The following is a 55,114-nucleotide window of genomic DNA, read 5'->3' as shown; positions in this document are numbered from 1 at the left end:
GCCGAGTGAGGCCCGGCGTGCTGGACAATGGAAGGCATGCCTTCCGCACTCCCCGACGGCGAGCCCGTCCCCGCCGACGGCGCGCTGCCCCCGCAGGCGCTGGCCGGGGCCGCCCACCGCCCCCTCGGCTTCTACCTGCACGTCCCGTACTGCGCGACCCGCTGCGGCTACTGCGACTTCAACACCTACACCGCGACCGAGCTGCGCGGCACCGGCGGCGTGCTGGCCTCCCGGGACAACTACGCCGAGACGCTCGTCGAGGAGGTCCGCCTGGCCCGCAAGGTGCTGGGCGACGACCCGCGCCCTGTCCGTACGGTGTTCGTCGGGGGCGGCACCCCGACCCTGCTGGCCGCCGACGACCTGGTACGGATGCTGCGCGCGATCCGGGACGAGTTCGGCCTGGCACCGGACGCCGAGGTCACGACGGAGGCCAACCCGGAGTCGGTCGACCCGGCGTATCTGGCGCGGCTGCGTGAGGGCGGCTTCAACCGGATCTCCTTCGGCATGCAGAGCGCCCGGCAGCACGTCCTGAAGGTGCTCGACCGCACGCACACGCCCGGGCGCCCGGAGGCCTGCGTGGCTCAGGCCCGGGCGGCGGGCTTCGACCACGTGAACCTGGACCTGATCTACGGCACCCCGGGGGAGTCCGACGACGACTGGCGGGCGTCGCTGGACGCGGCGCTGGGCGCCGGCCCCGACCACGTCTCCGCCTACGCCCTGATCGTCGAGGAGGGCACGCAGCTGGCCCGCCGGATCCGCCGGGGCGAGGTGCCGATGACCGACGACGACGTGCACGCCGACCGGTACCTCATCGCGGAGGAGACGCTGTCGGCGGCGGGCCTTGAGTGGTACGAGGTGTCCAACTGGGCCGCGTCCCCCGGCGCCCGGTGCCTGCACAACGAGCTGTACTGGCGGGGCGCCGACTGGTGGGGCGCCGGGCCGGGCGCCCACAGCCACGTCGGAGGGGTGCGCTGGTGGAACGTGAAGCACCCGGGCGCGTACGCGGCGGCGCTGGCGGCCGGGCGGTCGCCCGGGGCCGGGCGCGAGGTGCTGTCACAGGAGGACCGCCGGATGGAGCGGATCCTGCTGGAGCTGCGGCTGCGGGAGGGGGTGCCGCTGGAGCTGCTCAGGGAGCAGGGGCTGGCCGCTGCCCGGCGGGCGCTGTCGCAGGGGCTGCTGCAGACGGGGCCGTACGAGGAGGGGCGGGCCGTGCTGACACTGCGGGGGCGGCTGCTGGCGGACGCGGTGGTGCGGGACCTGGTGGACTGATCACTCGGGTGGGTGAATCGGTGTCAGGCCCCACCGCTGTCCGTGACAAAGTCGATCAGTTCCTCCACCCGCCCCAGCAGCTCCGGCTCCAGGTCCTTGTAGGACCGCACCCGCCCCAGGATCCGCTGCCACGCCGCCCCCGTGTTCTCCGGCCACCCCAGCGCCCGGCACACCCCCGTCTTCCAGTCCTGCCCGCGCGGCACCCGCGGCCACGCCTCGATCCCCAGGGACGACGGCTTGACCGCCTCCCAGATGTCGATGAACGGGTGGCCCACCACCAGCGCGTGCTCGCTCGTCACCGACTCGGCGATGCGCCACTCCTTGGAGCCCGGCACCAGATGGTCCACCAGCACGCCCAGCCGGGCGTCCGGGCCCGGCCCGAACTCCTCGACGATGGACGGCAGGTCGTCCACGCCCTCCAGGTACTCCACGACCACGCCCTCGATGCGCAGGTCGTCGCCCCACACCTTCTCCACCAGCTCGGCGTCGTGCCGGCCCTCCACGTAGATCCGCCCGGCGCGGGCCACGCGCGCGCGTGCGCCGGGGACGGCCACCGAACCGGAGGCCGTACGGGTGGGACGTACCGGGGCCGATGAGGAAGGGGGCCGGACGAGCGTCACCGCCTGACCCTCCAGCAGGAAACCGCGCGGCTGGAGCGGGAACACCCGGTGCTTGCCGAAGCGGTCCTCCAGGGTCACCGTGCCCGCCTCGCAGCGGATCACCGCGCCGCAGAAACCGCTGACCGGCTCCTCCACCACCAGGCCCGGCTCGGCCGGGACCTCGGGGACCGGCTTCGGCTTCTTCCACGGCGGGGTCAGGTCCGGAGAGTACTGGCGCATTCGGATGACGATAGGAGAAGCGGGCGGGTCGTCACGGAGACACGCCGAAACGGGCGGCGAGCGCGTCGCGTTGCGCGCGGACGAACGCCGCGTCCACCACCGCTCCGTGCCCGGGCACGTACAGCGCCTCCTCGCCGCCCAGGTCCAGCAGGCGGTCGAGGGCGGCCGGCCAGTGGGACGGCACGGCGTCCGGGCCCGCCTGGGGCTCGCCGGACTCCTCGACCAGGTCACCGCAGAAGACCACCTCCGGATCGCCGGGGACCAGGACGGCGAGGTCGTGGGCCGTGTGCCCCGGGCCCACGTTCGCCAGCAGCACCTGGCGGCCCGCGCCCAGGTCCAGGGTCCGCTCGCCCGACACCAGGTGGCGGGGCGCGGCCAGCGCGTCGACCGCCTCCTCGGCCGCGCGGGCGTCCAGGCCGTGCCGGACCGCGTCCGCGCGCAGTTCCTCGCGGTCACGCGCGCGCGTGACCACCCCGTCCACGCCCACCGCCCCGAACACCTCCGCGCCCGCGAACGCCCCCGAGCCCAGGACGTGGTCGAAGTGCGGGTGGGTCAGCGCGAGATGCGTCACACGGTGGCCGGCGAGCCGCTGCGCCCGCGCGCGCACCCGGGCGCCCTCGGCCAGGCTCGACCCCGCGTCGATCACCAATACCGCGTCCGCCCCGACGACGAGCCCCGCCGTGCAGTCCCACACCGGCAGCCGGCACCGCCCCACCCCGGCCGCGACCCGCTCCCATCCCAGCTCTTCCCAAGTCACCGTCATACGGCGACGCTAGCGGGGAAGGGGACGCGGGGGCGGCGCCGCCGGACCGACCTTGCCCGGGGAGTACCCCACCGCCGTACACTGGCCGGGGAAGTCTGGCACTCACACGCGCCGAGTGCCAGGCCGGGGGACGGGACCCGGGCCGACGACAGCTGGAGGTGTGCGCGGATGCTCAGTGAACGCAGGCTTCAGGTGCTGCGCGCCATCGTCCAGGACTACGTGGGCACCGAGGAGCCCGTCGGCTCCAAGGCGCTCACCGAGCGGCACAACCTCGGCGTCTCCCCGGCCACCGTGCGCAACGACATGGCGGCCCTGGAGGAGGAGGGGTACATCGCCCAGCCGCACACCAGCGCCGGGCGCATCCCCACCGACAAGGGCTACCGGCTCTTCGTGGACAAGCTCGCGGGCGTCAAGCCCATGTCAGCGCCGGAGCGCCGGGCCATCCAGAACTTCCTCGAGGGCGCCGTCGACCTGGACGACGTGGTGGCCCGCACCGTGCGGCTGCTGGCGCAGCTGACCCGGCAGGTCGCCGTGGTGCAGTACCCGTCGCTGACCCGGTCCACGGTGCGGCACGTGGAGCTGCTGTCGCTGGCGCCCGCGCGCGTGATGCTCGTGCTGATCACGGACACCGGGCGGGTCGAGCAGCGCGTGGTCGACTGCCCGGCGCCCTTCGGGGAGACGTCCCTGGCGGATCTGCGCGCGCGGCTCAACAGCCGGGTCGCGGGCCGGCGGTTCACGGACGTGCCGAGCCTGGTGGAGGACCTGCCGGAAGCCTTCGAGGTCGAGGACCGCGGTACGGTCTCGACGGTGCTCTCCACCCTGCTGGAGACGCTCGTCGAGGAGAACGAGGAGCGGCTGATGATCGGCGGCACCGCCAATCTGACCCGCTTCGCGCACGACTTCCCCCTCACGATCCGGCCGGTGCTGGAGGCGCTGGAGGAGCAGGTGGTGCTCCTGAGGCTGCTCGGCGAGGCCAAGGATCCGGGCGTGACCGTCCGTATCGGTCATGAGAACGCCCACGAAGGACTCAACTCCACGTCCGTCGTGTCGGTCGGCTACGGTTCGGGCGGCGAGGCAGTCGCCAAGCTCGGCGTGGTCGGACCGACCCGCATGGACTACCCGGGAACGATGGGAGCGGTACGCGCAGTGGCACGGTACGTCGGACAGATCCTGGCGGAGTCGTAGTGGCCACGGACTACTACGCCGTACTCGGCGTGCGCCGCGACGCGTCGCAGGAAGAGATCAAGAAGGCCTTCCGGCGGCTCGCGCGCGAGCTGCACCCGGACGTCAACCCCGATCCGAAGACCCAGGAGCGGTTCAAGGAGATCAACGCCGCCTACGAGGTGCTGTCGGACCCGCAGAAGAAGCAGGTCTACGACCTCGGCGGCGACCCGCTCTCGCAGTCCGGCGGCGCCGGCGCGGGCGGCTTCGGGGCCGGCGGCTTCGGGAACTTCTCCGACATCATGGACGCGTTCTTCGGTACGGCGTCGCAGCGCGGTCCGCGCTCGCGCACCCGCCGCGGCCAGGACGCGATGATCCGCATCGAGGTCGAGCTCGACGAGGCCGCCTTCGGCACGACGAAGGACCTCCAGGTCGACACGGCCGTGGTGTGCACCACGTGCAACGGCGAGGGCGCCGCGCCCGGCACCTCCGCCCAGACCTGCGACATGTGCCGCGGGCGCGGTGAGGTGTCCCAGGTCACGCGGTCCTTCCTCGGCCAGGTCATGACCTCCCGGCCCTGCCCGCAGTGCCAGGGCTTCGGCACCGTGGTGCCCACGCCGTGCCCGGAGTGCGCCGGTGACGGGCGGGTACGGTCCCGCCGTACGCTCACCGTGAAGATCCCGGCCGGTGTCGACAACGGCACCCGCATCCAGCTCGCCGGCGAGGGCGAGGTCGGGCCCGGCGGCGGTCCCGCCGGTGACCTGTACGTCGAGATCCACGAGCTGCCGCACCCGACCTTCCAGCGGCGCGGCGACGACCTGCACTGCACGGTGACGATTCCCATGACGGCGGCGGCCCTCGGCACAAAGGTGCCGCTGGAGACGCTGGACGGCATGGAGGAGGTCGACATCCGCCCGGGCACTCAGTCCGGCCAGTCGATCCCGCTGCACGGCCGGGGCGTCACCCACCTGCGCGGCGGCGGCCGCGGCGACCTCATCGTCCACGTCGAGGTCACCACCCCGACCAAGCTCGACCCCGAGCAGGAGAGGCTCCTGCGCGAACTGGCCAAGCTGCGCGGCGAGGAACGCCCGCAGGGGCAGTTCCAGCCCGGGCAGCAGGGGCTGTTCTCGCGGTTGAAGGACGCGTTCAACGGACGGACGTGAGCGTCGGGGCGGCCGGCCGGGGGTCCGGGGGTCGGCCCCCCCAGGACGCGTTCAACGGGCGCTGACGTCGGGGCTCCCGGGGCGTCGGGCCCGGGCGTGCTGCTGGTCTATGCCAGTGCCCGGGCCGGGTTCGGGCAGGCCCGGAGGACGTGACACCATGCGGTCATGTCCTCCGCGCTGACCGATCTCTTCCCCCACCCGATCGTGCAGGCCCCCATGGCGGGCGGCGTCTCCGTACCGCGGCTCGCCGCCGCCGTGTCGGAGGCGGGCGGCCTCGGCTTCCTCGCCGCCGGGTACAAGACCGCCGACGGCATGTACCAGGAGATCAAGCAGCTGCGCAGCCTCACCGGCAGGCCCTTCGGTGTGAACCTGTTCCTGCCGCAGCCGGAGTGCGCCGACCCCGCCGCCGTCGACGTCTACGCCCACCAGCTGGCCGGCGAGGCCTCCTGGTACGAGACCGAGCTCGGCGACCCCGAAAGCGGCCGCGACGACGGCTACGACACCAAGCTCGCCGTCCTCCTCGACAACCCGGTGCCGGTGGTCTCCTTCCATTTCGGCGTACCGGCCCGCGAGGTGGTCGACTCCCTGCACCGCGTCGGCACCTATGTCCTGGTCACCGCCACCACCGCGGAGGAGGCCCGGGCCGTGGAACGCGCGGGCGCGGACGCGGTGATCGCGCAGGGCGTCGAGGCGGGCGGCCACCAGGGCACCCACCGGGACATCCCCGAGACGGACGGCTCCGGGATCGGCCTGCTGTCGCTGGTCGCCCAGGTCCGTGAGGCGGTGGGCCTGCCGATCATCGCCGCCGGGGGCATCATGCGCGGCGGCCAGATCGCCGCCGTCCTCGCGGCGGGCGCGAGCGCGGCCCAGCTGGGCACCGCGTTCCTCGCCACCCACGAGTCCGGCGCCCACGCCCTGCACAAGCAGGCGCTGACCAACCCCCTGTTCGTCCGTACGGAACTGACCCGCGCGTTCTCCGGCCGCCCGGCCCGCGGCCTGGTCAACCGCTTCCTGCGCGAGCACGGCCGGTACGCGCCCGCCGCCTACCCGGAGATCCACCACCTGACCGTTCCGCTGCGCAAGGCCGCCGCCAAGGCCGGTGACGCGCAGGGCATGGCGCTGTGGGCCGGGCAGGGCCACCGGATGGCCCGGGAGATGCCCGCCGGACAGCTGGTGGAGGTACTGGCGGGTGAACTCGCCGTCGCCCGGACGGCGTTGACGGGCTTCCCGGCGGGAGGTGCGGGCCGATGACGGCACCGGTGTTCGTGGTGGAGCACTTCCGCGCGGGCGGCGGCGGGCGGTACGTCCTCGACGGCCCGGAGGGACGGCACGCCGTCTCCGTGAAACGGCTGCGGCCCGGCGAGGACGTGATCCTCACCGACGGCGCCGGACGCTGGGCGGACTGCGTGGTGCTCGGCACCGAGGGCAAGGACCGGCTGATCGTCCAGCTCGACTCGTGGAGCGAGGAGCCGCCGGAGCAGCCCCGTATCACCGTCGTCCAGGCGCTGCCCAAGGGCGACCGGGGGGAACTCGCCGTCGAGACGATGACCGAGGTCGGCGTCGACGCGATCGTGCCGTGGCAGGCGGCGCGCTGCGTGACGCAGTGGCGCGGCGACCGGGGGCTGAAGTCCCTCGCCAAGTGGCGCGCCACGGCCCGGGAGGCGGGCAAGCAGTCCCGCCGGGTGCGCTTCCCCGAGGTCGCGGACGCGGCGACCACCAAGCAGGTGGCCGCGCTGCTCGCGCGGGCCGACTTCGCCGCCGTCCTGCACGAGAGCGGCGACGCACCGCTGGCGACGGCCCAACTCCCCTCCGAGGGCGAGATCGTGCTGGTCGTGGGCCCCGAAGGGGGCGTGTCCCCGGAGGAGTTGGACGTGTTCCGGGAGGCGGGTGCGCGGGCGTACGTCCTCGGTCGTACCGTGTTGCGTACGTCGACCGCCGGTACGGCGGCCGCCGCCCTGCTGCTCGGCCGCACCGGCCGCTGGTCCTGACCCCCGGGGGAACCGTGGAACTCGCCCAAGTCCGGCTCCTCGTCACCGACTTCCCGGCCTGCTACCGCTTCTACGCCGACGTGCTCGGCCTCGAGCCGCAGTCGGGCGCGGCCGACGGCCCGTACGAGAAGTTCAGCCCCGCCGCCGGATCGGCGGGCATCGCCCTGCAGGACCGGGCGATGATGGCCCGGGTCCTGGACGAACTCGCCGGGCCGGCGACCGGCCACCGCTCCCTGATCGCCCTGCGCGTCGACGACCTGGACAGCTACTGCGAGCAGATCACCTCCCGGGGCGCCGCCCTCCTGCACGGCCCGGCCCCCCTGACCGACCGCATGCGGGTGGCCCACCTGGAGGACCCCGAGGGCAACCTGGTGGAACTGCAGCAGTGGCTGCTGCCGCGCGGCTGACGCACGGCGCGTTCGGCTGACCGTATGCGCCCTACCGCACCGCGCGCGTCAGTGGCAGGCTGCCGTCCATGGGGGCGTTGAGGCGCATCAGCAGTCGACGGGATCGACGGTGGGGACGGCGTGGGACGCGGGCGGCGGCCGTGGCGGGGCTCGCGGTCGTCGCCGTGGGCGGCGCCGTGGCGTGCGAGCCGGGCGCGCTGAGCTCGGCGTCCGTGGCGTACACCACCGACGAGACCGTGACCGAGGAACTCAACCGGCAGAAGGCGGGCGTGCGGTGGCTGAGCTGCACCGCCTCCTACGGGGACAAGGGCGGCACGTCGCCGTCGGCGAGCCGGGACACCGTCGCCACCGTCGACTGCCAGGGCGAGACCAACGACGGCAAGGACATCACCGTCGACGGCGAGGTCACCCACGCGGTGGACGGCGCGTGCATCAAGGGTGACATCACCGCCAAGGTCGACGGCAAGGTGTGGTTCCACGTCAGGGGGCTCGGCGACTGCGACGCCACCAGCCCGCCCCCGGTCGGCGGCGGCCCCACCTACGGGCGGCCCGGGCCCACCGTCACCGTGACCGTCACGACGACCGTCTGGTGCGACCAGTACCCCAAGTGCAGGCCGGTGGAGGGCAAGTAGCCTGCGCGGCGAACTGATCCAAACCCCTGTCGGGCGGGGCGCCCCGTGCATAGGGTGATCGGGTGACACAGTCCGCAACGCCTGCGTATCTCCGGTTCCCGCATGTGCACGGCGAGTTGGTCGCCTTCACCGCCGAGGACGACGTGTGGCTCGCGCCCCTCGACGGCGGGCGGGCCTGGCGGGTCAGCGCCGACAACGTCCCGGTGACCCAGCCGCGCATCTCACCCGACGGCACCACCGTCGCCTGGACCTCCACCCGCGACGGCGCCCCCGAGGTGTACATCGCCCCCGTCGACGGCGGCCCCGCCACACGCCTCACCCACTGGGGAAGCTGGAAGACCCAGGTGCGCGGCTGGACCCCGCAGGGGCAGGTGCTCGCCCTCACCACCCACGGCCAGGCGAGCCTGCGCCGCACCTGGGCGCACGCCGTCCCGCTGGACGGCGGACCGGCCACCACCCTGCCGTACGGGCCGGTCGGCGACGTCGCCCACGGCCCGGAGCACACCGTGCTGCTGTCCGCGCCGATGGGCCGCGAGGCCGCCTGGTGGAAGCGGTACCGGGGCGGCACGGCGGGCAAGCTGTGGATCGACCGCGAGGGCGCGGGCGACTTCGTACGGCTCCACGAGGACCTGGACGGCAACATCGAATATCCCTTCTGGGTCGGTGACCGGATCGCGTTCCTCTCCGACCACGAGGGCACCGGCGCCCTGTACTCCTCCCTCGCCGACGGCTCCGACCTGCGGCGGCACACGCCCCTCGACGGTTTCTACGCCCGGCACGCCGCCAGCGACGGCTCCCGGGTCGTGTACTCCTCGGCCGGCGAACTGTGGCTCCTGGACGACCTGGACGGATCCGAGCCGCGGCGCCTTGACGTCCGGCTCGGCGGGCAGCGCGCCGACCTCCGGCCGTTCCCGGTCAACGCCGCCCGCTGGTTCGGCTCGGCCTCCCCCGACCACACCGCCCGCGGCAGCGCCGTGTGCGTCCGCGGCGCGGTCCACTGGGTCACCCACCGCTTGGGCCCGGCCCGCGCGCTCGCCGCGCAGCCCGGCGTCCGGGCCCGGCTGCCGCGCACCTTCCGCGCCGACGGCGAGGAGTGGGTGGTGTGGGTGACCGACGCCGAGGGCGACGACGCCCTGGAGTTCGCGCCCGCCACCGGCCCGGCCCCCGGCGCCACCCCGCGCCGGATCGCCGCCGGGCGGCTCGGCCGCGTCCTGGAGCTCGCCATGGCACCCGACGGCAGCCGCGCCGCGGTCGCCTCGCACGACGGGCGCCTGCTGCTCGTCGAACGGGAGACCGGCGAGGTACGGGAGCTCGACCGCAGCGAGGACGGCGACGTGTCCGGGCTGACCTTCTCGCCCGACTCCGCCTGGCTCGCCTGGTCCCACCCCGGCCCGCGCCCGCTCAGCCAGCTCAAACTCGCCCACACCACCGACCTGTCGGTCACCGAGGCGACCCCGCTGCGCTTCCAGGACTACGCCCCCGCCTTCACCCTCGACGGCAAACACCTGGTGTTCCTGTCCACCCGCTCCTTCGACCCGGTCTACGACGAGCACGTCTTCGACCTGGCCTTCGTCGAGGGCGCCCGCCCGCACCTGATCACGCTCGCCGCGACGACCCCGTCGCCGTTCGGGCCGCAGCGGCACGGCCGCCCCTTCGAGACGCCCGACCGGGAGGAGACCCCCGACAGCGAGGGCACCCCCACCACCCGCATCGACCTCGAAGGGCTCGCCGACCGCATCGTGCCCTTCCCGGTGGAGGCCGCCCGCTACTCCAACCTGCGCGCCGCCAAGGACGGGGTGCTGTGGCTGCGCCACCCGGTCACCGGCGTCCTCGGCCACTCCCGGGCCACCCCGGACGACCCCGACCCCAAGACCGAGCTGGAGCGCTACGACCTCGCCCAGCAGCGCATCGAGCACCTCGCCGCCGACGCCGACCACTTCGAGGTCAGCGGCGACGGCAAACGGGTCCTGCTGTGGACCGACGGCCGCCTGAAGGTCGTCCCCAGCGACCGGCGCGCCTCCGGCGACGACGACAGCGACACCAACATCACCGTCGACCTGTCCCGCGTACGGCAGTTCTGCGACCCGGCGGCCGAGTGGCGGCAGATGTACGAGGAGACCGGCCGCGTCATGCGGGACCACTTCTGGCGGCCCGACATGAACGGCGTCGACTGGGACGGTGTCCTGGAGCGCTACCGGCCGGTGCTGGACCGGGTCGCCACCCACGACGACCTGGTCGACCTGCTGTGGGAGGTGCAGGGCGAGCTCGGCACCTCGCACGCCTACGTCATGCCGCGCGGCGGCCACGGAAGCGGCGCCCGGCAGGGTCTGCTCGGCGCCGACCTCTCCCGCCACGAGGACGGCACCTGGCGGGTCGACCGGATCCTGCCGTCGGAGACCTCCGACCCGCAGGCCCGCTCCCCGCTCGCCGCGCCCGGTGTCGCGGTGCGCCCCGGAGACGCGATCGTGGCCGTGGCCGGACAGCCCGTCGACCCGGTGACCGGCCCCGCCCCGCTCCTGGTCGGCACGGCCGGCAAACCCGTCGAGCTGACGATCTCCCCGTCCGGCGGCGGCGAGGTGCGGCACGCCGTCGTCGTCCCCGTCGCCGACGAGGAGCCGCTGCGCTACCACGCCTGGGTCGCCGACCGGCGGGCCTACGTCCACGAGAAGTCCGGCGGCCGGCTCGGCTACCTGCACGTCCCCGACATGCAGGCGCCCGGCTGGGCCCAGATCCACCGCGACCTGCGCGTCGAGGTCGCCCGGGAGGGCCTGGTCGTCGACGTCCGGGAGAACCGCGGCGGGCACACCTCCCAGCTGGTCGTCGAGAAGCTCGCGCGGCGCATCGTCGGCTGGGACCTGCCGCGCGGCATGCGCGCCGAGAGCTACCCGCGCGACGCGCCCCGCGGCCCCGTGGTCGCCGTCGCCAACGAGTTCTCCGGCTCCGACGGCGACATCGTCAACGCGGCGATCAAGGCGCTCGGGCTGGGACCGGTGGTCGGCACCCGCACCTGGGGCGGCGTGATCGGCATCGACAGCCGCTACCGCCTCGTCGACGGCACGCTCGTCACCCAGCCGAAGTACGCCTTCTGGCTGGAGGGCTACGAGTGGGGCGTGGAGAACCACGGCGTCGACCCGGACGTCGAGGTCGTCCAGCGGCCGCAGGACCACGCCGCCGGGCGGGACGTCCAGCTGGACGAGGCGATCCGCCTCGCCCTGGAGGCACTCGAGACCACCCCGGCGAAGACACCGCCGAGCCTGCCCTCCTAGGGGCGCGGGGAACCGCGCGACCAGCGACGGAACACCCGCAGCCGGCGACGATACGATGCCCGTGAAGCTCCGCCCGACCCCCGGAGGGAACCCGCATGGCAGGGGAACCGCAGGACGACTGCCTGTTCTGCAAGATCGTCGCGGGGACGATCCCGGCGACGATCGTCCGTGAGACGGACACCACCGTCGCGTTCCGGGACATCAACCCCCAGGCGCCCACCCACGTCCTGGTGATCCCCAAGGCGCACTACCGGGACGCCGCCGCCCTGGCCGCCGGCGCCCCGCAGCTCGCCGCCGACGTGCTGCGCGAGACGCAGGCCGTCGCCGACGAGGAAAAGCTGGAGAGCTACCGCATCGTGTTCAACACGGGCAGCGGCGCCGGCCAGACCGTCTGGCACGCGCACGCCCACGTCCTGGGCGGCCGCGGCCTCGAGTGGCCCCCGGGGTAAGCGGCCTTGTCCGTACGTGAACTGGTGGTCCTGGGCACCGCCAGCCAGGTCCCCACCCGGCACCGCAACCACAACGGCTACCTGCTGCGCTGGGACGGCGAGGGCATCCTGTTCGACCCCGGCGAGGGCACGCAGCGCCAGATGCTGCGCGCCGGGGTCGCCGCGCACGACCTGAACCGGATCTGCGTCACCCACTTCCACGGCGACCACTCCCTCGGCCTCGCCGGGGTGATCCAGCGCATCAACCTCGACCAGGTGCCGCACGAGATCACCGCCCACTACCCGCGCTCCGGCAAGCGCTTCTTCGACCGTCTGCGGTACGCCACGGCCTACCGCGAGACGGTCCGGCTGACCGAGGCCCCGGTCGCCGCGGACGGCGTCCTCGCGGTGACCCCCGGCTACACCCTCCAGGCGCGGAAGCTGTCGCACCCGGTGGAGTCGTACGGCTACCTCCTCGTCGAGCCCGACGGGCGCCGCATGCTGCCCGACCGGCTCGCCGCGCACGGCATCACGGGACCGGACGTGGGCCGCATCCAGCGCGAGGGCGCGCTGAACGGCGTCCCCCTGGAGGCCGTCAGCGAGATACGGCGCGGCCAGCGGTTCGCGTTCGTCATGGACACCCGGCTGTGCGACGGCGTGTACGCGCTGGCCGAGGGCTGCGACCTGCTGGTCATCGAGTCGACCTTCCTCGACGAGGACGAGCCGCTCGCCGTCGAGCACGGCCACCTGACGGCGGGCCAGGCGGCGCGCGTCGCCCGCGAGGCCGGCGTACGGCACCTGGTCCTGACCCACTTCAGCCAGCGCTACACCGACCCGGACGAGTTCGAGCGGCAGGCGCGGGCCGCCGGGTACGAGGGCGAGCTGACCGTGGCGCACGACCTGCTGAGGGTGCCGCTCCCGAAGCGTCGGTGAGACGGCCGTACGATGATCGAATGCCCCTCCCGAAAGCCGAACTGCACCTTCACATCGAAGGCACCCTGGAACCCGAGCTGGCCTTCGAACTCGCCGCCCGCAACGGTGTGACCCTGCCGTACGCCGACACGGACGAGCTCCGCGAGGCCTACCGGTTCCAGGACCTGCAGTCCTTCCTGAACCTGTACTACGAGCTCATGGCGGTCCTGCGCACCGAGCGGGACTTCGAGGACCTCGCGAACGCCTATCTGGCCCGCGCCGCCGCGCAGGGCGTGCGGCACGCGGAGATCTTCTTCGACCCGCAGGCCCACACCCAGCGGGGCCTGGAGTTCGGCACGGTCGTCGAGGGGCTGTGGCGGGCGCTCGGCCGCAGCGAGGCCGCGCACGGCGTCTCCACCCAGCTGATCATGTGCTTCCTGCGCGACGAGTCCGCCGAGTCCGCCATGGACACCCTCCGGGCCGCCCGGCCGTACCTCGACCGGATCGTGGGCGTCGGCCTGGACTCGGCCGAGCTCGGGCATCCGCCGGCGAAGTTCCGTCAGGTGTACGAGGCGGCAGCGGAACTCGGCCTGCGCCGGGTCGCCCACGCGGGCGAGGAGGGCCCGCCCGCGTACATCACCGAGGCCCTGGACGTCCTCGGCGTCGAGCGCGTCGACCACGGGCTGCGCTGCATGGAGGACCCGGCGCTGGTGGAACGCCTGGTGCGCGACCGCGTCCCGCTCACCCTGTGCCCGCTGTCCAACGTCCGGCTCCGCACGGTCGACACCCTCGCCGACCACCCCCTGCCCGCCATGCTGGACGCCGGCCTCATGTGCACGGTCAACTCCGACGACCCGGCCTACTTCGGCGGCTACGCCGGCGACAATTTCGACGCCGTGCACCGGACGCTGGGCCTCGGCCCCGACCGGCTGCGCGAACTCGCCCGCAACTCCTTCCTCGCGTCCTTCCTGGAGCACGACGAGGAGCGGCGGGCGCGGTACCTCGCCGAGGTGGAGGCGTACAGCTTCGACTGAGCTGTCGGGGTGGGGCTGTTCGAACGGGTGGCCGGCCGGCGTCAGTCCGTTCCGGGGACCGGGCCCGCCGCCGCCGTGTCGTAGGCGTGCCGGGTGGGGGCGGCCGGGGTGTCCAGCGGGATCTCCACCACCGGCTGTTCGGGGGCGCCGATCTCGGGGACCGTGCCGGCGGGGGTGCCCGGGGCGGCGGCGACCACGGCCGCCGCGGTGCCGCCCCGGCGGCGGATGGCGCCCGGCAGCAGCGGCCGTCCGCCGGTGTGCAGCGCGACGGCGGTCAGCGGCAGGGCGACCACCAGCAGACCGGCGGCGAGGACCGCTCCCATGACCGGGAAGCCGGCCTGCGCGGACAGCACACTGCCGGTCAGCGGCCCGGCCGCGGTGCCCAGCGAGGACGCCGACCCGACCAGCACCGCCCAGCGCCCGCGCGGATCGAGCGAGGCGGCGAGGCCGATGAGGTACGACAGCACCACCGGGTAGAGGGCGTTCCAGGCGATCTCACCGGCCGCGAAACCCGCCAGGCCGCTCGCGGACGCGCTGAGCGCGATGCAGCCGGCGATGAGCACCGTCCCGGCCCCGATGGGCGTGGCCCGGCCCAGCCGGGCGCCGAGCACGCCCGCGCCCAGGACGCCCAGCAGTCCCGCGCCCAGCGCCGCGGCGAACACGACCCCCACGGTCGCCTCGTCGAGATGCGCCTGGGTCAGCCCGATCCGGCCGCTGACGCCCCACAGCGCGTTCTGGGCGAGCGACCAGCACAGCAGGGCGGCGGCGAGCACCAGCCCCGAACGGCGGTGCGGCAGGGGCGTGTCGTCGGGCCGGGTCCGCCGGGACGCCGTACCGGCGGGCAGCCGGCCGGTCAGCGGCCACACCACGAGCGCGGTGAGGGCGATGGCGGCCAGCGGCAGTCCGTGTCCCGGACCGAGGTGAGGCACCGTCAGGTACACCGCGCCCGCGAGTGCGGAGACGCTGAGCAGGCCGAGCGTGGAGGCCCGGTGGGGGTCGGGCTGGGCCGCGATCCGGGTGGCCGCGACCGTGGTGGCCGTACCGGAGCCGAACCCGCCGACGACCGCGCCCGCGACGACCGCGGGGACGGAGTCGGTGAGCGCGGCGCCGCCGTAGCCGAGGGCGGCGATCAGGAGCCCGGTGCGGGCCAGCGTACGAGCCCCGATCCGGTCCACCCGGGAGGCCAGGGCGAAGCCGGCCGTCGCCGAACTCAGCAGCAGGGCGCTGCCGACGGCCCCCGCCTGGGTGGCCGACAGGGGAAGGCCCGAGTCGAGCCGTCCGACGGTCGTCGGCAGGAGATACGGAGCGAGGTACCCGGCCGTGAAAAGGGCGACGAGGGGCCAGGGTGCGGTGCGGGGGGCGAACACGGGCGTTCCCAGGGCAGGCGGAAGGAGCGGCTCAAAAAAGGGGGGAGAGGCGACGACCGTCGACGGACAGGAACGCGCGGCCAATTTGTATCAAGCACGGGGACGGACACGGGAATCAGAGGGGTGTGATCTGGGGCACGCCCGGGTTTGGGGCCGGTGTCAGCGGGTAGAGATGCGCGCTCATGTCGGCGTGTCCGGCGAGGAGCGCCTGCTGCGCCCGCGGTGCCGTTGACGGTCCCGTGTTCGCATCCATAGCCTTCATTCCCATACGTGGATGGAGGCTGCCCTGTGAGCCGTGACCTGACCGTCACCGACGTACGCCTGACGCCGATCCTGGTCGCCGACCCGCCGCTGCTGAACACCCAGGGCGTCCACCAGCCCTACACGCCCCGGCTGATCGTGGAGGTCGTCACGGCCGACGGCGTGACGGGCCTCGGCGAGACCTACGGCGACACCAAGTACCTGGAGCTGGCCCGGCCCTTCGCCGAGCGGCTGAAAGGACGCCAGGTCAGCGATGTGAACGGCCTGTTCACGGTCGCCGACGAGGTCGCCGTGGACGCCTCCCGCGTCTCCGGGCAGGTGGACGTCGGCGGGCTGCGGGGCGTGCAGACCGCCGACAAACTGCGGCTGTCGGTGCTGTCCGCTTTCGAGGTCGCCTGCCTCGACGCCCTCGGCAAGGCGCTGGGGCTGCCCGTGCACGCCCTGCTCGGCGGCAAGGTGCGCGACGCCGTGGAGTACAGCGCGTACCTGTTCTACAAGTGGGCCCGGCACCCCGAGGGGGTGGCCGCCGAGCAGGACGACTGGGGCGCCGCCCTCGACCCGGCCGGAGTGGTCGAGCAGGCCCGGCGCTTCACGGAGCGCTACGGCTTCACCTCCTTCAAGCTGAAGGGCGGGGTGTTCCCGCCGGAGGAGGAGATCGCCGCTGTACACGCCCTCGCCCAGGCGTTCCCGGGGCGTCCGCTGCGGCTGGACCCCAACGGCGCCTGGTCCGTGGAGACCTCCGTGAAGGTGGCCGAGGAACTCGGCGACGTCCTGGAGTACCTGGAGGATCCCGCGCTCGGCACCGCCGCCATGGCCGAGGTGGCCGCACGCACGCGCGTGCCGCTCGCCACCAACATGTGCGTGACGACCTTCGCCGAGATCCCCGAGGCCTTCACCCGGGGGGCCGTCCAGGTGGTGCTCTCCGACCACCACTACTGGGGCGGCCTGCGCAACACCCAGCACCTCGCCGCCCTCTGCCGCACCTTCGGCGTCGGGGTGTCCATGCACTCCAACACCCACCTCGGCATCTCCCTCGCCGCGATGACCCACGTGGCCGCCACCGTCCCGGACCTGCACCACGCGTGCGACTCCCACTACCCCTGGCAGTCGGAGGACGTCCTGACCGAACGCCTCGTCTTCGACGGCGGCCGGGTCGCCGTCTCCGACGCCCCCGGCCTCGGCGTCGAGCTCGACCGCGACCGGCTGGCGGCACTGCACCGGCGGTGGCTGGACGACGACGGCTCACTGCGCGACCGCGACGACGCCGCCGCGATGCGGATCGCCGAGCCCGGCTGGGCCACACCCCCGGTGCCCCGCTGGTAGCGCTGCGGGCCCCGCCGGCGCTGTCGTCGGTGTGCCGCGCGGCGCCGCTCCAACGGGTGGCTCACGTGCAACAGCCGTAGCCTTGTCGGTGGCGTGGTGCACACTGGCCAGATCAGCACCACGTCAGGGAGCGCACCGTGATCGCGTCCACCGCGTCCATCGTGTCGACCGGAGAGGCAACACCCCGCCAGGCCCAGGTCGACCCCCTCGCCGCCCTGCGCGCGCCCGGCGACCCGCCCTGGGACGTCTACCTCACCGGCACCGTCTTCCTCGACATCGTCTTCACCGGGCTGGAGTCCGCCCCGGTGCGCGGCACCGAGTCCTGGGCCCGCGGCATGGGGTCGAGCCCCGGCGGCATCGCCAACATGGCCACCGCCCTGGCCCGCCTCGGCCTGCGCACCTCCCTCGCGGCGGCCTTCGGCGACGACCACTACGGCGAGTACTGCTGGGACGCCCTCGAACAGGGCGAGGGCATCGACCTCTCCCCGTCGCGCACGGTGCCCGGCTGGCACTCGCCGGTCACCGTCTCCATGGCCTACGAGGGGGAGCGCACCATGGTCTCCCACGGCCACGAGCCGCCCCCCGAGGAGCCGGCGCCCGACTGCCCCCCACGCGCGCGTGCCGCCGTGGCCTCACTCCTGCCGGGCAGGAGCGCCCCGTGGATCGCCCAGGCCGCGAGCCGGGGCACCCGCGTCTTCGGCGACGTCGGCTGGGACGACACCGGCGCCTGGGACCTGGCGGCGCTGCCCGACCTGCGGCACTGCGAGGCGTTCCTGCCGAACGCCGAGGAGGCCATGCGCTACACCCGCACCGACTGCCCGCGCGCCGCCGCGCACGCCCTGACCGACCACGTGCCGGTCGCCGTCGTCACCCTCGGCGCGCAGGGCGCGTACGCCGTCGACCGCCGTACCGGGGAGACCGCCGAGGTGCCCGCCATCGACGTCGAGGCCCTCGATCCGACCGGCGCCGGGGACGTCTTCGTCGCCGGCTTCGTCACCGGCACCCTGGCCGGCTGGCCGCTGGCCGACCGGCTCGCCTTCGCCGGGCTGACCGCGGCCCTGTCGGTCCAGGAGTTCGGAGGGTCGCTGTCGGCCCCGGGCTGGTCCGAGATCGCGGCCTGGTGGCGCAAGGTGCAGTCGGTCGACGGGCAGGAGCCCGCGGCGCTGCGGAGGTACGCCTTCCTGGCGGACCTGGTGCCGGAGGAAGTGGTACGGCCGTGGCCGTTGCGCAGGGCGGTGCCGACGATCGGGTTCCGCCGCTCGGCGTGAACCCGCCCGGGTCCCCGCACCGGGCAGGCGGGCTCGCATCGAACTCGGCACCGAAAAGCCCTACGGCGTTGTCAGTCCACCGTCGTACCCTGGGTATCGCGAGGCCGCCCTCAGCTACGCGGCCGTGAAGAGGAGGAACCGCAGGCCTTCAGCGCCGGCCCATGACTCAGACACCCACAGCTCACACCCCCGCGCAGGGGCAGGCGAGAGTGCAGTTCACCGTCCCCGCCCAGCACCCCATGGTGACCGTGCTGGGTTCCGGCGACTCCCTCCTGCGCGTGATCGAGAAGGCCTTCCCGGCGGCCGACATCCACGTCCGGGGCAACGAGATCAGCGCGGTCGGCGACCCTGCGGACGTCGCCCTCATTTCGCGCGTGTTCGACGAGATGATGCTGGTGCTCCGCACCGGGCAGCCGATGACGGAGGACGCAGTGGAACGCTCGATCGCCATGCTGCGGGCGACGGAGAACGGGGAGAGCGACGGCCAGGAGACCCCGGCCCAGGTGCTCACGCAGAACATCCTGTCCTCGCGCGGCCGCACGATCCGCCCCAAGACGCTCAACCAGAAGCGGTACGTGGACGCGATCGACAAGCACACGATCGTCTTCGGCATCGGCCCCGCGGGCACCGGCAAGACCTACCTGGCCATGGCCAAGGCGGTCCAGGCCCTGCAGTCCAAGCAGGTCAACCGCATCATCCTGACCCGTCCCGCGGTCGAGGCGGGCGAGCGGCTGGGCTTCCTGCCGGGCACCCTGTACGAGAAGATCGACCCGTACCTGCGCCCGCTGTACGACGCGCTGCACGACATGCTCGACCCGGACTCGATCCCGCGCCTGATGGCCGCCGGGACGATCGAGGTCGCGCCCCTGGCGTACATGCGCGGCCGGACCCTGAACGACGCCTTCATCATCCTCGACGAGGCCCAGAACACCAGCCCCGAGCAGATGAAGATGTTCCTCACCCGGCTCGGCTTCGACTCCAAGATCGTGATCACGGGTGACGTGACGCAGGTCGACCTGCCCGACGGGCAGAAGTCGGGCCTCAGGCAGGTGCAGGAGATCCTGGAGGGCGTGGAGGACGTCCACTTCTCCCGGCTGTCGTCCCACGACGTCGTACGGCACAAGCTGGTGGGCCGTATCGTCGACGCGTACGAGCAGTACGACAGCAAGCACGGCACCCAGAACGGCGCCCACAAGGGCGGCCGGGGCAAGTCCGGGCACAAGGGGAAGTAGACCGAGCACCAGCATGTCGATCGACGTCAACAACGAGTCCGGCACCGAGGTCGACGAGCAGGCGATCCTCGACATCGCCCGCTACGCGCTCGCGCGGATGCGCATCCACCCGCTCTCCGAGCTCTCGGTGATCATCGTGGACGCCGACGCCATGGAGCAGCTCCACATCCAGTGGATGGACCTGCCCGGGCCGACCGATGTCATGTCGTTCCCGATGGACGAGCTGCGGCCGCCGTCCAAGGACGACGACGAGCCGCCGCAGGGGCTGCTCGGCGACATCGTGCTGTGCCCCGAGGTCGCCGCCAAGCAGGGGGCGGAGGCGCCCACGCAGCACTCCATGGACGAGGAGCTCCAGCTGCTCACCGTCCACGGCGTGCTGCACCTGCTGGGCTACGACCACGAGGAGCCGGACGAGAAGGCCGAGATGTTCGGTCTCCAGGCGGCCATCGTGGACGGCTGGCGCGCGGAGCGGGGCATGACCGGCCCGTCCCCTGCGCCCACCGTCTCGTAGGCCGCCGATGTCCGTGCAACTCGTGCTCGGCGCGATCGCCCTGGTCGTCGTGGCCTGGCTCGCCGCCTGTGCGGAGGCGGGCCTCGCGCGGGTCTCCAGCTACCGCGCCGAGGAGGCCGTACGCTCCGGCCGGCGCGGCAGCGCCAAGCTCGCCCAGGTCGCCGCCGACCCCACCCGCTACCTCAACGTGGCGCTGCTGGTCCGCGTCGCCTGCGAGATGGCCGCCGCGGCGCTCGTCACCTACGCCTGCCTGGAGCAGTTCGACAGCACCGCCCAGGCGCTGCTCGTCGCCATCGCGGTGATGGTGCTGGTGTCGTACGTCGCGGTCGGGGTCTCGCCGCGCACCATCGGCCGCCAGCACCCGCTGAACACGGCGACGGCGGCGGCGTACGTCCTGCTGCCGCTGGCGCGGATCATGGGGCCGGTCCCGTCGCTGCTGATCCTCATCGGCAACGCGCTCACCCCCGGCAAGGGCTTCCGGCGCGGCCCGTTCGCCTCCGAGGCGGAGTTGCGGGCGCTGGTCGACCTCGCGGAGGCCGAGTCGCTGATCGAGGACGAGGAGCGCCGCATGGTGCACTCGGTCTTCGAACTGGGCGACACGCTGGTGCGGGAGGTGATGGTGCCGCGCACCGACCTGGTCGTCATCGAGCGGTACAAGACCATCCGCCAGGCCCTCACGCTCGCCCTGCGCTCCGGTTTCTCCCGCATCCCGGTGACCGGGGACAGCGAGGACGACATCGTCGGGATCGTCTACCTGAAGGACCTGGCCCGCAAGACGCACATCAGCCGGGACGCGGAGAGCGAGCTGGTCTCCACGGCGATGCGTCCGGCGTTCTTCGTGCCCGACACCAAGAACGCCGGCGACCTGCTGCGCGAGATGCAGAAGGAGCGCAACCACGTCGCCGTCGTCATCGACGAGTACGGCGGCACGGCCGGCATCGTCACCATCGAGGACATCCTCGAGGAGATCGTCGGCGAGATCACCGACGAGTACGACCGTGAGCTGCCGCCCGTGGAGGAGCTCGGCGAGGACCGGCACCGGGTCACCGCCCGCCTCGACATCGGCGACCTGGGCGAGCTGTACGGCCTGGAGTCGTTCGACGACGAGGACGTGGAGACCGTCGGCGGTCTGCTGGCCAAGGCCCTGGGCCGGGTGCCCATCGCCGGGGCCTCCGCCGTGGTGGAGCTGCCGGACGGCCGGGAACTGCGCCTGACCGCCGAGGCCGCGGCCGGCCGGCGCAACAAGATCGTGACCGTGCTGGTCGAGCCGGTCGCCCCGGTGGAGCCCGCCGAGGAGGAGAAGCCGGAGTGAGTCCGCAGGAGCTGCGCGCGTTGTGCCTGTCGTTCGAGGCGGCGGTGGAGGACTTCCCGTTCAGCCCCGAGATCTCCGTCTTCCGGGTGCTGGGCAAGATGTTCGCCCTGTCGTTCCTGGACGCGCGGCCCCTGAAGGTCAACCTCAAGTGCGACCCGGAGGACGCGCTGCGGCTCCGCGCGGAGCACCCGGGCCTGATCGTCCCCGGCTGGCACATGAACAAGCGGCACTGGAACACGGTCACGGCGGACGGCACCCTCCCGGACCCGCTGGTCCGGGAGCTCGTCGAGGACTCCTACGACCTGGTCGTCGCGGGCCTGCCGCGCGCCGAACGGCTGCGTCTCGACCGGCCCTGAGCCCGCCGTGCCCGTTCCGTATGCTCGGCGCATGACCGACAGCAGCACGCTCGACCCCGAGGACCGCAAGATCATCACCCTGGCCCGTTCCGCCCGGGCCCGCAACGGTGTGCCCGAGGGGGCCGCCGTACGGGACGGGACGGGACGCACGTACGTGGCCGGGACCGTCGCCCTCGACTCCCTGAAGCTCAGCGCCCTGCGGACGGCGGTGGCGATGGCGGTGGCGTCCGGCGCGACGTCGCTGGAGGCGGCGGCCGTGGTCACGGAGGCCGAGTCGGCGTCGGCGGACGACCTGGCGGCCGTCCGGGACCTCGGCGGGGCCGGAACGCCGGTGCTGGTGGCGGGCCCGGACGGGACCGTACGGCGGACGGTTCCCGCGAGCTGACCCGGGGACCCGGCGGGACCTCGCGGTCTACAGGGCGTCGGGCCCGCGCTCTCCCGTGCGGACCCGGACGACCGTGTCGACGGGCAGCGCCCACACCTTGCCGTCGCCGATCTTGCCGGTCTGGGCGGCCTTGACGACCGCGTCGATGACGGCGTCGGCGTCCGCGTCCTCGACGACCACCTCGATGCGCACCTTGGGCACCAGGTCGACCTGGTACTCGGCGCCCCGGTACACCTCGGTGTGGCCGCGCTGCCGGCCGTAGCCGCTGGCCTCGCTGACGGTCAGGCCGTGCACGCCCATCTCCTGCAGGGCGGTCTTGACCTCGTCGAGGCGGTACGGCTTGACGATCGCGGTGATGAGCTTCATGCCTGGCTGCTGACCTTCTGCGCGCTGGGGACGGGGGACGAGCTGACCGGGGCGCCGTGGCCCAGGACCCCGTGATCGTAGGCCGTCTCGGCGTGCACCGTAAGGTCAAGGCCGGTGCGCTCCTGCTCCTCGCTCGCGCGCAGGCCCATCGCCTTGTCGATGACCTTGCCGAGGCCGTACGTCACGGCGAACGCGTACACCGCGACCACGGCCACGGCCACCAGCTGCCTGCCGAGCTGCCCGGGTCCGCCGCCGTACAGCAGGCCCTCGGCGCCGCCGGTCATGGAGTGGATCGCGAAGACGCCGATGAGCAGGGTGCCGATGACACCGCCGACCAGGTGGACGCCGACGACGTCCAGGGAGTCGTCGTAGTTCAGCTTGAACTTCCAGCTCACGGCGTACGAGCAGACCACACCGGCGGCGAGGCCCACGACCAGCGCGCCGAGCAGGGAGACCGAGCCGCACGACGGGGTGATCGCGACCAGGCCGGCGACCGCCCCGGACGCGGCGCCCAGGGTCGTCGGGTGGCCGTCGCGCCGCTGTTCGACGAAGAGCCAGCCGAGCAGGCCGGTGCAGCCCGCGGCGAGGGTGTTGAGGAAGGCCGCGGCGGCCAGCCCGTTCGCGCCCAGGGCCGAGCCGGCGTTGAAGCCGAACCAGCCGAACCACAGCAGACCGGCGCCGAGCATCACCATCGGCAGGTTGTGCGGGCGCATGGCGTCCTTCTTGAAGCCCAGGCGCGGGCCGAGGACCAGGCACAGGGCGAGGCCGGAGGCGCCGGAGGCGATCTCCACGGGCAGGCCGCCCGCGAAGTCCAGGGCGCCGAGCCGCTCGAGGATCCAGCCGCCGGGTCCCCAGACCCAGTGCGCCACCGGAACGTATACGAGCAGCGCCCACACGGGCACGAACACCAGCCACGCCCCGAACTTCGCCCGGTCGGCGACCGCCCCGCTGATCAGCGCGGCCGTGATGATCGCGAAGGTGAGCTGGAAGGTGGCGAACAGCGGGGCCGGGACGGTGCCGTGCAGGCTGTCCGGGCCGAGGCCCGCCATACCGGCGTGCTCCAGGCCGCCGATCAGCCCCGCGAAGGCGTCGTCGCCGAAGGCGAGGGAGTACCCGCCGGCCAGCCACACCACCGTGACCAGGGCGATCGACACGAAGCTCATCATGAGCATGTTGAGGACGCTCTTCGTGCGGACCATGCCGCCGTAGAACAGGGCCAGGCCGGGGGTCATCAGCAGGACGAGGGCGGTGGCGGCGAGCAGCCAGGCGGTGTCGCCGGTGTCGGCGCTTGCTGCGGCGAGGGTCACGGGTCGTCTCCAACGGGTCCGGGGCTCGTCGGTCCAGGGGCTCGTGGAAGCGTGATCCGCGCGCGTTTCCGGCCGCGTACGGATGTGTTTCCGTGACGTTTCGTTGCGCCGGGGTTTCCGAAAGCTCACGCCGGGGCGGCCCGGCGGCCGGTGGTACGGCGGTGCCTTGGGGATCAGGGAGAATGGGCGGCATGAGCGTTCCCACCCAGTCATCCGAGCAACCGGCCGAGGCCCTCCACCGGGCCGGTTTCGCCTGCTTCGTCGGGCGGCCCAACGCGGGCAAGTCCACCCTCACGAACGCTCTGGTCGGGCAGAAGGTGGCGATCACCTCCAACCGGCCGCAGACCACCCGGCACACGGTGCGCGGCATCGTGCACCGGCCGGACGCGCAGCTGATCCTGGTCGACACCCCGGGCCTGCACAAGCCGCGCACCCTGCTCGGCGAGCGGCTCAACGACGTGGTCCGTACGACGTGGGCCGAGGTCGACGTCATCGGGTTCTGCCTGCCCGCCGACCAGAGGATCGGCCCCGGCGACCGGTTCATCGCCAAGGAACTGGCCTCCATCAAGAAGACCCCGAAGGTCGCGATCGTCACCAAGACCGACCTCGTCGACTCCAAGGCGCTGGCCGAGCAGCTCATCGCGGTCGACCAGCTGGGCCGGGAACTCGGCATCACCTGGGCGGAGATCGTGCCGGTGTCGGCGACCGCCAACAAGCAGGTCGACCTGCTGGCCGACCTGCTGATCCCGCTGCTGCCCGAGGGGCCCGCGCTCTACCCCGAGGGCGATCTGACGGACGAGCCCGAGCAGGTCATGGTCGCCGAGCTGATCCGGGAGGCCGCGCTGGAGGGCGTGCGCGACGAACTGCCGCACTCCATCGCCGTGGTGGTGGAGGAGATGCTGCCGCGCGAGGACCGCCCCGCGGACAAGCCCCTGCTGGACATCCACGCCAACCTCTTCATCGAGCGCCCCAGCCAGAAGGGCATCATCATCGGCCCCAAGGGCAAGCGCCTGAAGGAGGTCGGCATGAAGTCCCGCAAGCAGATCGAGGCGCTGCTGGGCACGCCCGTCTTCCTCGACCTGCACGTGAAGGTGGCCAAGGACTGGCAGCGCGACCCCAAGCAGCTGCGCCGGCTGGGGTTCTAGTAGTGCTTCGTTACTAGGCCGGCTCCGGGCCCCGCGCTGCCGGCTGCGGGGTCAGGTCCTGCAGCCCCACCACGCGCAGCAGGTTCAGCCGCTCGTGGGCGTCGGTGCCGGGGCGGGCCGTGTGGATGATCAGCAGCTGGTGGTGCTCGTGGCTGAGCAGCACCTCGCAGTCCAGCTCCAGCCGGCCGACCACGGGGTGCTGGAAGCACTTGGTGTTCCGGCGCCGCAGCGACACCTCGTGTTCCTCCCACAGCCGGGCGAACTCCTCGCTGCGTGAGCGCAGTTCGGCGACCAGGGCGGCCGGTCGCGGGTCGTCCGGGCGGGCGGCGGTCACCGCGCGCAGGCTCGCCACGTGCCCGCGCGCGTGCTCCGGCCGGTCCTCGGGCGGGAACAGCTCCCGGGCGGCCGGGTCCAGGAAGAACAGGCGGGCCAGGTTGCGCCGGCCCGGCGGACGGGACATCAGGTCGCCGACGAGGGCCTTGGCCATCGCGTTCTGCGCGAGCACCTCGGACCAGTCGGTCACGACCTGAGCCGGTGTGTCGTGCAGCCGGTCCAGCACCAGCAGCAGCCCGGGCCGGACATGGCCGGACGCCGTCTCGCGGCGCGGGGGCTCCTCCCCGGTCAGGTGGAACAGGTGGTCGCGTTCGTCGTCGGTCAGGCGCAGTGCCCGGGCCAGTGCGGTGAGCATCTGTCGCGACGGGCGCGGGCCGCGCGCCTGCTCCAGGCGCGTGTAGTAGTCGACCGACATGCCGGCCAGCCCCGCCACCTCCTCCCTGCGCAGGCCCGGGGTGCGGCGGCGGGCGCCCGCGGCCAGGCCCACGTCGGACGGTTCCAGGCGGGCGCGGCTGCGGCGGAGGAAGTCGGCGAGTTCGGCTCGGTTCACCCCTCCAGGCTGCGGCAGGCCGCCCGGGTTATCCAGGGACTGCCGATCCCCCGATCGACGGGTCTCTCCCGCCCGGCTCCCGGCCGCCCCAGGGTGGGTGGCAGGCAACCGAGAGGAGCACATCATGCTGACCCTGGTGACGGGCGCGACGGGACAGGTCGGGCGGCGCTTCATGCCGAGGCTGCTGGCGCAGCGGCGGCCGGGCGAACAGGTACGGGTCCTGGTGCGGGACGCGGCGCGCGCCGAGCGGTTCGCCGAGCTGGGCGCCGAGGTCGTGGCCGGCGACCTGAGGGACGCCGGGGTGCTCGGCAAGGCGGTGGCCGGGGCCGACGCGGTCGTGAACGTCGCGGCGTCCTTCCGCGGGGTCCCCGACGAGGAGGCCTGGGCCGTCAACCGGGACGCCGCCGTGGAACTGGGCCGGGCCTGCCTGGCCGCCGGTGTGCGGCGCTTCGTGCAGGTCAGCACGGCCCTGGTGTACGGCACCGGGCGGGGCCGGCCGCTGGTGGAGGAGGACGAGATCCGGCCCGGCGGCGAGATGTGGGGCGCCTACCCGGAGTCCAAGGCGGCCGCCGAGCGGGAGCTGCTCGCCCTGGAGGGCATCGAGGTGCGCGTGGCCCGGCTGCCGTTCGTCTACGGCGAGGGCGACCCGCACCTCGCCCAGTCCCTGCGCTGGGCGGCGCACTGGGCGGCCACCCAGCGGCTCCACATGGCCCACCACGCCGATGTGGCCCAGGGGCTGCTGCGCCTGCTGTACGCCCCGGGAACCGTCGGCCCCGTCCACAACATCGCCGACGACGCCCCGGTCACGGCCGTCGACCTGCACCACCTCAACGGCGTCGAGGTGCCCGCCGAGCTCCACACCCGCACCGACCCCGACCCCTGGTTCGGCATCCTGTCCACCGAGCGGATCCGCCGGGACCTCGGCTACCGGCCGCTGTACCCGACCGTCTGGGCGGCCCGCGACGCCGGGGCGCTGTGAGGGGTCCTCGCACTAGGCCCCGCGCTGGGCCCGCAGCACTTCCTGGAACCAGCCGTACGACGCCTTCGGGGTCCTGGTCAGCGTCTCGAAGTCGACGTGGACCAGGCCGAAGCGGCGGGCGTACCCCTCCGCCCACTCGAAGTTGTCCAGCAGCGACCACACGAAGTACCCGCGGACGTCCACGCCCGCCTCGATCGCCCGGTGCAGGGCGCGCAGGTGGCCGTCGAGGTAGGCGATGCGGTCCTGGTCGTCGAGGCCTTCGTAGGCGCAGCCGTTCTCGGTGATGACGACCGGGGGGAGCCGGTCGCCGTAGCGGTCGCGGAAGCCGGTCAGCAGTTCCGTCAGTCCCTCGGGCACCACCGGCCAGCCGAAGTCGGTGACCGGGCGGCCCTCGATCTGCCGGACGGAGAAGGGGAGTTCGGCGGGCATCGTCACCCCGCCGAACTCGATCTCCGTGCCCTGCGGGGCGCCCACCCGGGTCGGCGCGTAGTAGTTGACGCCGTACCAGTCGAGCGGCTCGCCGATGACCTTCAGATCGGATGCGACGTCTCCGGGCATCAGCTCGCCCAGTCCGTCCGGGTACCGGCCGAGCAGCAGCGGGTCGGCGAACAGGCGGTTCAGCAGGAGGTCGTAGAACTGGGCCGCCTGAACGTCCGCCTCCTCCTGGGACGCCGCCCAGGTCGGGCCGTGGGAGTTGGCGATGCCGATGCCGGTGGCGCCGGCGGCGCGCAGGGCCCGTACGGCCAGGCCGTGGGCGAGGAGCTGGTGGTGGGCGACGGGCAGGGCGTCGAACAGGAGCCGCCGGCCGGGTGCGTGGGTGCCCAGGGCGTGACCGAGGAGGGTGTGTTCGGCGGGCTCGTTGAGGGTGATCCACCGGGTGACGCGGTCGCCGAGGCGCTCGGCCACCGTCGTCACATGGTCGGCGAACCGGGCCGCCGTGTCCCGCTCCAGCCAGTCGAGGCCGGCGGGCAGGTCCCAGTGGAACAGCGTCGGCACCGGCCGTACGCCCGCCGCGCACAGCTCGTCCACCAGGCGGTCGTAGAAGTCGAGGTCACCGGAGCGGACCCGGGGCCAGGAGACCGAGAAGCGGTAGGCGTCCACGCCGAGGCCTGCCAGCAGGGCCACGTCCTCGCGGTAGCGGTGGTAGTGGTCGCAGGCCACCGCCGCCGTCGAGCCGTCCTTCACCCGGCCCGGCTCGGCGGTGAAGACGTCCCAGACGGACCTCTCGCGCCGGTCGGCCGCGCCCTCGATCTGGTGGGCGGAGGTGGACACGCCCCACAGGAAGCCGTCCGGGAAGCGGGGGATCGGGGTGCCTGCCGCAGTCGTCATGCGCGGATCATCCGTACCAGCGGTAACGGAAGTCAACGCCCCGGCGGAAAACCCCGGTCACGCCCCTTCCTTCAACACCCGTGAGATCAGCGTCCGTTGCTCCTCCGTCAGCCGGGGATCCGCGCAGTACACGGTCCTTCCGTCCACCGTGATCCGGTAGCTGAAGCCGTCCGGCACCCCGGCCGGCGGTGTGCCCCGGCCCTCGGCGAGCACCCGCTCGGCCAGGGCGTGCCATTCGGGGGCGTCGGGGCGGCCCGAGGTGTCCACCTCGGCGTGCCGCTCGATGCCCGCGAACCCGCCCGTGCGCCGCACCTTAATCCGCATGGGTCCCTGTCTAGTACGGAACTACAGGGTCCGCACCCCGACCCGCTCCCACGCCTTGCGCACCGCCTCGTGCTCCTCGCCGCCGTCGCCGTACCGCGCGCGGGCGGCCTGGACGGTGAGCGCGGCGAAGTCGGTGAACAGCGCCTGCGGCGGGAGCTCGCCGCCGGTCAGCACGTCGTACCAGATCTGCCCGGCCCGCTCCCAGGCGTGCCCGCCGAGCGCGGTCGCGGCCAGGTAGAAGGCGTGGTTGGGGATGCCGGAGTTGATGTGGACGCCGCCGTTGTCGCGGCCGGTGCGGACGTAGTCGGCCATCGTCGCGGGCTGCGGGTCCTTGCCGAGCACGTCGTCGTCGTACGCCGTGCCTGGAGCCTTCACCGAGCGCAGCGCCACCCCGCTGACGCGCGGCGCGAGCAGCCCCGCGCCGATCAGCCAGTCGGCCTCGGCGGCGGTCTGGCCGAGCGTGTACTGCTTGATGAGCGAGCCGAAGACGTCCGACATCGACTCGTTGAGCGCGCCGGGCTGGCCGAAGTACGTCAGGTTCGCGGTGTACTGCGTGACGCCGTGGGTGAGTTCGTGGCCGATGACGTCGATCGGGAGGGTGAAGTCGAGGAAGATCTCGCCGTCCCCGTCGCCGAAGACCATCTGCTCGCCGTTCCAGAAGGCGTTGTTGTAGTCGCGGTCGTAGTGCACCGTCGCGGTCAGCGGGAGGCCGCCGCCGTCGATGGAGTCGCGCCGGTACGCCCGCCAGAACAGCTCGAAGGTCGCGCCCAGGCCCGCGTAGGCCCGGTTGACGGTGGCGTCCCTGCCGGGCTCGTCGCCCTCCCCGCGCACCTTGCGGCCGGGCAGGTCGGTGCCGTGCCGGGCGTCGTGGATCGTGCGGTGGGGCGTGCCGTCGGCGGCCGCGGTGACGGCCTGCGCGCCGAGGACCGTGGTCAGACGGCGGCGGGTGCGCTCCAGGGCGTCGCGCTCCAGGGTGCGGCGCGCGGGGCGGGCGAGCGCGGGGTCCTCGGCCTGGGCGAGCCTGTCGAGGACGTGGGGCGGGACGATGGTGCAGAAGACAGCGGTCATGCTCCGCACCATTGCACCGAGTCACCGACGTGTCACCCAAAGCAACCTTGATCGGTGAAATGTGGGCGGGTGGACGCCGTGGGTGGTCGCGCTGTGTTATCGGGCCCCGGGCCGGGTGTGGCCCATCGCGCAGTTCCCCGCGCCCCCGAGGGTGCCGCAATCCCGCATACTGATACAGAACCGCGCATCCGGAAGGGCCTCCGCTAGCATGCTGCGCATCATGCGTTTCGGGCTGCTTCTCCTTAGCTGCCGCGGCGAGGGCCTGTAGTCGAGGCCGACTCCCTCCCCGCGGAGCTTTGGCTTGCGTCGTCGGCCGTCCTTCCGGACATCCTGAGGAGCCCCGCACCATGGCGAAGAGCCAGAACCGCCAGCAGCCCAGCCCCATGCCGATCCACAAGTACGGCCGCTACGAGCAGGTCGACATCCCCGACCGCACCTGGCCGGACAACCGGATCACCCAAGCCCCCCGGTGGCTGTCGACCGACCTGCGCGACGGCAACCAGGCCCTGATCGACCCGATGTCGCCCGCCCGCAAGCGCGCGATGTTCGACCTGCTGGTCAAGATGGGCTACAAGGAGATCGAGATCGGCTTCCCGGCCTCCGGCCAGACCGACTACGACTTCGTGCGCTCCATCATCGAGGAGGAGGGCGCGATCCCCGAGGACGTGACGATCTCCGTCCTCACCCAGGCCCGCGAGGACCTGATCGAGCGGACCGTGGAGTCCCTGCGCGGCGCCCACCGCGCCACCGTCCACCTCTACAACGCCACCGCCCCGGTCTTCCGCCGGGTCGTCTTCCGCGGCTCCAGGGACGACATCAAGCAGATCGCCGTCGACGGCACGCGGCTGGTCATGGAGTACGCCGAGAAGCTGCTGGGCCCGGAGACGGAGTTCGGCTACCAGTACAGCCCCGAGATCTTCACCGACACCGAGCTGGACTTCGCCCTGGAGGTCTGCGAGGGCGTCATGGACGTCTGGCAGCCCGGCCCGGACCGCGAGATCATCCTCAATTTGCCCGCCACCGTGGAGCGCTCGACGCCGTCCACGCACGCCGACCGCTTCGAGTGGATGCACCGCAACCTGTCGCGGCGTGAGTACGTCTGCCTGTCGGTGCACCCGCACAACGACCGCGGCACCGCCGTCGCCGCCGCCGAGCTCGCCCTGATGGCCGGCGCCGACCGCGTCGAGGGCTGCCTGTTCGGCCAGGGCGAGCGCACCGGCAACGTCGACCTGGTCACCCTGGGCATGAACCTGTTCTCGCAGGGCGTCGACCCGCAGATCGACTTCTCCGACATCGACGAGATCCGCCGTACGTGGGAGTACTGCAACCAGATGGAGGTCCACCCGCGCCACCCGTACGTGGGCGACCTGGTCTACACGTCCTTCTCCGGCTCCCACCAGGACGCCATCAAGAAGGGCTTCGACGCGATGGAGGCCGACGCTAAGGCCAAGGGCGTCACGGTCGACGACATCGAGTGGGCCGTGCCGTACCTGCCGATCGACCCCAAGGACGTGGGGCGTTCCTACGAGGCGGTCATCCGGGTCAACTCGCAGTCCGGCAAGGGCGGTATCGCCTACGTCCTGAAGAACGACCACAAGCTGGACCTGCCGCGCCGGATGCAGATCGAGTTCTCCAAGATCATCCAGGCGAAGACGGACGCCGAGGGCGGCGAGGTCACGCCGAAGGAGATCTGGGCGACCTTCCAGGACGAGTACCTGCCCAACCCGGACAACCCCTGGGGCCGTATCCAGCTGAAGACCGGCCAGTCGACCACCGACAAGGACGGGGTGGACACGCTGACCGTCGAGGCCACCGTGGACGGCACCGACACCGTGCTGACCGGCACCGGCAACGGCCCGATCTCGGCGTTCTTCGACGCGCTGCAGTCCATCGGCATCGACGTACGCCTGCTGGACTACCAGGAGCACACGATGAGCGAGGGCGCCTCCGCGCAGGCCGCCTCCTACATCGAATGCGCGATCGACGACAAGGTCCTGTGGGGCATCGGAATCGACGCGAACACCACGCGCGCCTCCCTGAAGGCGGTCGTCTCGGCCGTCAACCGCGCGGCGCGCTGACCAGCCGAATCGGCGATTCAGGGGCTTCGTCCGCCGTTGTCCGGCGGACGGAGCCCCGTCGTATACCGGCCAATTGCTGTGGAGGTCACGGAAAGGTCTCCTCCCGGGTACTGACTCCACCTCGCAGATGTGGCTAACATCACGCCAGCGCGGCGACGTTGCCGCGCCGGCGTGACGGAGGTGCGACGTGCTGCCAGGACGGGGACGAAACGGCCGTGCCGCCAGGCTTGAGCGCATCCTGGGCACCCGCACCGCGTGGACACCCGTCGGCGACGGGGAGTTCTTCTGCCCCGGCTGCGGCGGCGACCGCAACTACCAGCGGCTGACCGGTAGGCGCCGCCTCGCCGTGCTCGGCGTCCCGGTGGTGTCGCGCGGCGCGACCGGGCCGGTCGTCGAGTGCGCCGCCTGCCGCCGCCACTTCGGCACCGACGTCCTGGACCACCCGACCACCACCCGCTTCGCCGCGATGCTCCGCGACGCCGTGCACACCGTCGCCCTCGCGGTGCTCGCCGCGGGCGGCGCCGGCTCCCGCACGGCCCTGGAGACCGCCGTGGCCGCCGTGCGCGCGGCCGGCTTCGACGACTGCACCGAGGAGCAGCTGGCCGCGCTCGTCGAGGCGCTGGAGGCGGACACCGGCCGGATCACCGGCGGGCCGTGCGGCGCCGGACTGGCCATAGAGCTGCACGAGGCGCTGGACCCGCTCGCCCCGCACCTGGCCTGCCTCGGCCGCGAATCGATCCTGCTGACCGGTGCCCGGATCGCCCTGGCCGACGGGCCGTACACCCCCGCCGAGCGGGACGTCCTCGCGACCGTCGGCGCCGCCCTGACCATCTGCGCGGACGACGTGACCCGGCTGCTGGTGACGGCCCGCACGCCGTCATAGCCACCGCCGCGCGCGCCCGCGTCGTTGCCCGGCTACTCCCCGGGGAGTAATCCGGCCCCCCCGCCACCCCGGGCAGTACCGCTGAACTCGCCCTGGCGCCCGACGCGTCGGCCCTCGCCCGCCGGGAGTCTGGAGACCGCATCCAGACATCCGTGCCGGAGGGAGGGCCCGTTTTCATGGGGGCCGGAGACACGACAGGAAAGCGACGAGCCGTGCCGTGGGTGGTGCTCGCGCTGTGGATCGGCGTACTGGCGGCCGTCGCGCCGTTCGCCGCCCGACTCGGCGACGTCCAGCGCGACCGGATCATCGACTACCTGCCCGCGAGCGCCGACTCGACGCAGGTCGCCGAGATCCAGGACCGGCTGCCGGGCGGCGAGACCACCCAGCTGGTGCTGGTCTACCACCGCGACGGCGGGCTCACCGCCGCCGACCGGGCCACGGCCGGGCGGCAGGTCGCCCGGATCGCCGGGGAACACGCCCTGGCCGGGACACCGCAGGGCGTCCCGTCCAGGGACGGCAGCACGCTCATGTACCCGGTCGCCAGCAACGAGCCCGGCGCCGACGAGAAGAAACGGGACGCCTTCGTCGAGGACGTACGGGACGTCGCGCGCGGCGCGGGCGGACTGAGCGTGCAGGTGGGCGGGCCGAGCGCGCTGAACACCGACGCCGCGAAGGTGTACGACTCGCTCGGCGGGCCGCTGCTCTACACCACCGTGGGCGTCGTCGCCATCCTGCTCGTCCTCATCTACCGCAGCCCGGTGCTGTGGCTGGTGCCGCTCGTCGTCGCGGGCATCGCCGACTACCTGTCCATGGGCGTCGCCTACGCGCTCCACCAGGCCTTCGGCACCGCGGTGTCGGGGGCGAGCTCGGGCATCATGACCATCCTCGTCTTCGGCGCCGGCACGGACTACGCGCTGCTGCTGGTCGCCCGCTACCGCGAGGAACTACGGCGCATCGAGCGGCCGTACGACGCCATGCGGGCCGCCCTGCGCGGCTGCGGGCCCGCCGTGCTGGCCTCCTCCGGGACCGTCGCCGCCGGGCTGCTGTGCCTGCTCGCCGCCGACCTCAACTCCAACCGCGGCATGGGCCCGCTGGGCACCGTCGGCGTGCTGTGCGCGCTCGCCGCGATGCTGACGCTGCTGCCCGCGGTCCTCGTGCTGCTGGGCCGCCGGGTGTTCTGGCCGCTCGTACCGGCGTACGGCAGCACGCCCACCGGCCGCCGGTCGCTGTTCACCGCGATGGGCAGCTCCGCGGGGCGGCGCCCGGTCACCGTGCTCGTCTCGGGCGCCGCCCTGCTCGGCGCCCTCGCGCTCGGCGTGCTGAACCTGCCCGGCTCGCTGAAACAGGAGGATTCCTTCGTCGACCGGCCGGAGTCCGTCGCGGCCATGCAGACGCTCGCCCGCGCCTTCCCCGAGCGCTCCAGCCAGCCCATCGAGGTGATCACACCGGCCGGCCGGGCGGACGCGGCCCTGGCCGCGATCCGGGGCACGGACGGGGTCGACAGCGCGCGGAAGGGACGTACCGGGGAGGGCTGGACGGAGATCTCCGTCCTGGCGAAAGCCGCTCCCCAGTCGCCGGGGGAGACGCAGACCATCCATAAGCTGCGCGACCGGCTCGACGGCTCCTACGTCGGCGGGCCCAGCGCCCAGCGGATCGACCTGGAGGACACCAGCGCCCGGGACCTGCGCGTCGTCGTGCCGCTCGTCCTCGTGTCGGTCCTGCTGATCCTGTTCGTCCTGCTGCGCTCCCTGGTCGCCCCGCTGATGCTGACGGCGGCCGTGGTCGCGGTGTGGGGCGCGGCGCTCGGGATCGGCGGGCTGGTGTTCGGGCCGCTGTTCGGCTTCGAGGGCACGGACCCGGGTCTGGGCCTGCTCTCCTTCGTCTTCCTGGTCGCCCTCGGCGTCGACTACGGCATCTTCCTCATGCACCGCATGCGGGAGGAGGCCCTCGGCGGTGCCGGCCCGGTGCCGGCCGCGCTGACCGCGCTGCGGACCACCGGCGGGGTCATCGCCTCGGCCGGGCTGGTGCTCGCCGCGACGTTCGCCGTGCTCACCACCATGGGACTCGTGGCCCTCGTCGAGCTGGGCTTCGTCATCGCGGTCGGCGTGCTGCTCGACACCTTCCTCGTGCGGACCTATTTGGTGACCAGCGCGAGCGTGGCGCTGGGACGGCGGGTGTGGTGGCCGGGGCGGATGTCCCGGGCGCCGGGGGAGCCGGTACGGCCGGAGCGCGAGCCGGAGCCCGTATGAGCCACCGGGCGCCCCTCCCTCCCGGAGGGGCGCCTTCCGCCCGGAGGATGAACGCCGTGCAGCCCACCACCACAACGCAGCGGCCCCGCCTCGGCGAACGGATCATCGCGGTGATCAACCGCGACCCGCTGACCGCGCCGCACCGGACCCGCAACGACGCCCTGCTCGCGGCCTGCGTCGCCGCGCTCGCCGTGGCCATCGCGCTCCTGGGAGACGGGGACGGCAGGCCCGGCCCGCTCGGCTGGGCCCTGCTGCTCGCGGCCCATCTGCCGCTCGTCTGGCGGCGCAGCCGTCCGGTGCTGGCGCTGGCCGCCCTGGTTCCGTGCGTGGTGCCGTACCACGCCCTCGACTACAACCCCGTGGCGCCGGGCCCGGCGTCGTACCTCGCGCTCTACACGGTCGCCGCCACCGGCCGCCCCCTGCGCGCGGTCCTGACCGGCGTCACCGTCCTGACGGTCTCCCTGAGCGTGATGCTCACCGTCAACACCCACCAGGCCGTCGAACTGCTCCGGGTGTCGGGCTGGATCATCGCCATGCTCTTCTTCGGCGTCGACGTCCGCTACTACCGCCAGTACGTCGCCTCCATCGTCGAACGCGCCGAGCGTGCCGAACGCACCCGCGAGGAGGAGGCCCGGCGGCGGGTCGCCGAGGAACGCTTGCGTATCGCCCGCGACCTGCACGACCTGCTCGCCCACAGCATCACGCTCATCGGCGTGCAGACCTCGGTGGCCGCCCACGTCCTGAACGCCGACCCGCTGCGGCTCGACCGCGAGACCGTCGCCAAGGCCCTCGACGACATCGCCGAGACCTGCCGCACCGCGCGCGGGGAGCTGCGGACGACGCTGGAGGTGCTGCGCGCCTGCGAACACGGCGACGCGCGCGGCCCGCTGCCCGGCCTCGACGGTCTGCCCGACCTGGTGGAGGCGGCGCGGCTCGCGGGCGCCCGGGTCGAGACGGCCGTACGCCTCGACCATGCCCCGCCGGCCGTGGGCGCCGCCGCCTACCGCATCGCGCAGGAGGCGCTGACCAACGCCGTGCGGCACGCCGGAGCCGAACCGGCCGTGCGGGTCGAGCTGTTCGGGAAGGACGGCGCCCTGCACCTGTCGGTCACCGACGACGGCACCAGGCCGACCCCCGGCACCCTGCCCGGCTTCGGGCTCGTGGGGATGCGGGAGCGGGCGCGGAGCGTGGGTGGCACACTCGACGCCGGACCGCGGCCCGGGGGCGGCTTCGAGGTGACCGCGGTGCTGCCGCTGACCAGGACGGGGGAAGGGACCGGATGACCATCCGAGTACTGCTCGCGGACGACCAGACCCTCGTGCGCGAGGCGTTCGCGATGCTTGTCGAGTCCGCCCCGGACATGGCGGTCGTCGGCCAGGCCGGCAGCGGACGGCAGGCGGTGGAGCTGGCCCGCTCCGCGCGTGCCGACCTGGTGGTGATGGACCTGCGCATGCCCGACCTGGACGGCATCGAGGCGACCCGGCTGATCGCCGCCGACGAGGATCTGGCCGGGGTGAGGGTGCTCGTGCTGACCACCTACGACACCGACGAGAACATCGTCGAGGCGCTGCGGGCGGGGGCCTCCGGGTTCCTGGTCAAGGACACCAGGCCGGCCGACCTGCTGGAGGGCATCCGCACGGTGGCGGCCGGTGAGGCGCTGCTGTCGCCGGGGCCGACGGCGCGGCTCATCGAGCGGTTCCTGCGCAGCCCGGCACCGACGCCGGTGGCGGCCGGCGGCCCGGGGTGCCTGTCCGACCGCGAGCGGGAGGTGCTCACGCTGGTCGCGCGCGGCCTGACCAACACCGAGATCGGCGAGACGCTGGGGCTCAGCCCGCTCACCGCGAAGACCCACGTCAGCCGGATCATGGGGAAGCTGGGGGCCCGGGACCGCGCCCAATTGGTCATCGTGGCGTACGAGTCGGGCCTGGTGACGCCGGGGGGAAAGCTGGTTGACGAGTAAATGACTGGGAGGGAAACGGAGTGGGGTTTCTGCTCTTCCGGGATCGTGACCCGGCACCACGTGACGCTGAAACACATTCCGGAGTGGAACCAGCAGATCAAAAATCCGAGCTAGTGCCGCTCCGCTTCTACGGTCAGCGCATAGTCGACGCTGATTCGGAAGGTGCCGGACTCACCGCGAATTACCAGGACGTGTGAGCCTGGCTCCAGAGGCGGCAATTGGATCCACAATCCGCACCCAGTGGTCTCGAAACCACCGTCCGCGCCGATGACATGACTGCCTGCGAAGCGGTTGATCTGAATCGTCTCCCCACGATGAATTTCCGGATCCAGCCGCTTGCCGTCGAGGGCGGCCCACCCGGTGGCGCTCGCCATGAAGTCCGAGCATTCCTGAGAAGTACCCCACCTGTTCACGACGGGGAAGGCGACCGGCCGTCCGAAGGGAAGAGTGCAGGCCCGCTCGGCCGACCCCCCGTACGTGCCGGCGAGGAACCACACGTCGTCCGGTTGGTGCCGAGCACATGAGCTTCCGTCCTGGTCCGCGATGGGATCGGACTCATCAGGTCCGGCGGATACCCATGACCACCACCGACTCTGCAGCTCCGCGGATGAGAGGTCGGTTGTCGCGCTGCGTCCGCACCCCACCGCGGCCGTCAACACTGCGACGGCAAGCGCTACCCAGCCTGACCGCACCCTCATCCCGCACCCCCGTATCACGCAGGCGCACCGTTTCACGACGGCGCGACATCAGGCGTCCTACCACTCGGTAGCAACCGCCACAGGAGAATCCCACACCTTGGTCACGAACGGGAGGCAAGCAGGACTACAGCAGCCCTGCCGCCGCCAGATACGTGCCCACCCGCTTCACCTCCTCCGGTGACAACGGCACCTGCGGCTCCGCCGTCGCCGGGCAGTCGATGACACCCCGCAGGTGCAGGGCCGCCTTGAACGCGCCGATGGCCGACGAGCCGGCGCCCGTGCGGGAGGGGTCACCGGCCGACACCATGCCGAACAGGGCGCACAACCGCTCCTGTTCGGCCCGGGCGGCCTGCCGGTCGCCCGCGCGGCAGAGCCGGTCGAGGCGGACATAGCCGTGCGGGTCGACGTTGGCGAGACCGGGCACCGCCCCGTCGGCGCCCACCGCGAGCGCCGCGTCGACGATCAGCTCCGAGCCGGTCAGCACGCTGAAGCCGGTGATGCCCGGGTGGGTACGGGCGCCGGTCACGACGGCGCGGAATGCCGCCAGGTCGCCGCTGGAGTCCTTCAGCCCGGCCAGAACACCGTCTGCGGCCAGCTCCAGCACCAGCTCGGCGGGCAGCTTGGTGTGCACGGCGACCGGCAGGTCGTAGGCCAGCACCGGGACCGGGCTGGCGGCGGCGACCAGACGGTAGTGACGGGCGATCTCCACCGGGTGGGTGCGGCTGTAGTACGGCGAGATCACCACGACCGCGTCGGCACCGGCCTCGGTGACCTGCCGTACGTGGTCCAGCACCCGGGGCGTCGACATGTCGATCGCACCCGCCAGGACGGGCAGCCGGCCGCCCACGTGGGCCGTCACCGACTCCACCACCAGCCGGCGCTGCCGGTCCGTCAGATACGCGGCCTCCGACGTCGTCCCGAGCACGAACAACCCGTGGACACCGCCCGCCACCAGATGGTCCACCAGCCTGAGCAGCGAGGGGACGTCCACCTCGCGGTCCGGTGTCAGGGGCGTGCAGACGGGCGGGACGACACCGGACAGCGGGGCGGGGAAGGTCATGGAGGCTCCCTGGGCTGCTCTGCGTACGAGGTCGTGGGTCGACTCGTCCCACGCCTGAGAGGATGGCGGATCATCACACGGAAAAAAGGGGGGCGAGCATGCTCGTGCTCGTACTGTCGGTCCTCGTCCTGCTCGTCGTCGGCGGCTGTGTCTGCGTCTTCTGGGCGGCCCGGGGGGACGCTCCGCGCTGGGCACGCGGGGTGGCCAAGGCGACGCTGCTCGCCGGTGAACTGGCCCGCAGCGCGGACCGGGGTTCCCGGTCGCAGCGCAGCGACGGCGACGACTAGAGGCGGGGGCTTTCTGAGAGCTCTCAGAGGAAGTAGCTGTCGTGCCGCACCTGGAACGCGCGCAGTTCGTCGCCGCCGCGCTGCGCGACCTCGGCGACGCGCTCGAAGTACTCCTCGCGCGGAGCCCCCGGCGAGAACAGCAGCAGCATGGACACCGGGTCGTCGCTGTCGTTCGTGAACGCGTGCACCCCGCCGACCGGTACGTACAGGAAGTCGCCCTGGCGGCCGGTGATCCAGCGCTCGCCGTCGTAGAGCCGCAGTTCGCCGGAGAGCACGTAGAAGGACTCGGAGATGGTCCGGTGGAAGTGGGGCTTGGCGCCTGCCGCCCTGGGCCCCAGGTCCACCTTGTACAGCCCGAACTCGCCACCGGTGGTGGCGTGGTCGGCCAGGTAGTGGGTGGCAGTGCCGTTCTCGGAGACGATGTCGGGCGGGGTGCCGGCCGACCGGAAGACGGCGTTGATCTCGCCCTTCTCACCGAGGTAGCGCGGTTCCGGGTAGGACATGGGGCAGCCTCCCATTCGTGACCCTGGTCCGCCGGCAAGGCGTCGGCGAATCCTCGTCGAGAGGACATTCGCATACCGGGGCGCGCGGGGGCATCACCCGCGCGGGCGCTGTGGCGCGAGGCGGACCACCGGGACCGGTGGCCCTGGCGCGGCGGAGGCCGAAGGGCCGGACGAATGTCGAAGGCGGTCGCGTGGCGCCAGTCCGGTCCGCCCGATCCTCGCGCCACCAGGGTGCCGTTCTCCTAACGGCAGTGGATGTCCTGGGCGGGCCGCTCGCCGGTGGTCAGGAAGCGGGAGACCAGGCGGTCTCCGCATGCGGTGCCGTTGTCCAGGTAGGCGCCGTGGCCGGTGGAGCCGTTCGTGACCATCACCGCTCGCCGGCCCAGTGCCTCGCGCAGCTTCACGGCGCCGCTGAGCGGGGTCGCCACGTCCCGCTCGTTCTGGACGAGCAGGATGTTCGACGGGCCCCGGTCCGTGACGCGCACCGGCGGCTCCTGCGGCTGCCACGGCCAGGCGGCGCACACCATCGCGTTCCTGGGCATGCCCGCGGTCAGCGGATACGTGACGCGACTGGCGTCGACGTCCTTCTGATACGCCTCGGCCGAGTGGGGCCAGGCGGCGTCGTTGCAGATCGTGGCGGCGCCGACCGCGGCGTAGTTGCGCAGCACCGAATCCGGCGGGGCCTGGGGCGCGGGCGGCACCGTGCCCTTTCGCGCCGCCAGGATCAGCTTGGCCAGGACGGGGTAGTCCTCGGGGTCGTAGAAACTGTCCAGCATGGTCTGGCGCAGCACATTGCCGTTCAGCTCCTCGGGGTTGGCGCCGGGCCAGGGGATCGGCTCGCGGTCCAGGCGGGCGGCCAGGCGCAGGAAGAGCGGGCGCACCTCGGCCGCGGTGCCGGCCAGCCGGTACGGGTTGCCGGGCCGGGACGCCCAGGCGGCGAAGTCGGGGAAGGTGTCCTCGACGCCGGCCTCGAACGCGGCGAGCCAGGCACGTTCCGCCCGTACCGGGTCGGGATGGTCGTTGCTGTCGAGCACGACGCGGTCGGTGCGCTTCGGGAACAGCTGGAGGTAGGCATCGGCGATGTACGTGCCGTACGAGACGCCCCAGGCCGACAGCTTGCGCTCGCCGAGGGCGGCGCGGATGCGGTCGATGTCGCGGGCGTTGTTCTTGGTGCTGATGTGCCGCAGCAGTGGGTCGCCGCTGCGGGCGCAGGCGTCCGACAGCCGGCGGGCGGTGGCCATGTTCCGGGCGACGGATCCGTCCGGGGCGGGCCAGGGACGCAGCTTGGTGAGGCTGAGGTCCGAGTGGTCGATGGCGCAGCTCACGGGCGTGGACGGGGCGTTGCCGCGCGGTGCGAATCCGATGAGGTCGTATGCCTCGCGCACCGGACGGGGCAGCTTCCCGCCCTTCCTGGAGGGGTCGGCGAGGCTGTCCCCGCCGGGTCCGCCGGGGATCATCAGCAGCGCACCGCGGCGCGCCGAGGGCTTCTCGCTGGGGATACGGGACAGAGCGATGTCGATCTTCGGCCCGCCCGGATCGGCGTAGTCCATCGGCACGGAGAGCGTCGCGCACTGCTGGCGGGGGTCGAGGCCGCCGCCCTCGCACGCCGTCCAGGTGAGGGACGGGGCGGGACCGGATGACGCCGCGTCGGCGGCCAGCGGTGTGAGGAGACCGGCGACGGCGGCGGATGCGGCGACGAAGGTGACGTAGGCGGCGTTGCGGCGGGTCTGCTGGGCTCGCGTGGTCTGCTGCATGCGGACGAGCCTCGCCGATCCCGCCCCGCCACCCCATCCGGTCAACTGCCCTGTCCTTGCGGGGGTTTACCCCAGGCCGCGAGGACGACACCGCCCCCGCACGCCGGTGCCCGCCGATATGGTCAAGATTCAACAAACTCGAACGTGATTATTGACCTCTTCTGTCGCTTCCCCTTCTCATGGGCCCCGCCAGGCCCGGCACCCGGGCCCTGAACGAGAGGCACGAACATGCCCGAGGGAACTCCCCTTCGGCCTGCCGGCCGGCGGCGGCGAGCAGCCGCCGCCCTTCTGACCTTCCTCGGAACCCTCGCCGCGCTGCTGCTTCCGGCGACCGCGGCGCACGCGGCCACGGTGTCCTTCACGACCGGCGCCGCACGCACCGACCAGAACGGCAATCCGCTTCAGCTGCACGGCCTGGGCATCATCAAGGTGGGCAGCACCTGGTACGGCTTCGGCGAGGACAAGACCGGCGAGACGTCGGCGGACACGTCCTTCCAGGACATCACCTGCTACACCTCGGACAACCTCGCCGACTGGACCTACCAGGGCCAGGCCCTGAGCAGGCAGGCCGGCGGCGACCTGGGGCCGAGCCGCATCGTGGAGCGGCCCAAGGTCATCTACAACGCGTCGACCAGCACGTATGTGATGTACATGCACATCGACAGCACCAACTACTCCGAGGCCAAGGTCGGTGTCGCCACCAGCAGCACCCCGTGCGGCCCGTACACCTACCGGGGCAGCTTCCGGCCGCTGGGCAACCTCAGCCGTGACCTCGGCCTGTTCAAGGACACCGACGGCACCGCCTACCTGCTGTCCGAGGACCGCAACAACGGCCTGCGCATCGACAAGCTCTCCGCCGACTACCTCTCCGTCGACAGCGCGGTGGCGGTGCTCGGCAGCAGCGGCAGCGGCAGCGTCGAGGCGCCCGCGATGATCAAGGTCAACGGCATCTACTACGTCTTCGGCTCCCACCTGACCGGCTGGAGTCTCAACGACAACATCTACGCCACCGCCACCTCACTGAGCGGCCCCTGGTCGGCGTTCCGGAACTTCGCCGCCCCCGGTACCCACACCTACGGCAGCCAGACCGCGAACGTCATCACCGTCCAGGGCACCGCGGGCACCACGTACATCTACGCCGGCGACCGCTGGGACACCTCCAACCTGGGCGCGTCCAAGCTGATCTGGCTGCCGCTGACCATCCGGGGCACGACGGTGAACCTCGGCCAGTACCCGACCTGGTCCCTCGACCCCGACGCCGGCACCTGGTCGGCGGGCAGCGGGCTGCCCTCCGCGGGCGTCCACACCCTCACCAACGCCAACAGCTCCCTGGTGATGGACGTGTCGAGCGGGTCCACCGCGACCGGCGCCAAAATCATCCAGTGGCCGTCCAACGGCGGCACCAACCAGCAGTGGACGCTCACCCGGGTCGCGGACAACGTGTACACGCTCAAGAGCGTCAAGAGCGGCCTGTGCCTGGACGTGCCGAACCAGTCGACCACCACCGGCGTGCAGTTGCAGCAGTGGACCTGCACCGGCGGGGCGAACCAGCAGTGGTTCCTCGACCTGGTCGGCAGCTACACCGGCAGCACGTACATGCTCGCCGGCGTCGGCAGCGACCTGAACATCGCCGTCCCGGGCGGCTCCACCACGCAGGGCGCGGCGGTCGACCAGGAGACCGGCACCGGCGCGACCAGCCAGCAGTGGAAGATCTCCTGACCCCGTCCGACTCGTTACGCGCGCTACGCCTGGGCGGCCAACGCCCCCACGAACGCCGCCCAGGCGCCCGCGCCGAGCACGAGAACCGGCCCGTCGGTGAGTTTGCTGTCCCGGACGGGCACGAGGCCGGGGACTCCGTCCGCGACTTCGACGCAGTCGCCGCCGTTGCCGTCGCTGTAGGTGCTCTTGCGCCAGTGCGCGTGGCTCAGGTCGTACTCGCGCATCGTCTGAAGTCCTCCGCCGCAGATCCGATCAGGGCCAGGGACGCCTCCGGCGACAGCGCGGCGGCCCTGAGCAGATCGTATGCCGACTGTGCGCGCTTCACCACGGCCGGATCGTCCAGCAGGTTGCCCGAATACACGGCCTCTGTATAGGCCGTCGGCGGGGCGTCCTCGAACTCCATGAGCTTGAGCGAGCCGGTCATCATCGAGTAGGCCCCAGCCGCATACGGCAGCACCTGCACCACCACCGTTCGCTGCCGTGCCAGTTCCGCCACACGCTCCAGCTGCTTGGCCATGACAGTGGTTCCGCCGACCGGAACGCGCAGTACGTTCTCGTGCAGGATCACCCAATACACCGGCCGTGTAGCGTCCTTGAGAATCCTCTTGCGCTCCATGCGGCCCGACACCTTGTCCTCGATGTACTCGTCCGCCGCGAACGGGTTCATCGCGAGGGTGACCGCGCGGGCGTACTCCGCCGTCTGCAACAAGCCCGGGACCAGAGCAGGAGCGAACTCGCAGATCTTCGTCGCCCGGGCCTCCAGCTCCGCCGCCTTGGCGAAGTAATCCGCGTACCGCCTGTCATCAATCAGCTTCCTGCACAGTCGCTCGAAAATACCGTCGGTTTGCAGAACCTCGTCAATCCGCTGCGCGACATCCAACTGCGGCTTGCGAATGGCCTGTTCGAACTGGCCGATATAGCCGCCGGAGACAAACACCCGCGCCCCCAACTCCACCTGCGTAAGTCCGGCCTCCTCCCTGCGCCGCTTCAGCTCCGTACCGAAGAACTCCCAGGCCGCCTGGCGTGAACCGTTGGCCATCGATAACCCCCTTGCACTGCCCTCCACTTGTAGAGCGCAGACCCTTCCCGAGTGTAAGGGTGGAGCGTCACCGTAAGGTTGCGAAGAATGAAAACAGAAAAGGAAGGGGAGCACGGTGGACGTACGGCACCCGGCGCACCGCGTCGAAGAAGCGGAGGAAGCAGTGAAAGAATTGCGGACGGAACTCGCCAAGGCCGGAATTACCCTGCCGTCACTGGGGATCGACCCGGTGAGTCTTGCGCGGGAGGCGCCCTGTCCGCTCATCGATTTGGGCCGGTGTTCGGTGGAGACCGCCCGGCGGCTCGCGGCGGTGCTGCGATGAAGCCGCCGGTCGGAGCGTATGTGGTGGACACCCGAACGGGCCGGGTCGGCATCGTCATGGGGCATGAGGGGCCCTACGTCCAGCTCAGACCCTACGGGGGAGGCAGAGAGTGGGACGCCGACCCGAGAGCCGTGCGGCACGCCACCCCGGCCGAGCGGCTGCGCGCGGCGACGGCGTACGCCAACGCGCGCAGCCGCGGCGAGGTCCCTTGACCCGGGCCCGGCCCTCGGGGTGTTCCGGGTGCGCGAGAATGGGGCCATGAGTCTGTTCCGCGACGACGGCATCGTGCTGCGCACCCAGAAGCTGGGTGAGGCGGACCGGATCATCACGCTGCTCACCCGCGGTCACGGGCGTGTACGGGCCGTAGCGCGGGGCGTCCGGCGGACGAAGTCGAAGTTCGGGGCGCGGCTGGAGCCGTTCTCGCACGTCGACGTGCAGTTCTTCGCCAAGGGCAGCGAGCTTGTCGGGCGCGGGCTGCCGCTGTGCACGCAGAGCGAGACGATCGCGCCGTACGGCGGCGGCATCGTCACCGACTACGCCCGGTACACCGCCGGGACGGCCATGCTGGAGACGGCCGAGCGGTTCACCGACCACGAGGGGGAGCCGGCCGTGCAGCAGTACCTGCTGCTGGTCGGCGCGCTGCGGACGCTCGCCCGGGGCGAGCACGCCCCGCACCTGATCCTCGACGCGTTCCTGCTGCGATCGCTGGCCGTCAACGGCTACGCGCCCAGCTTCGGCGACTGCGCGAAGTGCGGGATGCCCGGGCCGAACCGGTTCTTCTCGGTGGCGTCGGGCGGCAGCGTCTGCGGCGACTGCCGGGTGCCCGGCAGCGTCGTCCCCTCGCCGCAGGCCCTGGAACTCCTCGCCGCGCTGCTTACGGGAGACTGGGAGACCGCGGACGCGTGCGAGCCGCGGTACGTCCGGGAGGGCAGCGGGCTGGTGTCCGCGTACCTGCACTGGCATCTGGAGCGCGGGCTGCGCTCCCTCCGGTATGTAGAGAAGTAGAACCCACCACCCAAGGAGCGAGAGACACATGGCCGTACGCGGGATCCTGGGGCGTCAGCGCCGGGAGTACAGGACGCCGGAGCCGCACCCGTCCGGCGCGCGGCCCCCGAAGCTCCCCGGTGAGCTGGTCCCGAACCATGTGGCGATCGTCATGGACGGCAACGGGCGGTGGGCCAAGGAGCGCGGGCTGCCGCGCACCGAGGGGCACAAGGTGGGCGCCGAGCGGGTGCTCGACGTGCTCCAGGGCGCGATCGAGATGGGCGTCGGCGCGATCTCCCTGTACGCCTTCTCCACCGAGAACTGGAAGCGGTCGCCGGAGGAGGTCCGCTTCCTGATGAACTTCAACCGCGACTTCATCCGCAAGACCCGGGACCAGCTGGACGAGCTCGGGGTGCGGGTGCGCTGGGTGGGGCGGATGCCCAAGCTGTGGCGGTCGGTGGCCAAGGAGCTCCAGATCGCCCAGGAGCAGACCAAGGGCAACGACCGGCTCACGCTGTACTTCTGCATGAACTACGGCGGGCGCGCCGAAATCGCGGACGCGGCCAAGGCGCTCGCGGAGGACGTGCGGGCCGGGCGGCTGGACCCGTCGAAGGTCACGGAGAAGACCTTCGCCAAGTACCTGTACTACCCGGACATGCCGGACGTGGACCTGTTCCTGCGGCCGAGCGGGGAGCAGCGCACGTCGAACTACCTGCTGTGGCAGAGCGCGTACGCCGAGATGGTCTTCCAGGACGTGCTCTGGCCGGACTTCGACCGCCGTGACCTGTGGCGGGCGTGCGTCGAGTTCGCCTCCCGGGACCGGCGCTTCGGCGGCGCGATCCCGAACGAGGAGCTGCTGGCGATGGAGGGGCGTTCCTCCGAGGACGGCTGAGGCAGGCGCCCGGCGGTGACGCGGGGGCGGGCGGCTAGGGCTCGTCCTGCCGCTGCGCCCGGCGTCCCGCCGCGGTCACGTCGCGCATGGCCGCCAGGAAGCGCCGCACGGTGGCCAGCTCCTGCTCGTCGAAGGATCCCAGGGCGCCCACCATCTCCTGGATCAGCGGCCCGAAGAACGACCACCCGAGGCTCACCGCCTCGTCCCGCACCACCAGCACCACCCGCCGGCGGTCACGCGTGTCCCGCTCCCGGCGTACGAGCCCGAGCCGCTCCAGCCGGTCGACCAGGGCCGTGGCCGACGCCGAGTTCAGCCCCAGCTGCGCCCCGAGCCACCCGGGGGTGGCCGTCCTGCCTGCCCGGCCCGCGTCCAGCAGGTGGATCAGCGCGCGCACATCCGTGGCGTGCAGGCCGTGGCGGGAGGCGAACTCGGCGGCGAAGAGGTCCAGTTCCACGGTGACGGCCCGCAGCAGATGAATCAGCTGAAGGTCGGGTTCCCGCTCGTCGTCCACGTTCACTCCGCTAGCATCGGCAGGTATCTTGATATCTCGATGGTCGAGATAGTCGGTGGTCGAGTAATCATAAGGTGTGGGGGCCCATGAGTGACGAGGCAGTCTTCTCCGCGGCGTACGACGCCGTCCTGCGGCGGTGGCCCGTCGAGGTCCGCAGCGTCGACGTCCCGTCCGCTTACGGCACCACGCGGGTCCACGTCAGCGGCCGGGAGGACGGCGTTCCGGTCGTGCTGCTGCCCGGCGGCGGGGCGACCTCGATGGCCTGGTCCGCCACCGCCGGGGAGCTGGCCGCCACCCACCGTGTGTACGCGGTCGACCTCATGGGCGACATCGGCCGCAGCGTGCACGACGGGGCGCCGCTGCGCGGCGTGGGCGACCTGCGGGCGTGGCTCGACGCGCTCTTCGACGAGCTCCAGCTGGACGGGGCGCATCTGTGCGGCCACTCCTACGGCGCCTGGATCGCCCTGAACTACGCGCTGCACGCGCCCCACCGACTCGGCAGGCTGGCGTTGCTCGACCCCACCAGCTGCTTCGCCGGTATGAGCCCGCGCTACCTCCTGCGGGCGCTGCCGCTGCTGAGGCCGACCGCCGGGCGCGTGCGGGCCTTCCACCGGTGGGAGACCGGCGGGGACCCGGAGGATCCCGTGTGGCAGGCGTTCCTGGACAGCACCGCCGCCGCCCGGCGGTCGAAGGTCGTCGTCATGCGACGCCCCAGGGCGCGGGATCTGCGGACGTGTGCCGTACCGGTCCTGGTGGTGCTGGCGGAACGCAGCCGGGCGCACGACGTGCGACGCGTGGCGGCCGGTGCCCGCCGGCTCCTGCCCGACCCGGGCATCGTCACGCTCCCCGGCGCCTCCCACCACTCCCTTCCCGCCGAGCGGCCGGCCGAGCTCAACCGTCTGCTGGCGGACTTCCTCACCTGACGCCCACCGGGTTTCCCAGGCTTCGCACCTCGCAGGAGACCTTCGCCGGCCTCGCAGGCCTCAGGACGACGAGTCCGCCGCGCACTCCGCGCAGGTGCCGAAGATCTCCACCGTGTGGGCCACGTTGACGTAGCCGTGCTCGGCCGCGATCGCCTCGGCCCACTTCTCCACCGCCGGGCCCTCGACCTCTACCGCCTTGCCGCAGTTGCGGCAGACCAGGTGGTGGTGATGGTCGCCGGTGGAGCAGCGCCGGTAGACGGACTCGCCGTCGGCGGTGCGCAGGACGTCGACCTCGCCGGCGTCGGCGAGGGACTGCAGGGTGCGGTAGACCGTGGTGAGCCCGACCGAGTCGCCCTTGTGCTTGAGCATGTCGTGGAGCTCCTGCGCGCTGCGGAACTCGTCGACCTCTTGCAGGGCCGCCGCCACGGCGGCCCGCTGCCGGGTGGCGCGGCCCTTCACGGACGGTCCAGCGGTCGTCACCGTTGCCTCCTTCGATGGCTCTTTCGCCTGCGGGCGCTGTGAGCCGGTGCCGCGACCGCGACCGTGCTCACCCCTGCGGGCCTGCGCGCGCTCGCGCCCTCGGCACCGGCGCGCCCTGCGGCTCACTCGCGCCTCACGTCTGCCTGTGCCCGGGCCATTGTGCCAGCCCGGACCGTGCGGCCTCAGACGCCGAGCTCGTCCCCGGCCTTGCGGGTGGCCGGAATCGTGCACTCCGCGGGGTCCCCGCCCGGGTGCGCGGCCGCCTGCGCCCGGGCCCGGCGGCGCGCCAGCGGGGTGGCCAGCACGGTGAGCAGGAGGAAGGCCCCGATGGTCAGCAGCACGATCGTCGCGCCGGGCGGCACGTCCTGGTAGTACGACGTGACCGTGCCGCCGATCGTCACGCTCACGCCGATCGCCACGGCGATCACGAACGTCGCGGCGAAGCTGCGGCTGAGCTGCTGGGCCGCCGCCACGGGGACCACCATCAGCGCGCTCACCAGCAGCAGGCCCACCACCCGCATGGCGACCGTGACCGTCACCGCCGCCGTGATCGCCGTCAGCAGGTTCAGGGCCCGGACGGGAAGCCCGGTCACCCGCGCGAACTCCTCGTCCTGGCTGACCGCGAACAGCTGGCGGCGCAGGCCCAGGGTGACCAGCACCACGAACGCCGCCAGGACGCAGATCGCCGTCACGTCCGACTCCGACACCGTCGACAGCGAGCCGAACAGGTACGAGGTGAGGTTCGCGTTGGAGCCGGTCGGGGCGAGGTTGATGAACATCACGCCGCCGGCCATGCCGCCGTAGAAGAGCATCGCGAGTGCGATGTCGCCGCGCGTGCGGCCGTACCAGCGGATCAGTTCCATCAGGACCGCGCCGAGGACGGAGACCAGGGTCGCCATCCACACCGGGGACCAGGTCAGCAGGAAGCCGAGGCCGACGCCGGTCATGGCCACGTGGCCGATGCCGTCGCCCATCAGGGCCTGGCGGCGCTGCACGAGGTAGATGCCGACGGCGGGGGCCGTGATGCCGACCAGGACGGCGGCGATGAGCGCCCGCTGCATGAAGGCGTAGTCGAGGAAGTCCATCAGCTCAGCAGTCCCGTGCGGATCGGTTCGGTGCCCGCCGGTGCGTGCGGGTGTACGTGGTCGTGGCCGGGCAGCGCGTGCTGGCCGACCGCCTTCGGCGGCGGCCCGTCGTGCACCACGCAGCCGTCGCGCAGGACGACCGCCCGGTCGATGAGGGGCTCCAGCGGGCCCAGTTCGTGCAGCACGAGCAGGACCGTCGCACCGGCGGCGACCTGCTCCCGGAGGGTGCGCGCCAGGACCTCCTGGCTGGCCAGGTCGACGCCCGCCATCGGCTCGTCCATGATCAGCAGCTCGGGCTCGGAGGCCAGGGCGCGGGCGATGAGCACCCGCTGGTGCTGGCCGCCCGACAGGGCGTCCACGGAGTCCTTGGCCCGGTCCGCCATGCCGACCAGCTCCAGGGACCGTCGTACGGCCTCGCGGTCGGCCGCGCGGAACACGCCGAAGCGGGTGCGGGACAGGCGGCCGGAGGAGACCACCTCGGTCACGGTGGCGGGCACGCCGCCCGCGGCCGTGGTGCGCTGCGGGACGTAGCCCACGCGCGCCCAGTCGCGGAACCGGCGGCGGGGGGTGCCGAACAGCTCGATCTCGCCGGCGGCCGCCGGCACCTGGCCGATGACGGTGCGCACGGCCGTGGACTTGCCTGAGCCGTTCGCGCCGAGCAGCGCGACGACCTCACCGCGGAGCACGGTGAGGTCGATGCCGCGCAGGACGGGGCGCGAGCCCAGGTCGGCGCGGACCCCGCGCAACGCGATGACGGGCTCGGTCATGCCGTCCTCCGATGGGTCGATCACTTGGCTCCCAGGGCCGTTCGCAGGGCCTTGAGGTTGGCTTCCATGACCTGGAAGTAGTCCTCGCCGCGGGACTTGCCCGTGATGCCCTCGAGGGGATCGAGGACGTCGGTCTTCAGGCCCGCGTCCCGGGCGAGGGTCTTCGCGGTCTTGTCACTGACCAGTGTCTCGTAGAACACGGTGGTCACGCCGTCCGCCTTGGCCTCCTGCTGGAGTTCCCTGACGCGGGCCGCGCTCGGCTCGCTCTCCGGGTCCAGGCCGGAGATGGCCTCCTGGGTCAGGCCGTAGCGGTGGGCGAGGTAGCCGAAGGCGGCGTGGTTGGTGAAGAAGACCTTGGTCCTGGTGTTCTTCAACCCGTCGCGGAACCGGGTGTCGAGGCCGTCGAGCTTCGCGACCAGGGCCTCGGTGTTCTTCTTGTAGTCGGCCGCGTGGTCCGGGTCGGCCTTCTCGAAGGCCTTGCCGACGCCCCGGGCGATCTCGGCGTACTTCACCGGGTCGAGCCAGACGTGCGGGTCGAGGGCGTGCTCGTCCTCCTCGGCGTGCTCCTCGCCCGCGTGCTCCTCCTCGCCGCCGTGGTCGTGGCCGTCCCCGGTGCCGAGGTCCTCCAGCTTGGTCAGCGTCGCCGCGTCGATCTTCGTCCGCACCTCGGCCTGGGTGACGGCCTGGTCGACGGAGGGCTGCAGGCCCTTGAGGAAGAGGGCCGCGTCGGACTCCTCGATCGCCGCCCGCTGCTGCGTGCTGAGCTCCAGGTCGTGCGGCTCCTGGCCGGGCTCGGTGAGGCTGGTGACCTTCACGTGGTCGCCGCCGATCCGCTCGGCGAGGAAGGCCATCGGGTAGAACGAGGCGACGACGTCGAACTTCTCCGAGTTGCCGCCCGCCGCCGCGCTGTCGCTGGAGCAGGCGGAGAGGGAGCCGAGCGCGCACGCGGTGGCCGCCGCGACCGCGAGCCCGGTTATGTGGTGTCGTCGTACGTTCATGACACTCATTTTCAGCAAAGATGGAAACCATTGTCAACAAACCCGGTCAGGGCCCCGATTTGGTTCCGGGGCAGTCCACGCCGGTAACCTGAAGCATTCGCTGGAAGCGTCTCGCTTCGTCGCCCGTCGTCGTATTGAAGAGAGCACCGTGGCCGCCGACAAGATCGACACCATCGTCAGCCTGAGCAAGCGCCGTGGCTTTGTATTCCCCTGCAGTGAGATCTACGGCGGTCAGCGGGCCGCCTGGGACTACGGCCCTCTGGGTGTCGAGCTCAAGGAGAACATCAAGCGCCAGTGGTGGCGCTACATGGTGACGTCGCGCGAGGACGTCGTCGGGATCGACTCGTCCGTCATCCTGGCCCCCGAGGTCTGGGTCGCCTCCGGCCACGTCGCCACGTTCACCGACCCGCTCACCGAGTGCACCTCCTGCCACAAGCGGTTCCGCGCGGACCACCTGGAGGAGGCCTACGAGGAGAAGAAGGGCCGCGCCCCGGAGAACGGCCTGGCGGACATCAACTGCCCCAACTGCGGTACCAAGGGCCAGTTCACCGAGCCCAAGCAGTTCTCGGGCCTGCTCTCCACCCACCTCGGCCCGACGCAGGACTCCGGCTCCATCGCGTACCTGCGGCCCGAGACCGCGCAGGGCATCTTCACCAACTTCTCCCAGGTGCAGACCACCTCGCGCCGCAAGCCGCCGTTCGGCATCGCCCAGATGGGCAAGTCGTTCCGCAACGAGATCACGCCGGGCAACTTCATCTTCCGCACCCGCGAGTTCGAGCAGATGGAGATGGAGTTCTTCGTCAAGCCGGGCGAGGACGAGAAGTGGCACGAGTACTGGATGGAGCAGCGCTGGAACTGGTACACCGGCCTGGGTCTCCGTGAGGAGAACATGCGCTGGTACGAGCACCCCAAGGAGAAGCTCTCCCACTACTCCAAGCGCACCGCCGACATCGAGTACCGCTTCCAGTTCGGCGGCAGCGAGTGGGGCGAGCTGGAGGGTGTCGCCAACCGCACCGACTACGACCTGTCGTCCCACTCCAAGGCCTCCGGCCAGGACCTGTCCTACTTCGACCAGGAGGCCGGCGAGCGCTGGACGCCGTACGTCATCGAGCCGGCGGCCGGTGTCGGCCGGACGATGCTCGCCTTCCTGCTCGACGCCTACGTCGAGGACGAGGCGCCCAACGCCAAGGGCAAGATGGAGAAGCGGACCGTGCTGCGCCTCGACCACCGCCTCGCCCCGGTGAAGGTCGCCGTGCTGCCGCTGTCCCGCAACCCGGAGCTGTCGCCCAAGGCCAAGGGCCTCGCCCAGGCGCTGCGCCAGCACTGGAACATCGAGTTCGACGACGCCGGCGCCATCGGCCGCCGCTACCGCCGCCAGGACGAGATCGGTACGCCGTACTGCGTGACCGTCGACTTCGACACGCTCGAGGACAACGCCGTCACGGTGCGCGAGCGTGACTCGATGAAGCAGGAGCGTGTGTCGCTGGACCAGATCGAGGGGTACCTGGCCGGCCGCCTGATCGGCTGCTGAGCCCCGGACCCGCACCACTTCGCCCACCCCTTCCCGGCCGAGCCGGGGAGGGGTGGGCTTTTGTGTGCCCGGCGTCGACTGACATCTAACAGCTGACAGATATTGAAATCTGTCAGCTGTCATGCCAAGGTGGAGGGCATGACGATGCAGACCCGCTCTCTCGGAACCACCGGCCCTCGCGTCTTCGCCCTCGGCCTCGGCTGCATGGGCATGTCCCCGACGATGTACGGGGAGGGCGCCGAGCGCGCCGAGTCGATCGCCACGATCCACGCCGCCCTGGAGGCGGGCGTGACCCTGCTCGACACCGGCGACTTCTACGGCATGGGCCACAACGAACTGCTCATCGGCGAGGCGCTGCGCTCCGCCCCCGCCGCCCGGCGCGAACAGGCCCTGGTCAGCGTGAAGTTCGGGGCCCTGCGCGCCCCCGACGGCTCCTGGCTGGGCTTCGACGGACGCCCCGCCGCCGTGAAGAACTTCGCCGCCCACACGCTCCAGCGCCTCGGCCTGGACCACATCGACATCTACCGGCCCGCCCGCCTCGACCCGGACGTGCCCATCGAGGAGACGGTCGGCGCGATCGCCGAGCTGGTCGAGCAGGGGTACGTCCGCCACATCGGCCTCAGCGAGGTCGGCCCGGACACGATCCGCCGGGCCGCCGCCACCGCCCCGATCACCGACCTCCAGATCGAGTACGGCCTGATCACCCGCGGCATCGAGGACCGCATCCTGCCGACCACCCGTGACCTGGGCATCTCCATCACGGCCTACGGCGTGCTGTCACGCGGTCTGATCTCCGGGCACTTCAGCCCCGACCGGCAGCTCCCCGCCGACGACTTCCGGTCCCGCTCCCCGCGCTTCCAGGGCGAGAACCTCACCCGCAACCTCGCCCTCGTCGAGGCGCTCCGCAAGATCGCCGAGCAGCAGGGCGTGACCGTCGCGCAGATCGCCATCGCCTGGGTGCTCTCGCGCGGGGAGGACATCGTGCCGCTGGTCGGCGCCCGCCGCCGGGACCGGCTCGCGGAGTCGCTGGGGGCGCTGGAGGTCACGCTGGACGCGGCCGACCTGGCGGCGATCGAGGCGGCCGTACCGGCGGACGCGGTGGCGGGTGAGCGCTACCCGGCCGCGCAGATGGCACTCCTGGACAGCGAACGCTGATCCCGGTGCCGGGTACGGTCTAGTACATGGCACCGACCACCGAGACCCTGACCGCCGAGCGCATCCTCGAAGCGACCGAGGAGGTGCTGCGCCGCCACGGCCCGGCCAAGGCCACCGTGGTGGACGTGGCCCGCGCGCTCGGCGTCAGCCACGGCAGCGTCTACCGGCACTTCCGTACGAAGGCCGCGCTGCGCGAGGCGGTGACCAAGCGGTGGCTGGACCGTACGTCGGAGCAGCTGTCCGGCATCGTGGCCGGGGACGGCGACCCGGAGGCGCGCCTGCGGGACTGGCTGGGCGCGCTGTTCGCCGCCAAGCGGCTCAAGGCGGGCGAGGATCCCGAACTGTTCGCCACGTACCTGGTTCTGGCCGAGGAGAACGGCGAGGCGGTCGCCGCCCACGTCGCCGACCTCACCGGCCAGTTGACGCGGATCGTCGAGGCGGGTGTCAAGGCCGGCACCTTCGCGCCCCCCGCCGACCCCGCGACCACGGCCCGCGCCCTCTTCCAGGCCACGGGCCCCTTCCACAACCCGGGCTTCGCCCGGGAGTGGGAGAAGCCCGGAGCCGAGGCCGACTTCACGGCGCTGGTGGACCTGCTGATGCGGGGGCTGCGGGCCCGGTAGGGCTCACGCGGCCGTCGGGTCCACCGTCGCCTGGTGGGCCTCGGAGAGGTGCTCCTCGGCCCGGGGCCGGGGCAGGAACACAGCGCTGCGGCGCCAGCCGCACGTGTCGCAGCGGATCACCCGCTGCACGCCACTGCGCAGGACCCGGACCACGTGTTCCCGGCCGTGCTGGTCCCAGCGGCTGACCTTGCTCGGGTCGAGCTGACTGCGGCGTGGCATGGCTGCTCCGGCATCCGGGGGCGGGGACGGCACGAGTGGACGACAAGAGTGTGCGGCACCGCAGGCCCCGGCAGGGCCGGGGTCAGCCGATCGTGCGGGGCAGGCGCAGACTCAGCAGGCCGGTCACCAGGACGCCGGCGAGCTGGGTCAGGAGCGTGATGACCAGGGCGTCCCGCATGCCCAGGCCCGGGACCAGGGCGAGGAAGAGGGTGCCGAGGGTGGCGACGCCCAGGGCCAGCGACGACTGCTGAGTGGTGATCATCACACCGCTGCCGACGCCCGCCCGGGCCGGCGGCACCTCCGACAGCACCACCCGGTAGATCACCGGCAGTTGCAGCGCCTGGCCCGCGCCGGCCACCGCCGCTCCCGGGAGCAGTTCGAGGAACCCGACGTGCGGCCAGAAGTGCCAGGCGGCCAGGGCCATCAGCGCCAGCCCGAGACCCTGCAGCGCGGCGCCCGCCGTCACCACGCGCGTGCCGTACCGGGTGACCAGGCGCGGGCCCAGCAGGGAGAAGACGAAGAACACCACCGCCAGCGGGGAGAGCGCCAGGCCCGCGGCGACCGGGCCGAGGCCCGCGCCCTGCTGCAACGCCACCGCGACGACGAACATGAACCCGCTGAAGCCGATCGAGAAGGGCAGGATCAGCACCAGCCCGCGCCGCAGCGACGCCAGGTGGAACAGGCTCGGCGGGACCAGCGGCGTACGGCCGAGCCGGTCGGCCCGGCGCTCCACCGCGTAGAACGTGCCCGCCGCCAGGGGGAAGGCGGCCAGCGCCAGCCACGTCCACAGCGGCCAGCCCGCGGCCCGGCCCTCGGTGAGCGGCACGAGCAGGGTGAGCAGCGAGACGGCGAGCAGGACCGTGCCCGGGCCGTCGACCGGCTCGGGGTGCTGCGAGCGCGTCTCGGGTACGGCCCGGGCGGCCAGGAGCAGGCCGGCCAGCACCACCGGCACGTTGACCAGGAACACCGAGCGCCAGCCGGTGCCCGCGAGGTCCGCGGCGACCAGGACCCCGCCGAGGATCTGCCCGGCGATCATGGCCAGCCCGGCGGTGGCGCCGTACAGGCTCATGGCCCGCGCCCGCCGGGCACCGGTGGTGGTGGCCTGGATGGTGGCCAGGA

At 72.4% G+C, this 55,114-nt stretch carries 58 protein-coding genes (2 of these 58 cut by a window edge); 36 read left to right on the top strand and 22 right to left on the bottom strand.

Annotated elements, in window-relative coordinates:
• Together AB0K80_RS01655 and hemW are read left to right on the top strand one after the other, a co-directional pair.
• Nucleotides 1–9, top strand: partial view of a SpoIIE family protein phosphatase gene (locus AB0K80_RS01655; RefSeq protein WP_365664953.1) — the end only. The gene continues 1,857 nt to the left of window position 1, outside the view; only the last 9 of its 1,866 coding nucleotides appear in the window; the start codon falls outside the window, past its left edge; the stop codon is at nt 7–9.
• Between the two features lie 27 nt (nt 10–36).
• The gene (gene hemW / locus AB0K80_RS01650) at nt 37–1,269 is read left to right on the top strand and encodes a radical SAM family heme chaperone HemW (protein ID WP_365664706.1); all 1,233 of its coding nucleotides are present in this window, start codon (nt 37–39) and stop codon (nt 1,267–1,269) included.
• Between the two features lie 23 nt (nt 1,270–1,292).
• Here the strand turns inward: hemW and AB0K80_RS01645 are convergent, their stop codons facing one another.
• Together AB0K80_RS01645 and AB0K80_RS01640 are read right to left on the bottom strand one after the other, a co-directional pair.
• The gene (locus AB0K80_RS01645; RefSeq protein ID WP_365664704.1) at nt 1,293–2,108 is read right to left on the bottom strand and encodes a DUF3097 domain-containing protein; all 816 of its coding nucleotides are present in this window, start codon (nt 2,106–2,108) and stop codon (nt 1,293–1,295) included.
• Between the two features lie 31 nt (nt 2,109–2,139).
• Nucleotides 2,140–2,871, bottom strand: a complete 732-nt coding sequence (locus tag AB0K80_RS01640; protein WP_365664702.1) for an MBL fold metallo-hydrolase — start codon at nt 2,869–2,871, stop codon at nt 2,140–2,142.
• A gap of 168 nt (nt 2,872–3,039) precedes the next feature.
• Between AB0K80_RS01640 and hrcA the strand changes: the two genes are divergently transcribed.
• The 10 genes from hrcA to AB0K80_RS01590 all read left to right on the top strand — a co-directional run bounded on the left by hrcA (nt 3,040) and on the right by AB0K80_RS01590 (nt 13,862).
• Entirely contained in the window at nt 3,040–4,056 is a 1,017-nt protein-coding gene (hrcA, locus tag AB0K80_RS01635; protein WP_365664700.1) for a heat-inducible transcriptional repressor HrcA, read from the top strand.
• Nucleotides 4,056–5,195, top strand: coding sequence for a molecular chaperone DnaJ (dnaJ, locus tag AB0K80_RS01630; protein WP_365664698.1), 1,140 nt, complete (start codon nt 4,056–4,058; stop codon nt 5,193–5,195). Before hrcA ends, dnaJ begins: the two co-directional genes overlap by 1 nt.
• Before the next feature lie 165 nt (nt 5,196–5,360).
• Nucleotides 5,361–6,446 carry a nitronate monooxygenase gene (locus AB0K80_RS01625; protein WP_365664696.1) on the top strand — a complete coding sequence of 362 codons (1,086 nt, stop codon included), beginning with the start codon at nt 5,361–5,363 and terminating at the stop codon, nt 6,444–6,446.
• Complete coding sequence (locus AB0K80_RS01620; RefSeq protein ID WP_365664694.1) at nt 6,443–7,183, top strand: 16S rRNA (uracil(1498)-N(3))-methyltransferase; 741 nt, start codon at nt 6,443–6,445, stop codon at nt 7,181–7,183. Before AB0K80_RS01625 ends, AB0K80_RS01620 begins: the two co-directional genes overlap by 4 nt.
• Before the next feature lie 14 nt (nt 7,184–7,197).
• A complete protein-coding gene (locus AB0K80_RS01615; RefSeq protein ID WP_365664693.1) occupies nt 7,198–7,590 on the top strand; it encodes a VOC family protein in 393 nt (130 codons plus the stop codon).
• A gap of 140 nt (nt 7,591–7,730) precedes the next feature.
• Nucleotides 7,731–8,222 carry a hypothetical protein gene (locus AB0K80_RS01610; protein WP_365664691.1) on the top strand — a complete coding sequence of 164 codons (492 nt, stop codon included), beginning with the start codon at nt 7,731–7,733 and terminating at the stop codon, nt 8,220–8,222.
• Between the two features lie 62 nt (nt 8,223–8,284).
• Nucleotides 8,285–11,488, top strand: a complete 3,204-nt coding sequence (locus AB0K80_RS01605; protein WP_365664689.1) for a PDZ domain-containing protein — start codon at nt 8,285–8,287, stop codon at nt 11,486–11,488.
• Nucleotides 11,489–11,583: 95 nt separating this feature from the next.
• Nucleotides 11,584–11,937: a histidine triad nucleotide-binding protein gene (locus AB0K80_RS01600; protein WP_365664687.1), complete on the top strand. Its 354-nt coding sequence runs from the start codon at nt 11,584–11,586 to the stop codon at nt 11,935–11,937.
• A gap of 6 nt (nt 11,938–11,943) precedes the next feature.
• On the top strand, nt 11,944–12,849 hold the full coding sequence (locus AB0K80_RS01595; protein WP_365664685.1) for a ribonuclease Z: 906 nt from the start codon (nt 11,944–11,946) through the stop codon (nt 12,847–12,849).
• Nucleotides 12,850–12,869: 20 nt separating this feature from the next.
• Nucleotides 12,870–13,862 (top strand): adenosine deaminase, encoded by a 993-nt coding sequence (locus AB0K80_RS01590; RefSeq protein WP_365664683.1) that lies wholly within the window; start codon nt 12,870–12,872, stop codon nt 13,860–13,862.
• A gap of 41 nt (nt 13,863–13,903) precedes the next feature.
• Here the strand turns inward: AB0K80_RS01590 and AB0K80_RS01585 are convergent, their stop codons facing one another.
• Nucleotides 13,904–15,229, bottom strand: coding sequence for an MFS transporter (locus tag AB0K80_RS01585; RefSeq protein WP_365664682.1), 1,326 nt, complete (start codon nt 15,227–15,229; stop codon nt 13,904–13,906).
• Nucleotides 15,230–15,517: 288 nt separating this feature from the next.
• Here AB0K80_RS01585 and AB0K80_RS01580 point away from each other — a divergent pair, with 288 nt between their 5' ends.
• From AB0K80_RS01580 to AB0K80_RS01550, 7 genes are all read left to right on the top strand, one after another.
• Complete coding sequence (locus AB0K80_RS01580; protein WP_365664680.1) at nt 15,518–16,813, top strand: glucarate dehydratase family protein; 1,296 nt, start codon at nt 15,518–15,520, stop codon at nt 16,811–16,813.
• Between the two features lie 137 nt (nt 16,814–16,950).
• Complete coding sequence (locus AB0K80_RS01575; RefSeq protein ID WP_365664678.1) at nt 16,951–18,081, top strand: PfkB family carbohydrate kinase; 1,131 nt, start codon at nt 16,951–16,953, stop codon at nt 18,079–18,081.
• Between the two features lie 161 nt (nt 18,082–18,242).
• Entirely contained in the window at nt 18,243–19,313 is a 1,071-nt protein-coding gene (locus AB0K80_RS01570) for a PhoH family protein (RefSeq protein WP_365664677.1), read from the top strand.
• Nucleotides 19,314–19,326: 13 nt separating this feature from the next.
• Nucleotides 19,327–19,824 carry an rRNA maturation RNase YbeY gene (gene ybeY, locus AB0K80_RS01565; protein ID WP_365664675.1) on the top strand — a complete coding sequence of 166 codons (498 nt, stop codon included), beginning with the start codon at nt 19,327–19,329 and terminating at the stop codon, nt 19,822–19,824.
• Nucleotides 19,825–19,831: 7 nt separating this feature from the next.
• Nucleotides 19,832–21,136: a hemolysin family protein gene (locus AB0K80_RS01560; protein WP_365664673.1), complete on the top strand. Its 1,305-nt coding sequence runs from the start codon at nt 19,832–19,834 to the stop codon at nt 21,134–21,136.
• Nucleotides 21,133–21,492 carry an MmcQ/YjbR family DNA-binding protein gene (locus AB0K80_RS01555; RefSeq protein ID WP_365664671.1) on the top strand — a complete coding sequence of 120 codons (360 nt, stop codon included), beginning with the start codon at nt 21,133–21,135 and terminating at the stop codon, nt 21,490–21,492. Before AB0K80_RS01560 ends, AB0K80_RS01555 begins: the two co-directional genes overlap by 4 nt.
• 31 nt (nt 21,493–21,523) lie before the next feature.
• On the top strand, nt 21,524–21,877 hold the full coding sequence (locus AB0K80_RS01550) for a cytidine deaminase (RefSeq protein ID WP_365664669.1): 354 nt from the start codon (nt 21,524–21,526) through the stop codon (nt 21,875–21,877).
• Between the two features lie 27 nt (nt 21,878–21,904).
• Here the strand turns inward: AB0K80_RS01550 and AB0K80_RS01545 are convergent, their stop codons facing one another.
• Together AB0K80_RS01545 and AB0K80_RS01540 are read right to left on the bottom strand one after the other, a co-directional pair.
• On the bottom strand, nt 21,905–22,243 hold the full coding sequence (locus tag AB0K80_RS01545; RefSeq protein WP_365664667.1) for a P-II family nitrogen regulator: 339 nt from the start codon (nt 22,241–22,243) through the stop codon (nt 21,905–21,907).
• On the bottom strand, nt 22,240–23,550 hold the full coding sequence (locus AB0K80_RS01540) for an ammonium transporter (RefSeq protein WP_365664665.1): 1,311 nt from the start codon (nt 23,548–23,550) through the stop codon (nt 22,240–22,242). The genes AB0K80_RS01545 and AB0K80_RS01540 overlap by 4 nt, the downstream gene beginning before the upstream one ends.
• Nucleotides 23,551–23,741: 191 nt before the next feature.
• Between AB0K80_RS01540 and era the strand changes: the two genes are divergently transcribed.
• Complete coding sequence (gene era / locus AB0K80_RS01535; protein WP_365664663.1) at nt 23,742–24,695, top strand: GTPase Era; 954 nt, start codon at nt 23,742–23,744, stop codon at nt 24,693–24,695.
• A gap of 13 nt (nt 24,696–24,708) precedes the next feature.
• On the opposite strand, the gene AB0K80_RS01530 is transcribed toward era, so the two are convergent.
• Nucleotides 24,709–25,578, bottom strand: a complete 870-nt coding sequence (locus tag AB0K80_RS01530; protein WP_365664662.1) for a helix-turn-helix transcriptional regulator — start codon at nt 25,576–25,578, stop codon at nt 24,709–24,711.
• A 124-nt stretch (nt 25,579–25,702) separates the two neighbouring features.
• Between AB0K80_RS01530 and AB0K80_RS01525 the strand changes: the two genes are divergently transcribed.
• Nucleotides 25,703–26,557: an NAD(P)-dependent oxidoreductase gene (locus AB0K80_RS01525; protein ID WP_365664661.1), complete on the top strand. Its 855-nt coding sequence runs from the start codon at nt 25,703–25,705 to the stop codon at nt 26,555–26,557.
• Between the two features lie 12 nt (nt 26,558–26,569).
• Here the strand turns inward: AB0K80_RS01525 and AB0K80_RS01520 are convergent, their stop codons facing one another.
• From AB0K80_RS01520 to AB0K80_RS01510, 3 genes are read right to left on the bottom strand one after another with little or no spacing between them, the layout of a single operon-like run.
• Entirely contained in the window at nt 26,570–27,886 is a 1,317-nt protein-coding gene (locus AB0K80_RS01520) for a GH1 family beta-glucosidase (RefSeq protein ID WP_365664660.1), read from the bottom strand.
• Between the two features lie 57 nt (nt 27,887–27,943).
• Complete coding sequence (locus tag AB0K80_RS01515) at nt 27,944–28,210, bottom strand: protealysin inhibitor emfourin (RefSeq protein ID WP_365664659.1); 267 nt, start codon at nt 28,208–28,210, stop codon at nt 27,944–27,946.
• Nucleotides 28,211–28,231: 21 nt separating this feature from the next.
• Complete coding sequence (locus tag AB0K80_RS01510; protein WP_365664657.1) at nt 28,232–29,278, bottom strand: M4 family metallopeptidase; 1,047 nt, start codon at nt 29,276–29,278, stop codon at nt 28,232–28,234.
• Nucleotides 29,279–29,625: 347 nt separating this feature from the next.
• On the opposite strand from AB0K80_RS01510, the gene leuA reads away from it, so the two are divergent.
• The 5 genes from leuA (at nt 29,626) to AB0K80_RS01485 (ending at nt 36,448) form a co-directional block, all read left to right on the top strand.
• Nucleotides 29,626–31,356 carry a 2-isopropylmalate synthase gene (leuA, locus tag AB0K80_RS01505; RefSeq protein WP_365664655.1) on the top strand — a complete coding sequence of 577 codons (1,731 nt, stop codon included), beginning with the start codon at nt 29,626–29,628 and terminating at the stop codon, nt 31,354–31,356.
• Between the two features lie 187 nt (nt 31,357–31,543).
• Complete coding sequence (locus AB0K80_RS01500) at nt 31,544–32,239, top strand: TerB family tellurite resistance protein (protein ID WP_365664654.1); 696 nt, start codon at nt 31,544–31,546, stop codon at nt 32,237–32,239.
• A 176-nt stretch (nt 32,240–32,415) separates the two neighbouring features.
• Nucleotides 32,416–34,488, top strand: coding sequence for an MMPL family transporter (locus AB0K80_RS01495; RefSeq protein ID WP_365664653.1), 2,073 nt, complete (start codon nt 32,416–32,418; stop codon nt 34,486–34,488).
• A 47-nt stretch (nt 34,489–34,535) separates the two neighbouring features.
• Nucleotides 34,536–35,771, top strand: a complete 1,236-nt coding sequence (locus tag AB0K80_RS01490) for a sensor histidine kinase (RefSeq protein WP_365664652.1) — start codon at nt 34,536–34,538, stop codon at nt 35,769–35,771.
• Nucleotides 35,768–36,448: a response regulator transcription factor gene (locus AB0K80_RS01485; protein ID WP_365664651.1), complete on the top strand. Its 681-nt coding sequence runs from the start codon at nt 35,768–35,770 to the stop codon at nt 36,446–36,448. Before AB0K80_RS01490 ends, AB0K80_RS01485 begins: the two co-directional genes overlap by 4 nt.
• Before the next feature lie 110 nt (nt 36,449–36,558).
• Here the strand turns inward: AB0K80_RS01485 and AB0K80_RS01480 are convergent, their stop codons facing one another.
• Nucleotides 36,559–36,822, bottom strand: coding sequence for a hypothetical protein (locus AB0K80_RS01480; RefSeq protein ID WP_365664650.1), 264 nt, complete (start codon nt 36,820–36,822; stop codon nt 36,559–36,561).
• Nucleotides 36,823–37,270: 448 nt separating this feature from the next.
• Nucleotides 37,271–38,206, bottom strand: a complete 936-nt coding sequence (locus AB0K80_RS01475) for a dihydrodipicolinate synthase family protein (protein ID WP_365664649.1) — start codon at nt 38,204–38,206, stop codon at nt 37,271–37,273.
• Nucleotides 38,207–38,304: 98 nt separating this feature from the next.
• On the opposite strand from AB0K80_RS01475, the gene AB0K80_RS01470 reads away from it, so the two are divergent.
• Nucleotides 38,305–38,493, top strand: a complete 189-nt coding sequence (locus AB0K80_RS01470) for a hypothetical protein (RefSeq protein WP_365664648.1) — start codon at nt 38,305–38,307, stop codon at nt 38,491–38,493.
• Between the two features lie 23 nt (nt 38,494–38,516).
• On the opposite strand, the gene AB0K80_RS01465 is transcribed toward AB0K80_RS01470, so the two are convergent.
• Nucleotides 38,517–38,996 carry a cupin domain-containing protein gene (locus AB0K80_RS01465; protein ID WP_365664647.1) on the bottom strand — a complete coding sequence of 160 codons (480 nt, stop codon included), beginning with the start codon at nt 38,994–38,996 and terminating at the stop codon, nt 38,517–38,519.
• Nucleotides 38,997–39,238: 242 nt separating this feature from the next.
• The gene (locus AB0K80_RS01460) at nt 39,239–40,750 is read right to left on the bottom strand and encodes an alpha/beta hydrolase (RefSeq protein WP_365664646.1); all 1,512 of its coding nucleotides are present in this window, start codon (nt 40,748–40,750) and stop codon (nt 39,239–39,241) included.
• Between the two features lie 228 nt (nt 40,751–40,978).
• Here AB0K80_RS01460 and AB0K80_RS01455 point away from each other — a divergent pair, with 228 nt between their 5' ends.
• Nucleotides 40,979–42,469 (top strand): RICIN domain-containing protein, encoded by a 1,491-nt coding sequence (locus AB0K80_RS01455; protein WP_365664645.1) that lies wholly within the window; start codon nt 40,979–40,981, stop codon nt 42,467–42,469.
• A gap of 23 nt (nt 42,470–42,492) precedes the next feature.
• Here the strand turns inward: AB0K80_RS01455 and AB0K80_RS01450 are convergent, their stop codons facing one another.
• Together AB0K80_RS01450 and AB0K80_RS01445 are read right to left on the bottom strand one after the other, a co-directional pair.
• On the bottom strand, nt 42,493–42,693 hold the full coding sequence (locus AB0K80_RS01450) for a DUF397 domain-containing protein (protein WP_365664644.1): 201 nt from the start codon (nt 42,691–42,693) through the stop codon (nt 42,493–42,495).
• Nucleotides 42,675–43,508 carry a helix-turn-helix transcriptional regulator gene (locus AB0K80_RS01445; protein WP_365664643.1) on the bottom strand — a complete coding sequence of 278 codons (834 nt, stop codon included), beginning with the start codon at nt 43,506–43,508 and terminating at the stop codon, nt 42,675–42,677. The genes AB0K80_RS01450 and AB0K80_RS01445 overlap by 19 nt, the downstream gene beginning before the upstream one ends.
• Nucleotides 43,509–43,623: 115 nt before the next feature.
• On the opposite strand from AB0K80_RS01445, the gene AB0K80_RS01440 reads away from it, so the two are divergent.
• The 4 genes from AB0K80_RS01440 to AB0K80_RS01425 are packed head-to-tail and all read left to right on the top strand — an operon-like array spanning nt 43,624 to nt 45,706.
• Entirely contained in the window at nt 43,624–43,830 is a 207-nt protein-coding gene (locus AB0K80_RS01440; RefSeq protein ID WP_365664641.1) for a hypothetical protein, read from the top strand.
• Nucleotides 43,827–44,042 carry a hypothetical protein gene (locus AB0K80_RS01435; protein ID WP_365664639.1) on the top strand — a complete coding sequence of 72 codons (216 nt, stop codon included), beginning with the start codon at nt 43,827–43,829 and terminating at the stop codon, nt 44,040–44,042. Before AB0K80_RS01440 ends, AB0K80_RS01435 begins: the two co-directional genes overlap by 4 nt.
• Nucleotides 44,043–44,088: 46 nt before the next feature.
• Entirely contained in the window at nt 44,089–44,835 is a 747-nt protein-coding gene (gene recO, locus AB0K80_RS01430) for a DNA repair protein RecO (protein ID WP_365664637.1), read from the top strand.
• A 28-nt stretch (nt 44,836–44,863) separates the two neighbouring features.
• A complete protein-coding gene (locus tag AB0K80_RS01425) occupies nt 44,864–45,706 on the top strand; it encodes an isoprenyl transferase (protein WP_365664635.1) in 843 nt (280 codons plus the stop codon).
• A 34-nt stretch (nt 45,707–45,740) separates the two neighbouring features.
• Here AB0K80_RS01425 and AB0K80_RS01420 read toward each other — a convergent pair whose 3' ends face one another.
• Nucleotides 45,741–46,217 (bottom strand): helix-turn-helix domain-containing protein, encoded by a 477-nt coding sequence (locus AB0K80_RS01420; RefSeq protein WP_365664951.1) that lies wholly within the window; start codon nt 46,215–46,217, stop codon nt 45,741–45,743.
• An 86-nt stretch (nt 46,218–46,303) separates the two neighbouring features.
• On the opposite strand from AB0K80_RS01420, the gene AB0K80_RS01415 reads away from it, so the two are divergent.
• The gene (locus AB0K80_RS01415; protein ID WP_365664633.1) at nt 46,304–47,140 is read left to right on the top strand and encodes an alpha/beta hydrolase; all 837 of its coding nucleotides are present in this window, start codon (nt 46,304–46,306) and stop codon (nt 47,138–47,140) included.
• 60 nt (nt 47,141–47,200) lie between these two features.
• On the opposite strand, the gene AB0K80_RS01410 is transcribed toward AB0K80_RS01415, so the two are convergent.
• The 4 genes from AB0K80_RS01410 to AB0K80_RS01395 form a co-directional block, all read right to left on the bottom strand.
• Complete coding sequence (locus AB0K80_RS01410) at nt 47,201–47,620, bottom strand: transcriptional repressor (protein ID WP_365664631.1); 420 nt, start codon at nt 47,618–47,620, stop codon at nt 47,201–47,203.
• Nucleotides 47,621–47,802: 182 nt separating this feature from the next.
• A complete protein-coding gene (locus tag AB0K80_RS01405; RefSeq protein WP_365664629.1) occupies nt 47,803–48,705 on the bottom strand; it encodes a metal ABC transporter permease in 903 nt (300 codons plus the stop codon).
• Nucleotides 48,705–49,472, bottom strand: coding sequence for a metal ABC transporter ATP-binding protein (locus tag AB0K80_RS01400; RefSeq protein WP_365664627.1), 768 nt, complete (start codon nt 49,470–49,472; stop codon nt 48,705–48,707). The genes AB0K80_RS01405 and AB0K80_RS01400 overlap by 1 nt, the downstream gene beginning before the upstream one ends.
• A 20-nt stretch (nt 49,473–49,492) precedes the next feature.
• Nucleotides 49,493–50,470 carry a metal ABC transporter substrate-binding protein gene (locus AB0K80_RS01395; protein ID WP_365664626.1) on the bottom strand — a complete coding sequence of 326 codons (978 nt, stop codon included), beginning with the start codon at nt 50,468–50,470 and terminating at the stop codon, nt 49,493–49,495.
• 148 nt (nt 50,471–50,618) lie between these two features.
• Between AB0K80_RS01395 and AB0K80_RS01390 the strand changes: the two genes are divergently transcribed.
• From AB0K80_RS01390 to AB0K80_RS01380, 3 genes are all read left to right on the top strand, one after another.
• Complete coding sequence (locus tag AB0K80_RS01390) at nt 50,619–52,001, top strand: glycine--tRNA ligase (RefSeq protein WP_365664624.1); 1,383 nt, start codon at nt 50,619–50,621, stop codon at nt 51,999–52,001.
• Nucleotides 52,002–52,139: 138 nt separating this feature from the next.
• On the top strand, nt 52,140–53,156 hold the full coding sequence (locus AB0K80_RS01385; protein WP_365664622.1) for an aldo/keto reductase: 1,017 nt from the start codon (nt 52,140–52,142) through the stop codon (nt 53,154–53,156).
• Nucleotides 53,157–53,182: 26 nt separating this feature from the next.
• The gene (locus tag AB0K80_RS01380) at nt 53,183–53,776 is read left to right on the top strand and encodes a TetR family transcriptional regulator (RefSeq protein ID WP_365664620.1); all 594 of its coding nucleotides are present in this window, start codon (nt 53,183–53,185) and stop codon (nt 53,774–53,776) included.
• Between the two features lie 3 nt (nt 53,777–53,779).
• Here AB0K80_RS01380 and AB0K80_RS01375 read toward each other — a convergent pair whose 3' ends face one another.
• The gene (locus tag AB0K80_RS01375; RefSeq protein ID WP_365664618.1) at nt 53,780–53,995 is read right to left on the bottom strand and encodes a hypothetical protein; all 216 of its coding nucleotides are present in this window, start codon (nt 53,993–53,995) and stop codon (nt 53,780–53,782) included.
• Nucleotides 53,996–54,077: 82 nt separating this feature from the next.
• Nucleotides 54,078–55,114, bottom strand: partial view of an MFS transporter gene (locus tag AB0K80_RS01370; protein ID WP_365664616.1) — the 3' portion only. It continues 394 nt past the right edge of the window; 1,037 of the gene's 1,431 nt are visible here — the last part of the coding sequence; the start codon falls outside the window, past its right edge; its stop codon occupies nt 54,078–54,080.

The organism is Streptomyces sp. NPDC052682, assembly GCF_040678435.1.
Lineage (GTDB): Bacteria > Actinomycetota > Actinomycetes > Streptomycetales > Streptomycetaceae > Streptomyces.
This window is presented reverse-complemented; position numbering and strand designations above follow the sequence as displayed.

Excerpts from the sequence above, each read along its gene's own strand:
- hemW (WP_365664706.1), top strand. The coding sequence starts at position 37 with ATGCCTTCCGCACTCCCCGACGGCGAGCCCGTCCCCGCCGACGGCGCG.
- AB0K80_RS01645 (WP_365664704.1), bottom strand. The coding sequence starts at position 2,108 with ATGCGCCAGTACTCTCCGGACCTGACCCCGCCGTGGAAGAAGCCGAAG.
- AB0K80_RS01640 (WP_365664702.1), bottom strand. The coding sequence starts at position 2,871 with ATGACGGTGACTTGGGAAGAGCTGGGATGGGAGCGGGTCGCGGCCGGG.
- hrcA (WP_365664700.1), top strand. The coding sequence starts at position 3,040 with ATGCTCAGTGAACGCAGGCTTCAGGTGCTGCGCGCCATCGTCCAGGAC.
- AB0K80_RS01625 (WP_365664696.1), top strand. The coding sequence starts at position 5,361 with ATGTCCTCCGCGCTGACCGATCTCTTCCCCCACCCGATCGTGCAGGCC.
- AB0K80_RS01620 (WP_365664694.1), top strand. The coding sequence starts at position 6,443 with ATGACGGCACCGGTGTTCGTGGTGGAGCACTTCCGCGCGGGCGGCGGC.
- AB0K80_RS01600 (WP_365664687.1), top strand. The coding sequence starts at position 11,584 with ATGGCAGGGGAACCGCAGGACGACTGCCTGTTCTGCAAGATCGTCGCG.
- AB0K80_RS01590 (WP_365664683.1), top strand. The coding sequence starts at position 12,870 with ATGCCCCTCCCGAAAGCCGAACTGCACCTTCACATCGAAGGCACCCTG.
- AB0K80_RS01570 (WP_365664677.1), top strand. The coding sequence starts at position 18,243 with ATGACTCAGACACCCACAGCTCACACCCCCGCGCAGGGGCAGGCGAGA.
- ybeY (WP_365664675.1), top strand. The coding sequence starts at position 19,327 with ATGTCGATCGACGTCAACAACGAGTCCGGCACCGAGGTCGACGAGCAG.
- AB0K80_RS01560 (WP_365664673.1), top strand. The coding sequence starts at position 19,832 with ATGTCCGTGCAACTCGTGCTCGGCGCGATCGCCCTGGTCGTCGTGGCC.
- AB0K80_RS01550 (WP_365664669.1), top strand. The coding sequence starts at position 21,524 with ATGACCGACAGCAGCACGCTCGACCCCGAGGACCGCAAGATCATCACC.
- AB0K80_RS01545 (WP_365664667.1), bottom strand. The coding sequence starts at position 22,243 with ATGAAGCTCATCACCGCGATCGTCAAGCCGTACCGCCTCGACGAGGTC.
- era (WP_365664663.1), top strand. The coding sequence starts at position 23,742 with ATGAGCGTTCCCACCCAGTCATCCGAGCAACCGGCCGAGGCCCTCCAC.
- AB0K80_RS01525 (WP_365664661.1), top strand. The coding sequence starts at position 25,703 with ATGCTGACCCTGGTGACGGGCGCGACGGGACAGGTCGGGCGGCGCTTC.
- AB0K80_RS01520 (WP_365664660.1), bottom strand. The coding sequence starts at position 27,886 with ATGACGACTGCGGCAGGCACCCCGATCCCCCGCTTCCCGGACGGCTTC.
- AB0K80_RS01515 (WP_365664659.1), bottom strand. The coding sequence starts at position 28,210 with ATGCGGATTAAGGTGCGGCGCACGGGCGGGTTCGCGGGCATCGAGCGG.
- AB0K80_RS01510 (WP_365664657.1), bottom strand. The coding sequence starts at position 29,278 with ATGACCGCTGTCTTCTGCACCATCGTCCCGCCCCACGTCCTCGACAGG.
- leuA (WP_365664655.1), top strand. The coding sequence starts at position 29,626 with ATGGCGAAGAGCCAGAACCGCCAGCAGCCCAGCCCCATGCCGATCCAC.
- AB0K80_RS01495 (WP_365664653.1), top strand. The coding sequence starts at position 32,416 with ATGGGGGCCGGAGACACGACAGGAAAGCGACGAGCCGTGCCGTGGGTG.
- AB0K80_RS01490 (WP_365664652.1), top strand. The coding sequence starts at position 34,536 with ATGAACGCCGTGCAGCCCACCACCACAACGCAGCGGCCCCGCCTCGGC.
- AB0K80_RS01485 (WP_365664651.1), top strand. The coding sequence starts at position 35,768 with ATGACCATCCGAGTACTGCTCGCGGACGACCAGACCCTCGTGCGCGAG.
- AB0K80_RS01480 (WP_365664650.1), bottom strand. The coding sequence starts at position 36,822 with ATGGCGAGCGCCACCGGGTGGGCCGCCCTCGACGGCAAGCGGCTGGAT.
- AB0K80_RS01475 (WP_365664649.1), bottom strand. The coding sequence starts at position 38,206 with ATGACCTTCCCCGCCCCGCTGTCCGGTGTCGTCCCGCCCGTCTGCACG.
- AB0K80_RS01470 (WP_365664648.1), top strand. The coding sequence starts at position 38,305 with ATGCTCGTGCTCGTACTGTCGGTCCTCGTCCTGCTCGTCGTCGGCGGC.
- AB0K80_RS01465 (WP_365664647.1), bottom strand. The coding sequence starts at position 38,996 with ATGTCCTACCCGGAACCGCGCTACCTCGGTGAGAAGGGCGAGATCAAC.
- AB0K80_RS01460 (WP_365664646.1), bottom strand. The coding sequence starts at position 40,750 with ATGCAGCAGACCACGCGAGCCCAGCAGACCCGCCGCAACGCCGCCTAC.
- AB0K80_RS01455 (WP_365664645.1), top strand. The coding sequence starts at position 40,979 with ATGCCCGAGGGAACTCCCCTTCGGCCTGCCGGCCGGCGGCGGCGAGCA.
- AB0K80_RS01450 (WP_365664644.1), bottom strand. The coding sequence starts at position 42,693 with ATGCGCGAGTACGACCTGAGCCACGCGCACTGGCGCAAGAGCACCTAC.
- AB0K80_RS01445 (WP_365664643.1), bottom strand. The coding sequence starts at position 43,508 with ATGGCCAACGGTTCACGCCAGGCGGCCTGGGAGTTCTTCGGTACGGAG.
- AB0K80_RS01435 (WP_365664639.1), top strand. The coding sequence starts at position 43,827 with ATGAAGCCGCCGGTCGGAGCGTATGTGGTGGACACCCGAACGGGCCGG.
- recO (WP_365664637.1), top strand. The coding sequence starts at position 44,089 with ATGAGTCTGTTCCGCGACGACGGCATCGTGCTGCGCACCCAGAAGCTG.
- AB0K80_RS01425 (WP_365664635.1), top strand. The coding sequence starts at position 44,864 with ATGGCCGTACGCGGGATCCTGGGGCGTCAGCGCCGGGAGTACAGGACG.
- AB0K80_RS01415 (WP_365664633.1), top strand. The coding sequence starts at position 46,304 with ATGAGTGACGAGGCAGTCTTCTCCGCGGCGTACGACGCCGTCCTGCGG.
- AB0K80_RS01405 (WP_365664629.1), bottom strand. The coding sequence starts at position 48,705 with ATGGACTTCCTCGACTACGCCTTCATGCAGCGGGCGCTCATCGCCGCC.
- AB0K80_RS01400 (WP_365664627.1), bottom strand. The coding sequence starts at position 49,472 with ATGACCGAGCCCGTCATCGCGTTGCGCGGGGTCCGCGCCGACCTGGGC.
- AB0K80_RS01395 (WP_365664626.1), bottom strand. The coding sequence starts at position 50,470 with ATGAACGTACGACGACACCACATAACCGGGCTCGCGGTCGCGGCGGCC.
- AB0K80_RS01385 (WP_365664622.1), top strand. The coding sequence starts at position 52,140 with ATGACGATGCAGACCCGCTCTCTCGGAACCACCGGCCCTCGCGTCTTC.
- AB0K80_RS01380 (WP_365664620.1), top strand. The coding sequence starts at position 53,183 with ATGGCACCGACCACCGAGACCCTGACCGCCGAGCGCATCCTCGAAGCG.
- AB0K80_RS01375 (WP_365664618.1), bottom strand. The coding sequence starts at position 53,995 with ATGCCACGCCGCAGTCAGCTCGACCCGAGCAAGGTCAGCCGCTGGGAC.